43 protein-coding genes, 3 tRNA genes and 1 pseudogene (2 of these 47 running past the window's edge) are annotated in these 57,671 nt (G+C 54.5%); 37 read left to right on the top strand and 10 right to left on the bottom strand.

Annotation, left to right across the window (positions count from 1 at the left end; genetic code table 11):
• The 4 genes in view from KXU80_RS09020 to KXU80_RS09005 are tightly spaced (at most 41 nt apart) and all read left to right on the top strand, a layout consistent with a single transcriptional unit that may run on beyond the window.
• Nucleotides 1–637, top strand: partial view of a glycosyltransferase family 4 protein gene (locus KXU80_RS09020; RefSeq protein ID WP_219837862.1) — the 3' portion only. 506 nt of this gene lie to the left of the window's left edge; only the last 637 of its 1,143 coding nucleotides appear in the window; its start codon lies beyond the left edge, outside the window; it ends in the stop codon at nucleotides 635–637.
• A 13-nt stretch (nucleotides 638–650) separates the two neighbouring features.
• The gene (locus KXU80_RS09015) at nucleotides 651–2,009 is read left to right on the top strand and encodes a metallophosphoesterase family protein (RefSeq protein WP_219837861.1); all 1,359 of its coding nucleotides are present in this window, start codon (nucleotides 651–653) and stop codon (nucleotides 2,007–2,009) included.
• A complete protein-coding gene (locus KXU80_RS09010; protein ID WP_219837860.1) occupies nucleotides 2,006–4,183 on the top strand; it encodes an AAA family ATPase in 2,178 nt (725 codons plus the stop codon). Before KXU80_RS09015 ends, KXU80_RS09010 begins: the two co-directional genes overlap by 4 nt.
• A gap of 41 nt (nucleotides 4,184–4,224) precedes the next feature.
• The gene (locus KXU80_RS09005) at nucleotides 4,225–5,373 is read left to right on the top strand and encodes an ATP-binding protein (RefSeq protein WP_219837859.1); all 1,149 of its coding nucleotides are present in this window, start codon (nucleotides 4,225–4,227) and stop codon (nucleotides 5,371–5,373) included.
• Between the two features lie 158 nt (nucleotides 5,374–5,531).
• Here KXU80_RS09005 and KXU80_RS09000 read toward each other — a convergent pair whose 3' ends face one another.
• Nucleotides 5,532–6,572: a YkvI family membrane protein gene (locus KXU80_RS09000; RefSeq protein ID WP_219837858.1), complete on the bottom strand. Its 1,041-nt coding sequence runs from the start codon at nucleotides 6,570–6,572 to the stop codon at nucleotides 5,532–5,534.
• A 106-nt stretch (nucleotides 6,573–6,678) separates the two neighbouring features.
• On the opposite strand from KXU80_RS09000, the gene KXU80_RS08995 reads away from it, so the two are divergent.
• A complete protein-coding gene (locus KXU80_RS08995) occupies nucleotides 6,679–7,965 on the top strand; it encodes an ArsB/NhaD family transporter (RefSeq protein ID WP_219837857.1) in 1,287 nt (428 codons plus the stop codon).
• Here the strand turns inward: KXU80_RS08995 and KXU80_RS08990 are convergent.
• Nucleotides 7,954–8,661, bottom strand: a complete 708-nt coding sequence (locus KXU80_RS08990) for a hypothetical protein (RefSeq protein ID WP_219837856.1) — start codon at nucleotides 8,659–8,661, stop codon at nucleotides 7,954–7,956. The genes KXU80_RS08995 and KXU80_RS08990 overlap by 12 nt on opposite strands.
• Before the next feature lie 186 nt (nucleotides 8,662–8,847).
• On the opposite strand from KXU80_RS08990, the gene KXU80_RS08985 reads away from it, so the two are divergent.
• The 4 genes from KXU80_RS08985 to KXU80_RS08970 all read left to right on the top strand — a co-directional run bounded on the left by KXU80_RS08985 (nucleotide 8,848) and on the right by KXU80_RS08970 (nucleotide 10,333).
• The gene (locus KXU80_RS08985) at nucleotides 8,848–9,420 is read left to right on the top strand and encodes a xanthine phosphoribosyltransferase (RefSeq protein ID WP_219837855.1); all 573 of its coding nucleotides are present in this window, start codon (nucleotides 8,848–8,850) and stop codon (nucleotides 9,418–9,420) included.
• Between the two features lie 78 nt (nucleotides 9,421–9,498).
• A complete protein-coding gene (locus KXU80_RS08980; protein WP_219837854.1) occupies nucleotides 9,499–9,819 on the top strand; it encodes a hypothetical protein in 321 nt (106 codons plus the stop codon).
• Between the two features lie 81 nt (nucleotides 9,820–9,900).
• Nucleotides 9,901–10,110 carry a hypothetical protein gene (locus KXU80_RS08975; RefSeq protein ID WP_219837853.1) on the top strand — a complete coding sequence of 70 codons (210 nt, stop codon included), beginning with the start codon at nucleotides 9,901–9,903 and terminating at the stop codon, nucleotides 10,108–10,110.
• Nucleotides 10,111–10,246: 136 nt separating this feature from the next.
• A tRNA-Leu gene (locus tag KXU80_RS08970) sits at nucleotides 10,247–10,333 on the top strand.
• A gap of 80 nt (nucleotides 10,334–10,413) precedes the next feature.
• Here the strand turns inward: KXU80_RS08970 and KXU80_RS08965 are convergent.
• Nucleotides 10,414–11,277 (bottom strand): helix-turn-helix transcriptional regulator, encoded by an 864-nt coding sequence (locus tag KXU80_RS08965; RefSeq protein WP_219837852.1) that lies wholly within the window; start codon nucleotides 11,275–11,277, stop codon nucleotides 10,414–10,416.
• 192 nt (nucleotides 11,278–11,469) lie between these two features.
• On the opposite strand from KXU80_RS08965, the gene KXU80_RS08960 reads away from it, so the two are divergent.
• The 20 genes from KXU80_RS08960 to KXU80_RS08865 all read left to right on the top strand — a co-directional run bounded on the left by KXU80_RS08960 (nucleotide 11,470) and on the right by KXU80_RS08865 (nucleotide 41,862).
• Nucleotides 11,470–13,815, top strand: coding sequence for a glycoside hydrolase family 95 protein (locus KXU80_RS08960; protein ID WP_219837851.1), 2,346 nt, complete (start codon nucleotides 11,470–11,472; stop codon nucleotides 13,813–13,815).
• 147 nt (nucleotides 13,816–13,962) lie between these two features.
• On the top strand, nucleotides 13,963–16,260 hold the full coding sequence (locus KXU80_RS08955; protein ID WP_219837850.1) for a helix-turn-helix domain-containing protein: 2,298 nt from the start codon (nucleotides 13,963–13,965) through the stop codon (nucleotides 16,258–16,260).
• A gap of 14 nt (nucleotides 16,261–16,274) precedes the next feature.
• On the top strand, nucleotides 16,275–17,927 hold the full coding sequence (locus KXU80_RS08950) for an extracellular solute-binding protein (RefSeq protein ID WP_219837849.1): 1,653 nt from the start codon (nucleotides 16,275–16,277) through the stop codon (nucleotides 17,925–17,927).
• A gap of 226 nt (nucleotides 17,928–18,153) precedes the next feature.
• Complete coding sequence (locus KXU80_RS08945) at nucleotides 18,154–19,077, top strand: ABC transporter permease (protein ID WP_219837848.1); 924 nt, start codon at nucleotides 18,154–18,156, stop codon at nucleotides 19,075–19,077.
• A 15-nt stretch (nucleotides 19,078–19,092) separates the two neighbouring features.
• The gene (locus KXU80_RS08940) at nucleotides 19,093–19,992 is read left to right on the top strand and encodes a carbohydrate ABC transporter permease (RefSeq protein ID WP_219837847.1); all 900 of its coding nucleotides are present in this window, start codon (nucleotides 19,093–19,095) and stop codon (nucleotides 19,990–19,992) included.
• A 133-nt stretch (nucleotides 19,993–20,125) separates the two neighbouring features.
• On the top strand, nucleotides 20,126–21,823 hold the full coding sequence (locus KXU80_RS08935) for an extracellular solute-binding protein (RefSeq protein ID WP_219838949.1): 1,698 nt from the start codon (nucleotides 20,126–20,128) through the stop codon (nucleotides 21,821–21,823).
• Between the two features lie 80 nt (nucleotides 21,824–21,903).
• Nucleotides 21,904–26,235 carry a X2-like carbohydrate binding domain-containing protein gene (locus tag KXU80_RS08930; RefSeq protein WP_258171325.1) on the top strand — a complete coding sequence of 1,444 codons (4,332 nt, stop codon included), beginning with the start codon at nucleotides 21,904–21,906 and terminating at the stop codon, nucleotides 26,233–26,235.
• A gap of 136 nt (nucleotides 26,236–26,371) precedes the next feature.
• Nucleotides 26,372–28,822 carry a glycoside hydrolase family 27 protein gene (locus KXU80_RS08925; RefSeq protein WP_219837845.1) on the top strand — a complete coding sequence of 817 codons (2,451 nt, stop codon included), beginning with the start codon at nucleotides 26,372–26,374 and terminating at the stop codon, nucleotides 28,820–28,822.
• 112 nt (nucleotides 28,823–28,934) lie between these two features.
• Nucleotides 28,935–30,104: an SGNH/GDSL hydrolase family protein gene (locus KXU80_RS08920; protein ID WP_219837844.1), complete on the top strand. Its 1,170-nt coding sequence runs from the start codon at nucleotides 28,935–28,937 to the stop codon at nucleotides 30,102–30,104.
• A gap of 146 nt (nucleotides 30,105–30,250) precedes the next feature.
• A tRNA-Leu gene (locus KXU80_RS08915) sits at nucleotides 30,251–30,337 on the top strand.
• A gap of 208 nt (nucleotides 30,338–30,545) precedes the next feature.
• Nucleotides 30,546–30,632: transfer RNA gene (locus KXU80_RS08910), tRNA-Leu, on the top strand.
• A 207-nt stretch (nucleotides 30,633–30,839) separates the two neighbouring features.
• Entirely contained in the window at nucleotides 30,840–32,630 is a 1,791-nt protein-coding gene (locus KXU80_RS08905) for a cache domain-containing sensor histidine kinase (protein WP_219837843.1), read from the top strand.
• Complete coding sequence (locus KXU80_RS08900; protein ID WP_219837842.1) at nucleotides 32,623–34,044, top strand: response regulator transcription factor; 1,422 nt, start codon at nucleotides 32,623–32,625, stop codon at nucleotides 34,042–34,044. The genes KXU80_RS08905 and KXU80_RS08900 overlap by 8 nt, the downstream gene beginning before the upstream one ends.
• A gap of 189 nt (nucleotides 34,045–34,233) precedes the next feature.
• A complete protein-coding gene (locus KXU80_RS08895; protein ID WP_219837841.1) occupies nucleotides 34,234–35,142 on the top strand; it encodes an ABC transporter permease in 909 nt (302 codons plus the stop codon).
• Entirely contained in the window at nucleotides 35,142–36,062 is a 921-nt protein-coding gene (locus KXU80_RS08890; RefSeq protein ID WP_219837840.1) for a carbohydrate ABC transporter permease, read from the top strand. Before KXU80_RS08895 ends, KXU80_RS08890 begins: the two co-directional genes overlap by 1 nt.
• 52 nt (nucleotides 36,063–36,114) lie before the next feature.
• Nucleotides 36,115–37,788, top strand: a complete 1,674-nt coding sequence (locus tag KXU80_RS08885; protein WP_219837839.1) for a type 2 periplasmic-binding domain-containing protein — start codon at nucleotides 36,115–36,117, stop codon at nucleotides 37,786–37,788.
• Between the two features lie 166 nt (nucleotides 37,789–37,954).
• Nucleotides 37,955–39,775, top strand: coding sequence for a right-handed parallel beta-helix repeat-containing protein (locus tag KXU80_RS08880; RefSeq protein WP_219837838.1), 1,821 nt, complete (start codon nucleotides 37,955–37,957; stop codon nucleotides 39,773–39,775).
• 47 nt (nucleotides 39,776–39,822) lie between these two features.
• Nucleotides 39,823–40,377, top strand: coding sequence for an HAD family hydrolase (locus KXU80_RS08875; protein WP_258171324.1), 555 nt, complete (start codon nucleotides 39,823–39,825; stop codon nucleotides 40,375–40,377).
• Nucleotides 40,378–40,477: 100 nt separating this feature from the next.
• Nucleotides 40,478–40,879 (top strand): exosporium protein C, encoded by a 402-nt coding sequence (locus tag KXU80_RS08870; protein WP_219837836.1) that lies wholly within the window; start codon nucleotides 40,478–40,480, stop codon nucleotides 40,877–40,879.
• A 149-nt stretch (nucleotides 40,880–41,028) separates the two neighbouring features.
• Nucleotides 41,029–41,862: a divergent polysaccharide deacetylase family protein gene (locus KXU80_RS08865; protein WP_258171323.1), complete on the top strand. Its 834-nt coding sequence runs from the start codon at nucleotides 41,029–41,031 to the stop codon at nucleotides 41,860–41,862.
• On the opposite strand, the gene KXU80_RS08860 is transcribed toward KXU80_RS08865, so the two are convergent.
• Nucleotides 41,830–42,603, bottom strand: coding sequence for an N-acetylmuramoyl-L-alanine amidase family protein (locus KXU80_RS08860; protein ID WP_258171322.1), 774 nt, complete (start codon nucleotides 42,601–42,603; stop codon nucleotides 41,830–41,832). The two genes, KXU80_RS08865 and KXU80_RS08860, sit on opposite strands and share 33 nt — an antisense overlap.
• A gap of 137 nt (nucleotides 42,604–42,740) precedes the next feature.
• On the opposite strand from KXU80_RS08860, the gene KXU80_RS08855 reads away from it, so the two are divergent.
• A complete protein-coding gene (locus KXU80_RS08855) occupies nucleotides 42,741–42,932 on the top strand; it encodes a YqzE family protein (protein ID WP_219837835.1) in 192 nt (63 codons plus the stop codon).
• On the opposite strand, the gene KXU80_RS08850 is transcribed toward KXU80_RS08855, so the two are convergent.
• From KXU80_RS08850 to KXU80_RS08840, 3 genes are all read right to left on the bottom strand, one after another.
• The gene (locus KXU80_RS08850) at nucleotides 42,923–43,837 is read right to left on the bottom strand and encodes a hypothetical protein (RefSeq protein WP_219837834.1); all 915 of its coding nucleotides are present in this window, start codon (nucleotides 43,835–43,837) and stop codon (nucleotides 42,923–42,925) included. The genes KXU80_RS08855 and KXU80_RS08850 overlap by 10 nt on opposite strands.
• Nucleotides 43,838–44,029: 192 nt before the next feature.
• Nucleotides 44,030–44,983, bottom strand: coding sequence for a YqhG family protein (locus KXU80_RS08845; protein ID WP_219837833.1), 954 nt, complete (start codon nucleotides 44,981–44,983; stop codon nucleotides 44,030–44,032).
• Nucleotides 44,980–46,812 carry a DEAD/DEAH box helicase gene (locus KXU80_RS08840; RefSeq protein WP_219837832.1) on the bottom strand — a complete coding sequence of 611 codons (1,833 nt, stop codon included), beginning with the start codon at nucleotides 46,810–46,812 and terminating at the stop codon, nucleotides 44,980–44,982. Before KXU80_RS08840 ends, KXU80_RS08845 begins: the two co-directional genes overlap by 4 nt.
• Before the next feature lie 425 nt (nucleotides 46,813–47,237).
• On the opposite strand from KXU80_RS08840, the gene KXU80_RS08835 reads away from it, so the two are divergent.
• The 3 genes from KXU80_RS08835 to KXU80_RS08825 all read left to right on the top strand — a co-directional run bounded on the left by KXU80_RS08835 (nucleotide 47,238) and on the right by KXU80_RS08825 (nucleotide 49,818).
• The gene (locus KXU80_RS08835) at nucleotides 47,238–48,458 is read left to right on the top strand and encodes an alkaline phosphatase (protein WP_258171433.1); all 1,221 of its coding nucleotides are present in this window, start codon (nucleotides 47,238–47,240) and stop codon (nucleotides 48,456–48,458) included.
• A gap of 141 nt (nucleotides 48,459–48,599) precedes the next feature.
• Nucleotides 48,600–49,355: a GNAT family N-acetyltransferase gene (locus KXU80_RS08830; protein ID WP_219837830.1), complete on the top strand. Its 756-nt coding sequence runs from the start codon at nucleotides 48,600–48,602 to the stop codon at nucleotides 49,353–49,355.
• Nucleotides 49,356–49,389: 34 nt separating this feature from the next.
• Nucleotides 49,390–49,818, top strand: a complete 429-nt coding sequence (locus KXU80_RS08825) for a DUF1284 domain-containing protein (RefSeq protein WP_219837829.1) — start codon at nucleotides 49,390–49,392, stop codon at nucleotides 49,816–49,818.
• A 3-nt stretch (nucleotides 49,819–49,821) separates the two neighbouring features.
• Here the strand turns inward: KXU80_RS08825 and KXU80_RS08820 are convergent, their stop codons facing one another.
• Complete coding sequence (locus tag KXU80_RS08820; RefSeq protein ID WP_308858215.1) at nucleotides 49,822–50,721, bottom strand: LysR family transcriptional regulator; 900 nt, start codon at nucleotides 50,719–50,721, stop codon at nucleotides 49,822–49,824.
• Between the two features lie 110 nt (nucleotides 50,722–50,831).
• Here KXU80_RS08820 and KXU80_RS08815 point away from each other — a divergent pair.
• The 3 genes and pseudogenes from KXU80_RS08815 (at nucleotide 50,832) to KXU80_RS08805 (ending at nucleotide 54,416) form a co-directional block, all read left to right on the top strand.
• Nucleotides 50,832–52,113, top strand: a pseudogene (locus KXU80_RS08815) (adenylosuccinate synthase).
• Nucleotides 52,114–52,240: 127 nt separating this feature from the next.
• Entirely contained in the window at nucleotides 52,241–53,101 is an 861-nt protein-coding gene (locus tag KXU80_RS08810; RefSeq protein WP_374987782.1) for a cation diffusion facilitator family transporter, read from the top strand.
• 178 nt (nucleotides 53,102–53,279) lie between these two features.
• On the top strand, nucleotides 53,280–54,416 hold the full coding sequence (locus tag KXU80_RS08805) for a hypothetical protein (RefSeq protein WP_219837827.1): 1,137 nt from the start codon (nucleotides 53,280–53,282) through the stop codon (nucleotides 54,414–54,416).
• A 320-nt stretch (nucleotides 54,417–54,736) separates the two neighbouring features.
• Here KXU80_RS08805 and KXU80_RS08800 read toward each other — a convergent pair whose 3' ends face one another.
• Nucleotides 54,737–55,567 carry an AraC family transcriptional regulator gene (locus KXU80_RS08800; RefSeq protein WP_219837826.1) on the bottom strand — a complete coding sequence of 277 codons (831 nt, stop codon included), beginning with the start codon at nucleotides 55,565–55,567 and terminating at the stop codon, nucleotides 54,737–54,739.
• A gap of 183 nt (nucleotides 55,568–55,750) precedes the next feature.
• Here KXU80_RS08800 and KXU80_RS08795 point away from each other — a divergent pair, with 183 nt between their 5' ends.
• Complete coding sequence (locus KXU80_RS08795) at nucleotides 55,751–57,133, top strand: HEAT repeat domain-containing protein (protein WP_219837825.1); 1,383 nt, start codon at nucleotides 55,751–55,753, stop codon at nucleotides 57,131–57,133.
• 63 nt (nucleotides 57,134–57,196) lie between these two features.
• On the opposite strand, the gene KXU80_RS08790 is transcribed toward KXU80_RS08795, so the two are convergent.
• Nucleotides 57,197–57,671 carry the 3' portion of a ribokinase gene (locus KXU80_RS08790; protein ID WP_308858214.1) on the bottom strand. Its footprint extends 434 nt past the window's final position, so 475 of the gene's 909 nt are visible here — the last part of the coding sequence; its start codon lies off the right edge, out of view; its stop codon occupies nucleotides 57,197–57,199.

Raw genomic sequence — 57,671 nt, 5'->3', positions numbered from 1 at the left:
TGTAAAGGATGCCGACCGGTTTCAGGTCATTCCAAACGGCTTCGACGAGAAACGGTTTCGGCCCATTTCGCACGAGAACGAAGTGGTCCAGCTGATCACGGTTTGCCGCCTCGTTCCGGCGAAAGGGCTGGATGTGCTGCTTCGCGCCTGCGCGCAGTTGAAGGAGAGAGGCCATTCGTTCGTGCTTCATATTATAGGAGACGGCCCGATCCGCAATGAACTGGAGCAGCTCACGCAGCAGTTGAATTTGTACGACGATACGATTTTCTATGGCTATATGCTGCATCCGGAAGAGTTCATGCCGTTTTTCGACGTGTTCGTGCTGCCCTCGCGTGCGGAAGCGTTCGGCTCCGTATTCGCGGAAGCCGCCTTGTGCTGGCTGGCGCTGGTCGGCACCAATGTCGGCGGCATCGCCGAACAAATCGACGATGGACAGAACGGCCTGCTGGTGGAGCCCGAGAATCCGACGGCGCTGTGCAATGCGCTGGAGAAGGTTGTTTCCGACCAGGATTTCCGCTACAACATGGCGCGCGCAGCGTGGAACAAAGCAAAGAAGGTCTATTCCCTGCAGCGGGTTATCGCTGAGCTGAAGCAGGTATACACCGACATTAATCCGAATAAGGAAGCGGCAGAATAGGGGAGCGGAAAGCATGGGCGTTTCATTTCGGTTTATTCACGCGGCTGATCTGCATGTCGACAGTCCATTCCGCGGCTTGACTGAGGTGCCTACCCATGTGCGGGAGGCGCTTCAGATGTCTACCTTCCAAGCGGTGGAAAGTCTAGTGAGGACGGCAATTACCGCCGAGGTGGATTTCGTTGTGATTGCAGGCGATCTCTATGATTCGGCGGACCGATCGCTCCGCGCCCAATTAGCGCTGCAGAAAGAATGGCAGAAGCTGCACGCCCATAGCGTGCGGCTCTTTGTCATTCACGGCAATCACGATCACCTCTCAGGACAGCAGGCTGCACTCGCATGGCCGGAATCCGTGCACTTCTTCGGGTCGGACAAGGTCGAGCGGCTGCCCGCATATACAAAGCGAGGCGAGCTGGCGGCGTACATAAGCGGGATTTCGTATGAAACAAGGTCGGTAATGACGAATCTGGCCGCGGGCTACAGAGCCGGAACGGACGGGATTTACGGTATAGCGCTGCTTCATGGGAGCGTAGATGGAACCGTTGGTCACGATCCTTATGCACCATGCAAACTAGACGAGCTGGTCGGAGCCGGATTCCACTACTGGGCACTTGGCCATATTCATCAGCGGACGGTGCTGCACACCTATCCCCACGTCGTCTACTCCGGAAATACGCAGGGCAGACATGCGAAGGAAACCGGCGCAAAGGGATGTTATATCGTCAATGTCTCGGCTTCCCATGAAACGGAGCTGCAGTTTATACCGCTGGATACGGTCCGGTGGATCGACAGACCGCTCGCAATTGATGGGATGGACACGGAGCAGCAGCTGCTTGACCAGTTGGAGCGGGCGGCGGTTGCGGCTGTCTTGGAGAGCGAGGGGCGTTCACTTATGCTTCGCTTCACGCTGATTGGCAGGAGCGCGCTTCATGCTAGATTAGAAGCTACAGCGGTCGTGCAAGAGCTGCTCGAAGGCTTGAGAGAGCGGCTGGCGGTCAGCGGGTGGCAGCAGGAGGTAGGCCTCGCGGATGATGCATGGTGCTGGGTCGCCGGGATCGAGAATGAGGCCGGGGCTTTAATCGATCTTGCAGGCCTGGCGGAGGAAGACAGCTTCGTCGGCGAGCTTATACGCGGAAGCCTGCAGATTGAAGGGGATGCTGCCGAATTCAAGCAGGTGATCGAGGAGGCGCTTCAGCCGCTTCTGAGTCATGCCAAGCTAAGAAGACTGACCCGTTCTGTGATGGAAGAACGGGCGGAAGATTGGTTTGCACATGCGAGGGAGGTCGCCGCAGGCCTGCTTGCCGCCGAACAAGCGGACCAGGTAGCGGACAAGCAAGGAGAGCGGCCGGCGGCAGATGGAGGGGATGAGCGGTGAGGCTGCAGAAGCTGCATCTGGAAGGGTTTGGGCAATTAAGCGGCAAGGTTTGCGATTTGCAGGCGCCTGTAACTGTGTTTTATGGTCCGAATGAAGCGGGGAAAAGCACCATGCTCGGCTTCATTCGCGCCATGCTGTTCGGGTATGCAAACAAAGGCAATCGGGCAGAGCGGCTGGAGCCTGTAAACGGGGGACGCCACGGCGGCAGATTGTTTTTCTCCGACGAGACTGGGCGGCATTATGTACTCGAACGCTACGGCAGCGCCTCCGGTAAAATCGTCGTTCGCGCCACGGCTGAAGGCTTAGATGACGGGACGGTCGGCGGTGCCGCTGAAACGATTACGCAGCAGGAGTGGGAGCGGACGTATCTGGGCGGTGTGAATGAACGCGTATTTCGGGAGCTGTTTGCGATCACGCTGTCGGAGCTGCAGGCGATCGGCATGCTGGAAGGCGATGAGCTGGGCAAGCAGCTGTATCATACAGGCTGGAATGGCGGAAATGCGATTGCAAGAACGGAGAAGCGGCTGCTCGGCCAAATGGACGAGTTGTTCAAACCCCGAGGAAGCACCCAGCAAATGAGCAAGCTGCTGAAGACGCTGGAGGAGACGGAGGCCGAGCTGCGTAAGCTGGAGGATGGAATCGCGGTATTTAACGCATTGACGACAGCAATCGACGAAACGGAAGCCGCGCTTAAGGCTGTTAGCGAGAAGCTTCCTTTGCTGCGCGATCAGCATGCGGGACTAGCTAGAGCGGTGGAGCTGCGCCCGATTTGGATTCAACGTCAGGCACTTCTGCAGGAGAAGGCGACACTCGGAGAGGTTCCTCGATTGGCTGGCGATGCGCGTTCCCGCTGGGAGGCGCTTACGGAAGAACTGCATCGCGTACAGGAAGAAAGCCGCCGCTTAGAAGAGCTTGCCGCGATGCAGCAGCTCCGGTTGTCGCAGCAGACGTTCGACCCAAATCTCATCGCTTCCAGGCACGAGGTGAACTCCCTGCTGCTCGCGGCACAGCAGATCGCTGCCGCCCGTCATACTGACGCAGAGCTTGCGGCGGAAATGCGCGAGCATGCGGACGCCGTGCAGCATTTGCTGCTTCGTATTTCACCGGCATGGTCGGAGGAGACGCTGCGGGGCTTCCGAATCGGCGTTGCCGATCGGGAGGCGGTTCGAGGATTCCGCGAAGCCTTATCTGATGGCGAGAAAGCACTTCGCGAAGCGGAAGCAGAGCATCGTGCCGTCTTGCAGCAGGAGCGTGAAGCGGGTGCCCTGCTGGCGGAATTCGGCGATGAAGCGACTGCGGTATGGCCTGTGTGGCCTGTGCATGCGGATAGAAAAGCAGGCAGGAACGTTGAAACGGAAGCAACGAGACTGAGGTCCGCAAGGAAGAAGGCCGATGCGGAAGATGGCGAAGACGCGTACGCGTCTATTTTCCGTCTTCTTCCGGAGACGGCGGAGGCACTGCATTATGCATCGCGCCAGTTCGAGGAGGCATGGCGCGAGCTGGAGCTTGCCCTGCTTCGCGAACAGCATGAAGCAGGCGCGGCTTCGGCACAGCGCAGCGGGCGCGAAGCGGGAGCCAGCAGCGCAGTGCTGCTGGCGGCCGGCGGAATATTCGCCGCCGGAGCCGCAGCGCTCGCAGCCGCAGGCATGCCGGCTGCGGCCGCAGCTGCAGGCGCAGCCGGCGCGGCGCTGGCTGCGCCCGCGCTGCTGCGCCTCGCGCGCTCGCGCGGCACCGCTGCGCGCGGAGCCGGCCGGCCGGCGTGGCTGCCGCGGCCGGGCAAGCCGCCGCCGCGGAGCAGCGCGTGCTCGCGGCGCTCGGCGCGCTCGTCGCCGCGCCGGAGGCCGCGCTTTCGCTGCTGCTGCCGCGCTCGCGCAGCGGAGCCGCCGCCGCGCAGCGCGAAGCCGCCGCTGCGCGGGAGGGGGCCGGGGCCCGCCGGGGCAGCTCGCCTGACGGCAGCATGGCGGCGGGCCAGGCCCAGCTGCTCTCGCGCCTGCGCGGAGCGCTCGACGCGCGGCAGGACGAGCTCCGCCGCCGCGCCAGCAGCGCTGAGCGGCGCGCAGAGCTCGCGCGCGGTCATGCCCGGCTGCGCGCACAGGAACAAGCCGCCAAGTCCGCGGCAGACAACGCGGAGCTTGCGGCTGGTGCCATCGCGACTGATTGGCATGATTGGCTGACAGCGCGTGCGCTGCCGCCAGTGTTATCGCCGGAGGCGGTCATGGAAATTTTCGATCTCGCCGAGCAGGCGCAGCTTCGCTTGCAGGCGAATGATCGAGCGGCAGGCAAGGCCGCGCGCCTGCAGGAGCAGATCATGACCTTTGAAGCTACGGCGAATCGGCTGTGCGCGCCTTACCAGGATCTTACCTATCGTGCGAACGGCGATGCGGCAGCTGCGCTTCAGCTGATGCAGGCCGTCATCGATACGCAATTGGCTGCGCAGGCAGCGGCGGAGGAATCGGAGGCTAAGCTGGCAGAGTTCCGTTTGCAGGCAGATCGGTTCGAAGAGACTGCCGCAGCGCTGAGGGCGAAGCAGGCACAGTGGCTTCAGGCGGGCAAGGCCATAGATGAATTCCAGTTTCTTACGGTGTTGGAGCAATCCGAGAGACTGCATGAAATCGAGCATGAGCTGTTCAAGCTGGATGCGCAGCTGACGGCTGGGCGATCCGGTTCGAAGCAGTCGGAGCTGGACGCGTTGTATGCGTCTTACAAGGAATCGGAGCTTCAAGCGAAGTATGCGGAAACGGGTGAGGAGTTGCAGGCGGTCGAACTGCAGCGGAGCCATCTGCTTGAGCAAAGCGGCAGGAAGCGCCAGCAGCTGGAGCAGCTGCTTCGCGACAATGACCGACAGCGGCTGACGGCGGACCGGGAGCAGACGATTGCTTCTTTGGAGCAGCTCATCAGCCGTTATGCCGTACTGTCAATCAGCATGACGATGATGAAGCGAACGAAGCGGTTGATGGAAGAACAGCGGCAGCCAGGCGTACTCCGCGAAGCGTCGAGATGGATGAATCTACTGTCGGAAGGCCGTTATCGGCGGATATCGATTCCCGAAGGGGAGCAGACCATTTCGCTCGAAAACAGCGACGGGCGTATCGTGGAAAGTATATTTCTCAGCAGAGGCACGGCAGAGCAGCTCTACTTGGCGATGCGCTTCGCGCTTGCCGACGAGGCGGCCGGCGCGTCAGCGCTGCCGCTGCTGCTCGACGACCCGTTCGTCAATTTCGACGATGGCCGGCTGAAGGCTGCTGCCGGTGTGCTGGAGGAGATCGCGGCGCGCAGGCAGCTGATTTTCTTTACGTGCCACGCGCACGTGCGGGACTTGCTGCTGGCTCGAATTCCAGCAGCACAGCTGATCCGGCTCGGCTGAGTGTAAGATAATCATCATTTAAGCTTATCCATATATTGCCTATCAATCATTGTTTGATTGACCTTTATTGGCGTTGAATTTTGATTTATTATTCCCTGCTTATCCATGTTTTATTGACCACTGCTCTATCATGGCGATTATTCTCTGCTTCAGTAGTTCTATTCCCCGGCCGGTTTCCGCTGCCGAATCAATAGGATGAGCCATCCCAAGCTGATGAGGCCGAAAATGGGATACAGCGTGGACAGAAGCGGACCGAAGCCGATCTGACTGGCTATATAGCAGGCGGCAAGCGTCAGGATCGTAAGCAGCGTGCGGGAGAGCTTCAATCGCTCCTGCAGCTGCAATGTTAGGCCGTAGACATCGGCAATGAGCGTCGTGAAGATTTCGGCGAAGATGAGGAAGATATAGATCCACTGGATGCCATGTCCAAGCTCACGGGCGATTCCGCCCATCGGAATGGCGAATTGCTGAATGCCCGGCATATAGACGGACAAGGCGATATGTCCGGCGAGAAGCATAAAGCCGATGCCGATGCCGCCGATCCAGGAGCCGTAAACAATCGTTTTCCTGTCGCGCATTTCTGCGCCGAGCGGGACGAGTACGGCCTGCGCCATAGACAGATTGAACGCGGCATAGAGAAACGGGGAGGCCCATAACGCAACGGGCGAGAAATCGCTCGTCAGCAGCAGCCAGCGTTCGGAGCCCGGCGTTTTGACCGTATCAATAATAATGAGAACGGTGAAGAGCAGCATGATCGGTACGACGATGGAGTTGACGGTCAGAATCGCATTCATGCCTTTGCGGAGCAGGAAGAAACAGCCGACGATCGTAAGGAGCAGGCCCGACTGATAAGAAATGTTCCAGTTCTCCGAAAATATCGCACCGGCGCCTGCCAGCATAACGGCACAAACGCCGAACAGCACCAGCTGCATGAAATGGCTCACCCAGCGGCCGAAGCGGTCGCCGAACAGCACTTTATTGACATCCTCATAGGATTTGGCGCGAACGTCGCTCGAGATCAGCATCATTTTGGCACCAAGCCAAATAAACATAATCGTTGCCAGCACGATCGTCACGGCTCCCAGAAAGCCGAAACGAGTAAAAAACTGCAGGATCTCTTGTCCTGTCGCAAACCCTGCGCCTACAACGGTCCCCATATACGTAAACGCAATTTGCATCACTTTGCCTGTCCGTTTCATACCCGCATCATACCTGCCCTTCGTAAGCCGCTTATTCTAAGGTATGTCCAGACGAGGACAGGCATGACTATTATCCATTACTAAGGAAAGCGGTTGATTATTTTTTATGGCTATGGCACTCGCAATCAGCGTATTTTCCGCTTCGCTTGCGCTGATCGTTTGGAAGCCGAGAGGATTGCACGAAGCGATCACCGCGCTCATCGGCGCCGCGCTGCTCTTCGCGGCACGCCTGTTGGTGCCTGGGGATGCGGCTTATATCTGGAGCTTTGTTTGGGACGCGACGTTCTCGCTCATCGGCATTATGCTGTTCACGTCACTTCTGGATGCCAACGGGTTTTTCCGGTGGGCTGCACTCCATATCGTCCATCGGTTCCATCACAAGCAGCTTCAGCTCTTGACCGGACTGTGTACGCTCGCAGCTTGCATTACCGTGTTCTTCAACAATGACGGTACGGTTCTGATCATGATTCCCATCGTTTTGGAAGTAACCGCACTGCTGCGGCTGACGCGCAAGGCGCGAATCGCGTTCCTGCTCGGCGTCGGTCTGATGGCGGATACGGCGAGCGCGCCGCTCATGATGAGCAATTTAACCAACATTCTGACGGCGGATTTCTTCCACATCACGTTCGGTGAATATGCCAGAACGATGCTGATCCCGGGCTTGGTCTCGATCGCGGCTACAATCGGCGTGACGACGGCGTTTTTCGGTAAAAGCGTTCATGCGCAGGAGAGAAGGTCGGAAGCACCGCGGCGTTTCGAGGAGCCGAATTCAGCGATCGCGAACCGGAAGCTGTTCTTATTGTCATGGCTCATCATCGCTGCCATGCTGGCGGGATATCTGCTCGCCGGGAAGGTTGGCATTCCCGTAGCCTATGTAGCGCTGGGCGGCGCGGCAGTCCAATGGATCGCCAGTGCGGCGGCAGGAATGGGGAATTTCAGGAGCACGCTTCGTGGAACACCTTGGCTGATTGTCGTATTTGCGTTGTCGATGAATTTGATTGTGTACAGCTTGTACGTGCACGGAGCGGCAGACTGGCTGCCGAAGGCGATTGCACCAATGACAGATCAGGGCGTATTCGTTGGCATCCTCGGCTCAGGTGCATTGTTCTCGCTGCTCAGCGCTGCCTTAAACAATTTGCCTGCCGTGCTCGTCTCCTCACTGGCCATTCATGAGTCAGGTGGGCCTCATTACCTGCCATTTGCCAGCCTGCTCGGCACGTCGGTAGGCGCCAAGCTGACGCCAATCGGTTCGCTTGCAACCTTGCTCTGGCTGCAGCTGCTGCGAAAAGGCGGCATCGATATGTCGTGGCGTGAATATGTGAAGGTTGGAGTGGCGATGACGCTGCCGATCCTGCTTTGCGCGCTGCTCTCGTTATGGCTTCTATTTGCTTGAAAACAGCTTGATCGACAAGATCTGATGATTGGCGGGGTCCAGATCCAGCTTGAGCAGCGCGCCTGAGGCTTCGTAGACAAGAACGCTCGACGTATGCGTATGCGGCTTGCCGAGCACTTTGACTGCTGTACCTTCTTCGTCGCCTACGCGGAGTCCGTTTAGTCCGGAAGCAGCGGATTTGTCGAACACTTCAATGAATTTCGCTTTCTTGTCAGCGCTGTAGCCGATCGAGAATGCGCGGTATTCCGAGACGGCGAGCTTCTCCTTGTCGTCGTCAAGCACATAGGTGTCGGTTGGCTTACCGAACTTGGAATCGAGCGCTGACTTGGCGTCTCCGAGCGCAATGCCGTGGAGCTTCGGTGCGCGGCTATCCCATTCCTGGCCCGGCTTGGCAGAAGTGGAAGCTGGCTTCTCGCCGGTCTTGCCGGATGTCGACGCTGCAGCCGCATCGTTGCCGTCATCGGGCGTGGCGTCCGCGGCAGAAGGGCCGATATTACCGCCTTTCGTATCGTCGAAGGTTTGCTGCGGGCTGCCCGTTGCGCGGCTGACACCGGCCGGTTTGCCGTTTACCGCTGTATTCGAATCAGAGGCGTTACCCAAAGGGGCAGCGCTTTCAAACTGGCAGCCGGTGATGGAGACGGCCAACAGAGCGGCTGCCGCTGCATAGGCTGCGGGTCTGGCATATACGGGCTTCATTACCGTGCACCTCCTGTAATTGGGACTGCGTGCTATTTCGTCCGAATGATACACCAATGGACGCACGGACTGGAAAAAAGTTGCTGTGCATCAGAGTCTTCGGCGTTATTTTTATTCGTTAGTTGCGAATTTCCCCTCCCATATGGTACCTTTAACGGAAAAAGATTTTTGGTGGAGGGAAAGCGAATGGAACTGTTAAAAGAACGCATTTTGCGCGAGGCTTCGATTTTGAATCAGGACGTTCTGAAGCTGGATGCACTGCTCAATCATCAGGTCGATCCGCTGCTGACATTAGAAATGGGGAAAGAATTCGCGCGCCTTTACGCCGAAACGCCGATTACCAAAGTCATTACCGTGGAATCCTCTGGCATCCCGGTCGCTTTCACGACCGCAATGGCGCTGAATGTACCGCTTGTCTTCGCAAGACGCAAGAAAACGCTCATTGCCGATCCGGATGCGTACATCGAACGCGTGCCTTCGTTTACGAAAGGCATTGTAACGGACATCATGGTTTCCCGTCAATTTTTAACGTCCACGGATACGGTGCTCTTCATAGATGATATCATTGCCAATGGCGATGCCGCTCGCGGTCTGATCAAAATCATCGAGCGCTCGGGTGCCAAGCTGGCCGGTCTTGGCATCGTCGTCGAGAAATCGTTTCAAGCCGGAGCGCGCACGATTCGCGAGCAGGGCATTCGGGTAGAATCTCTTGCCAAGATTGCTTCACTTGAAGGCGGCAAAATCAGGTTCGAGACTTAAGTTCCATAATCAGCATCTTTTCGAGATTCGCGATTTGACTTATAATGTTCATAAGTACGGTTGGGGGAGGCACAAATCATGGCAAATCTATCAGCTGATTATTTATTAACCAAATTGTCGGACGCGAAAATCCATTTTGAACGTGCGCTCGATTGCAAACATACGGAGTTTGACGATCTCTATCCTTATATGATCGAACATCCTCAATTTTTCTGGTATAAGCGGTATGTCGCATGGTCAGAGCTCCTTACCGTCGTGAAGCTTTCCGAAGAGCTGGAGATGGACTGGAAGGGTCAGTTTACGGAGAAGCAGTCGGCGTATATTACGACTCGCGTCATGTCATCGCGCGTGCTGGACGAATGGTATGAAACCAACGATTCCAAAGAGCATGTTAGTTGATTGAACGATATACACTTGAACCTCAATGACGGTGGAAATCCTGCCATTGAGGTTTTTTTAAATCGAAACGAGGGTTGCAGCTTGATTACAGAACAACAATTGGATCAATATCGGATTGAGGGAACGCCGGTTCGGGTCGTTCGCGATAATATAGAGAGTAATGACGTGCTTGGCATAGTCGTAGCTTGGGATGCTGACAGCGTCGTTATCCGCAAACGAAGCCGGCGAGTCGTTAAATTGAGCCGGAGCTACATTTATGAACCGGTCACCGCACCGCGAAGCGAGATTTAGTTGATCGTAACTAAGCTCGGAAAACCGTTGTAATTGTTGGAAAATTTCTACTTTGGCTTATGGCTTGACTTCATTCCATACGGATGCTAATATGAGAAACGTGATTGCGGATCAAATGCAATGACATCTGCCAGATGCGGTCGTGGCGGAATTGGCAGACGCGCTAGATTCAGGTTCTAGTGGTGTAACAGCCGTGGAGGTTCGAGTCCTCTCGACCGCACCAACTATTCAAATTCAAAGAAGCCTTGCACCTGCAAGGCTTCTTTTTTATGTTTGCGCGTCGAAGGCCGACTAGGTTGATTATTATTGTAATACAGGCGGTCCAGCCCGGAATTGCCTTGGGCTTACGCCGAAATACGTACTGAAATGCCGGGTAAACGGATGGATTGACGTGTAGCCGAGCTTCTCGGCGATTGCCGTTATACTTAGATCGCTTTCCTGGATTAATTGCGAGGCTCGCTTCATTAACTGCTTGTGCTGATAGGCTTTGGGCGTTAGGCCTGTCTCACGCAGGAACAGCTCGTGAAAATACGTCCGCTTCAGACCGCAGGATTTCCACCAATCCGCTACGGGCTCCCTTCGTTCCGGATGGGCTTCCAGCTTGGCCAGCAGGCGAACGATTCGATAGTCACTCGGCTGATGCGCATGAACGGCATTGTACCAAGCCAGCATCCAGCCGTAGAACAAGCTGTTTACTGTTTCTTGCCGATGGTAGCTTAACGTCTCGAACTGCCTGGTGATGAGATGCAGCAGATCGAATAGCAGCGGCTGCGACTGCAGCGAGAAGACGCTCGGCATGCCGTCCAGTTCTTCGCAAGGGAACGTCGGCGTTCCGGTATGCGGCTGGTATTTCTCCGGATGCCGGAAGAAGAAGCGATTCAGCGAGCGGGGCTCCTGCTGCTCCCACAGGTCAAAATAAAGGTTATACGACGATTGCGGATGGTCCGGGGAAATATGGAAGGCATGGGGCTGGCCGGGTCTTAGGAAGACCAGCGTTCTCCTTCCGATCGGATAGCGTTTACCATCGACCTCCATCTCGCCGGGGCCGTCAGGGAAGAGATGTATGGCATATACGCTGCAAGTACGGAGCCCCTCGTTCGAGCTGCCGTCGTAGAGGTAGGGCATGTAGTCCCCGAGAAACGGGGTGATATCTGTCAGCTGTTTCACCGAAGCCGCTCCCTTCGTTACCGGATTATTCGTCAACTCATGGATGTGAATCCAAATACGAGCATCTCTTTCAATGATACGATATTCACAGGAAATTCGAAATACGGTTACTGCTTTCTTTACGGATGAAAGCATCAACTTCTTTCGAAGAGTGGAAGCGAATACGTCTTGGATAGTAAGGGGAGAGCATGAATGAGAATTTGGTATGATCGTTCAGCTTCGGATTGGACGCAGGGGCTGCCGATCGGCAATGGAAGTCTCGGTGCCGTCGTTTGCAGCGGCGCGGAATCTGAGATCTGGCACTTAACGGAAACGACCTATTGGTCTGGTAGAGCCGAACGAACGATCAGCCTTTCGAAGGGCAAGGCTGGCTTGGCAGAAATGCGGCAGCTGTTCTTTGATGGGGATTACGCGAACGGCGAGCGGCTGGTTGAGCAGCAGCTGATGCCGGAGAAGGGCAATTTCGGAACCAATGTGCCGATGTGCGACGTGAAATTGACGTTCGACCATGCAGAGGAAGTGTTCGTCCGGGAATTAAACGTGGCCGAGGCGATCGTACGCACGGGCTATAGCTCTGGCGGCGTTCGTTATGAACGCGAAATGTTCGCAACGCATGCCGACAATGTCGCCGCGGCTCGTATCCGCAGCGAAAGGCCAAGCTCGCTTTCCTTTGCGATTGATATCGAAGGGCGTTCTCAAACATTTCATGCATGGGCCGATGCACACGGCGAAGGTGCCGCTTCGCTCCATTTCAACGGGAGAGCGACCGAGCATGTGCACAGCGACGGAACATGCGGCGTGAATGGCCGAGGCATCCTGCGCGTATGCGTAAGCGGTGGATCCGTACGGATTGATCGCAATCGAATTGTCGTGGAACTGGCCGATGAAGCGAGCATATATTTCGCTGCCGCAACAGACTATAGAACGGAAGACGGACAATGGTTGGAAGAACCGGAGCTGCGAATCGATCTCGCGGTCCGCAAAGGTTTTGACGGCTTGAAAGCAAGGCATCTTGCGGATTATCGCAAGTTGTATGGCCGCGTAAACGTTGAGCTTGGTTCAGGGGCCGAGATGCTTCAAGCTGACGATCTGGCAACCGACAAGCGAATACTGCGTATGCGCGAAAATGGTGGTCAAGGAGATCCGCAGCTGTACGCCTTGTTCTATCAATTCGGCCGATATCTTATGATTGCAGGCTCCCGCGAGGACTCCAAACTGCCGATGCATCTGCAGGGCATATGGAATGACGGGGAAGCGGCACGCATGGCATGGAGCTGCGATTTCCATCTGGATGTCAACACCGAAATGAATTATTACCCGGCGGAAACCGGTAATCTGGCGGAATGCCATCTGCCGCTGCTTCGTTTTGTCGAACGGCTGGCCGAAGCCGGGAAAACGGCCGCACAGGATTTTTACGGCTGCGAGGGCTGGGTGGCCCATGTGTTCACGAATGCTTGGGGATTCGCGGCACCAGGCTGGCATTATTCATGGGGGCTCAATGTAACCGGCGGCTTGTGGCTGGCGGCACAGCTTCGCGAGCACTATGAATTTAGCCGGGACGACGCGTTTTTGCGTAATTTAGCTTATCCTGTTCTGCGGGAGGCCGCAGCTTTCTACCTCGATTATATGGTTTGCCACCCGGAGACCGGACATCTCGTTACGGGTCCGTCCAATTCGCCGGAAAACAGTTTCTATCCGGATGATGAACAGACCGTTTCATACACGATGTCCATGGGCTCGGTCATGGATACGATGCTCGTTCGTGAACTATTCGGGTTCTGCATCGAGAGTTCCGTGCGGTTGGGAACGGATGAGGAATTTCGCGTACGCTTGGAGACGGCGCTTCCCCTGCTCCCGCCGCTCGCGGTCGGAGGACGCGGTCAGCTGCAGGAATGGCTGAAGGATTACGGCGAGGCCCAGCCTGACCATCGGCATTTATCGCACTTGTACGGCTTGTATCCAGGCCGTGAAATTACGCCGGAAGCTGCACCGGCCCTTGCTGCAGCGGCGAGGCAGACGCTCGATAACCGGCAGCGGGGCGCAGATTTGGAGGATGTGGAGTTTACGCTTGCCCTGTTCGCGGCGGGAAGAGCCAGACTCCATGACGGTGACAAAGCCCGCGAGCATTTGACGTACCTGATCAGTCAGCTTTGTTTGGACAATATGCTGACGTTCTCCAAATCCGGCATCGCCGGGGCGGAGGTGGACATCTTCGTCGTGGACGGCAACTTCGGCGGCGCAGCGGCATTCGCGGAAATGCTGCTCCAGAGCCATGCCGGTGAAATTCACATCCTGCCGGCACTTCCACAGGACTGGCCGGCCGGCCGCTTCGCCGGACTTCGCGCGCGCGGGGACGCCGAGGTAGAGGCGCTTTGGGAGAACGGCAGCCTCACGGCCGTTACCGTCAAGGCGAATCGTCCGCTCGAAACACGGCTGCGGTACGGACGCACGGTCATCGATCTGCGTTTGGACGGCGGAGAGAGCCGCGAGTTCAATGGCATGTTGGTAGAAACAGTTACAGAAAAGGGAATTAATTGAATAGATGGCGTTGAAAGTTAAGCGACTGAGGGAATTTTCCTTCGGTTGCTTTTCCGTTGTACAAAACACGTGCGGTGAAATGAATTTTGTACGATAATAGAGAGAGAAGCGTGACAGCGCTAACAAAAAAGGGGGAGGAGGGGTCAGATGAAGAAGTTTTCAAGCGTGTTCAGGAGCTTCCTGGTGTCTTATATCGTCATATTGATTATTCCAAGCATCGCCGGATTCATATCTTATCGTACCTCCATTTCAATCACAGAGAAGCTGTCCATCGAGAACAGCGTGATGCAGCTCCAGAAGAGCAAAGAATTGTTGGAGCGGCGAATGGCGGAAGTCGAAGGCTTCACGAGGCAGCTCGCGATTAATCCGGATTTGAATGTTTTAATGAACGAGAAGAGCGCCGGAGACCAAACGAATGTGTACGGCATATGGAAAATGCTTCGCAGCGTGCTGACATTCGGGCAAACCAACGATTTTCTGCAGCAATTCTATATTTACTTGGGCAATTACAACGTCATCCTGACGCCGGGCTCCGCGTATTTCCGTCCCGAGCATTATTATGACAGCTTCCGTTATGAAGATCAGTCGCTCGCGGAATGGAAACAGTCCGTTCTGGGCAAAACGCACCGAAGCGAAATTATGCCCCTCCGTAAATTCAACAACAAAGGGACAATGACTTCTGTTGTTACCTATATGCAGTCCTTCCCGCTGGACAGCTTCAGCGGCTCCTCGCCGGCAGTAGCCGTCGTCATTATCGATGAGAAAACGATTGCGAGCCTATTGACGGGCATAACCGACAAGTACGGCGGATGGACCCAGATCAGTGATGCCTACGGCCATGCGATCGCTTCGCAGGGCTCCGGCTTGCCCGATATGAAGGCACTGGCTAAGGACGCGAGTTTTGATCCGCATAAGACGAGCCAATTTTACGATGACGACCTCGTCATCACGATCCGTTCGGAGACGAGCGGCTGGGTCTACCGCTCCGGCATTCCAAGACATGCGCTGCTGGAGAATGCGAACCAGATTAAGATCATGACATGGACCATAACCGGCATTGCGCTTGCTATTGGCCTGTTGGTCGGTCTGCTGCTCGCTTACCGCAACAGCGTACCGATCCATAAGCTGGTGTCTGTCGTGAAGGAGCAGTTCGGCAAGGTCGAGACTGCTGAACGGAATGAATACGACTTCCTGCACGGGAACATCGCGGAAATGATTCGAAGCAGCAATCAGCTGGAGTCTGAGCTGCACCGCCAGCTGCCGCTCATTCGGGATGCCTTCCTGAAAAGGTTGATTTCCGGAGAACTGCAGACCCGGGAGGAGATATTCGCAGCGGCTTCACAAGCGAATACGGGGATCTATGGTAATTCCGGCTACGTGTGTATCCTGCATGTCCAGGGTTATTCCGGCATGGACAGCGTAGAGGTGCTGAACGAGCTGCATGCCGCAAGGCTCATCCTGAAGCAGGCGCTGCTCGACATTGCCGGCTTTACGCTTACGACCGATTGGGGCTCGGACCGGATCGTCATCGTGTTCGCTTCCAAGGAAGCGGAGACCGGCAATAGGCTCGGCCGCAGCGAGATCGCCGCGCTGCTGGAGCAGTTATCCCGGCAGGCCTTCGCGGAATACCGCATTACCTTCACGGCAGCGCTCGGTGATCTCTTCGGCTCGGAGACGGAAGTCAATGTGTCTTATGAGCAAGCCAAGCAAACGCTCGAGCATGCGCTGCACGCCGATCGCAAAGGCGTGGTCTGGTATGATGAGACGAGTATGGAGAGCGCAACCTATTACTATCCGCTCGATATGGAGCTGCGTTTGATCGGGACGATCAGGGCAGGTGAAACGGACGAGGCGAGGCGCATGGTTCGATCCGTACTGTCGCTCAATACCGAGCAGCGCGAGTTGTCGGTCGAGATGTGGCAGCAGCTCGTCGGAGAGCTTAAAGGCTCGCTGCTGAAGCTGCTGGACCAGAAGACATTCATGGAATCCGGCATGTTCGAGCAGTTGAAGGACCGCATCATTGCGATTCAAGCGCCCGATAAGCGGACCTTTCAGACGGAGATCGAGGATATCGCGGATGCGATGTGTGCGGTTGTCGTCAGCCGCAAGAACGACAGCCATACGAGAACGGTCGAAGGCATTAAAGCCTATATCGGCGAGCATTTCTCGGATTCGGAGCTGACGCTGTACCGGGTTGCGGAGCAGGTGGAACGGCCGGAGAAATATATTTCCCAGCTGTTTAAGGAAGTGACCGGCTCCAACCTGTCCGATTATCTAGAGCAAGTTCGCATGGAGCACGCCGTTACACTGCTGCGGGAAAACCGATATACGGTGGATGAAATCTCTTCCCGCGTCGGCTACAACAGCTCGCATTCGTTCCGCAGAGCGTTCAAACGAGTCACTGGCGTTTCACCAAGTTCGTACCGGCAGACTGCCGAGGGTTGAAAGGAGGACTAGCGTTGAAGAAGCCTATTCGGTCAGGTTGGACCGCGATTTCGCTCTGCGCATTCCTCTTCTTGGCGCTTCCTGCCTGCGATGGCGCCAAGCAGCAGGATAAGCCTGCCGCGAAGCCGCTCCGAATCAGTATTTTCGCGCAGCAGGGAACGGATCAGAATTTAAAAACGAACAGTTTTTCCCTTGCGCTTGAGCACAAATTCAATGTTTCATTTGATTGGCAGACCATTCCGTATGAAGGCGCCAAGGAGAAACGTCAAATTTCACTGGCGAGCGGCAATTATCCCGATGCCTACATCCTGACAAGCTACGTCGACCAGTTCACGCAAGCGGACGTTCTTCGCTACGGCAAACAGGGGATTTTCTATCCGCTGAACGATCTTATCGATCATTATGCGCCGCATATCAAGGAAGCCTTCGCCAAAGAACCGGAGCTGCGCTCGCTTAATACGGCGCCGGATGGCAATATTTATGGACTGGCCGCCTTCAGCGAATGCTATCATTGCTCCTTTCCCAACAAAATGTGGATAAACAGCAACTGGTTGAAGAGCCTGCATTTGGACATGCCGAAGACGACGGAGGACTTTCAAGCCGTGCTTCGCGCGTTCAAGTACAATGATCCTAACGGAAACGGCTTGAGAGACGAGATTCCGCTTAGCGGCTCTACGGAGGATTATGGCGTACGCATACTGCCTTATCTCATGAATGGATTTATCTATGATGACGATCGCACCTATCTGGACGTCAATGGCGGAAAAGTCAGTTTGGCCGCAGATAAGCCGGCTTGGCGCGAGGGATTGGCTTATGTCAAATCCTTATATGACGAAGGGCTGATCGATTTAGGGGCGTTTACGCAAAACGCCGATGCTTTCAAGCAATTGGGCGAGAATGAAGGCGTTCAAATTTTGGGGGCTGGAGCGGCGATGCACCCAGCGATCTTCGTGAATACGGGTCCAGGCAACAAACGAGGAAGCGATTATGCGCCTGCACCGCCTCTGCAAGGTCCGCATGCAGCGTATTCCGTTTATTTTCAGGACGGCATAACGCCGGGGGCCAAATTCGTCATAACGGACAAGGCGAGTCTGGCGGAGCGAATCGAGCTCATTCGAATTGCCGATTATCTCTATACACCTGAAGGCCAGGTAGGGGCTGAAGTAGGCACAGAAGGCATCGATTGGCGTAAGCCAATTAAAGGGGAGCAGGCACTCGATCCTAATATTCCTGCTCAATTCGTAAGTATTCCGGAGAGGGAAGGGGAACCGCCCCGCAATACAAGATGGAGCGGGATGGGTCATTTCTATATGCCGAAAGCCTACAGGAACAGTTGGGTGCAGGATAGTGACATTTATGCGCCGAACGGGTATGAACGAAGGCTCTTTCAAGCGACCAAACTGTACGAGGGCCATGAACCGAAGGAGTTTTTTCCGATGTGGGCGGTGTGGGTGGATTCCGCGAATGCCGACGAAGCGAGTATGATCCAAACCAATGTCAAAAATATGATCGATCAGAGCGCCATTCAATTCATAACGGGCGAATTGGACTTGGACAAGGATTGGGACACCTATGTAAATGGGCTGAAATCACTTGGAACGGCAAAATATGTAGGCATCATGCAGCAGGCCTACGACAGTTGGGCATCCGATATAAATTCCAAATAATGCAAGGGGGCCGGCCGCGGTATTCGCGGTCGGCTTTTTTGCGTCATTCAGCGGGCAGCGAACGCTCAGATGGCCGTTTGACGCGCAAATGTCCCCCGGATTTCGGGAGATCTGTACGCTGAAAGACGCAATTGTACCTACCCTGAGGTCCTAAAAATCACCTATGATCGATCCTGTAGAAAGCGCTGTCACACATCAAGGCTCGATTCACTAGGAGGGGATTTTTTTGGAAGCCGCTGGCAAACGTCTCGGCGCAAGAAAGAGTTTCGCAAGACATTGGCAATTGTATCTCGTCGTCGCACCGCCGTTTTTATTCTTTATTATTTTCAAATACTACCCGATGCTGAACGCGGTTCTAGCCTTCAAAGACTATTACGTGACGAAGGGCATCTGGGGCAGTCCGTGGGTTGGTCTTTACAACTTTAGAATGTTCTTCGAGAATCCGTTGTTCGGCACGATCGTGAAGAATACGATTACGCTCAGCTTCTATCTGCTGCTTGCCGGATTCCCGATTCCGATTCTGCTGGCGCTGATGTTAAACGAGGTGCGCGCCCAGAAGTTCAAGCGCTTCGTGCAGCTCGTGACTTTCGCGCCGTATTTTATTTCCACAGTCGTCATGGTATCGATCATCATGCTCTTCTTAGCGCCTCGGCTTGGATTTGTAAACGTATTCTTGAATCACTTGGGTCTGGATTCCGTCAATTTCCTAGGCAGTCCGGGCATGTTCTCGTCGATTTATGTCTGGTCCGATATTTGGCAGACGGCCGGCTATTCAGCCGTTATCTATTTGGCCGCGCTGTCCGGGGTCGACCCGACGCTGTATGAGGCCGCCAAGGTGGACGGCGCATCACGCTTCCAGAAAATATGGAATGTCGATTTGCCGGGTATTCTGCCGACGATTTCGATCATCTTGATTCTAAACGTCGGGAACGTCATGGCAATCGGCTTCGAGAAAGTGTATCTGCTCCAAAATAAACTGAACATCGCCAATTCGGAGATTATCGCGACTTACGTGTATCAGATCGGCCTGCTGAATGCGAACTACAGCTTTGCCACGGCAGTCGGCCTGTTTAACTCCGTCATCAATCTGGTGCTGTTGTTCACCGTAAACGCAATGGCACGTCGGTTTTTGAAATCCAGCATCTGGTAATGAAGAGGTGTGTTCATGACTAAGGTAACGAATAAAATCAGAGAATCATCCGGCGATAAAGTGTTTCTAACCGTCATTTACATCATTCTGGCACTCGTGCTGGTGGCGGTGCTTTATCCATTGATCTACATCTTTAGCAGCTCCTTCAGCAGCCCGGATGCCGTCTCGTCGGGACGCGTATGGCTGTGGCCTGTCGATATTTCGCTGAAGGGCTACGAATCGCTGTTCAAAAACCCGCAAGTCTTGTCGGGTTACGGCAATTCCTTGCTGTATACCGCAGCAGGTACGCTGATCAGTGTTACGTTGACCATCATGCTGGCTTATCCGCTGTCGCGGTCGACCTTCTTTGGGCGCAATGCGATCATGATGATCATTACGTTCACGATGCTGTTCAGCGGCGGACTTATTCCGACCTATCTGGTCGTGAAGAGCATGGGCTTGATCGACACGCGCTGGGCACTGATCATCCCGAACGCCGTTTGGGTGTGGCAGGTCATCATTGCAAGGTCGTTCTTCCAGCAGTCCATACCGGCAGAGCTCGTAGAAGCAAGTGAAATCGACGGCTGTACCGATATCCGCTTCATTCGCAGCGTCGTGTTGTCGCTGTCCAAGCCGATTATCGCGGTACTCGTCATCATGTACGCGGTAGGACAATGGAATGCGTACTTCGATGCGCTGATTTATTTGAAAACCGCAAGCAAGTACCCGCTGCAGTTGATTCTGCGCAGCATCATCATTCAGAACAACAGCGGCAGCTCCAACATGGACGCCATGAAGCAGGTCGAACGCCAGCAGCTGGCCGAGCTTCTGAAATACTCGTTGATTGTCGTGGCAACGCTGCCGGTGCTCATTATTTATCCGTTCGTGCAGCGCTACTTCGTCCAAGGGATGCTGGTCGGATCTGTCAAAGGCTGATCCGGACGGCTGCAATGAAAGGGGTGATGCCGCTTCAAGCGTACAGACTCTACGGTACGTTTGACACAGGATGGCGAAACAGTCCAAAGAGAATCAACTAAAAAGGGAGCGATTGTACGTGTTAAAAAAGAGAATGGTAAGCTTGCTTGCAATTGTCATGATGACCAGCATGGTAATGTCAGCTTGCTCCAAAGACAACGGAAACGGTAATACGGCTTCAGGCAACGAGCCGGCTAATACGGCAGCGACGAATGATACTAAGCCTGCCGATACGAATACGGCTGAACCTGCTAAGCCTGTAGACATCAAGCTGTTCGCCGTTCAGGAGCAAAACATCGACCTCGCGACAAACAAGTTCACGAAATTCGTGGAAGATAAATTCAACATCAAATTCAGCTTTGAAGCAATCCCTGGGGACGGTGCCAAGGAGAAACGTCAAATTTCCCTGGCGAGCGGCGACTTCCCGGATGCTTACATGCTGACAGCCTACGTCGATCAATTCTCGCAAGCGGACCTGATCAAGTATGGCAAGCAAGGCGTGTTAATTCCGCTGAACGATCTGATCGATCAATATGCACCGAACATTAAGGCAGCTCTCGACAGCAATGCGGACTTCAAAGCATTCAGCGTAGCGCCGGACGGCAACATCTACGGTCTCCCTGCTTACTCGCAATGTTTCCACTGTTCGTATCCGAACAAAATGTGGCTGAATACGAGCTGGCTGGAAAAGCTGAAGCTTCAAATGCCGAAAACGACCGACGAATTCAAAAAGGTTTTGGAAGCGTTTAAAAACCAAGATCCAAACGGCAACGGCAAAAAAGACGAAGTGCCGCTCAGCGGCTCGACGGAAGATTTCGGCGTACGTGTCGTTCCTTACTTGATGGATGCATTCGTCTATGACGACGATCGCAACCACTTGATGATGCAAGACGGCAAAGTTGGTTCCTCCGCTGTAACGAACGAATGGAAGCAAGGCTTGACGTACATCAAATCGTTGTTCGACGAAGGCTTGATCGATCCGGGAGCGTTCACGCAAAATGCCGAAGCGTTCAAAAAAATCGGCGAAAACGGCGATGCGCAAATTCTCGGCGCAGGCGCAGGCATGCACCCGGCAATCTTCCTAAACATCGATCACGGCAACAAAAACTCCAAAGACTACAACCCAGTACCACCGCTTACAGGTCCGAATGGCGTTTCGCTGGCTACGCATGACGGCGGCGGCGTTGCTCCTGGCGCGAAATTCGCAATCACAAGCAAAGCAAGTAAAGAAGCACAAATCGCGCTGATCAAATTGGTTGATTACATGTTTACGCCTGAAGGCCAAACAAATGGCGCATCCGGTATGAAAGGTATTGACTGGAGAGATCCAAAAGACGGCGAAGTTGCGCTTGGCGAAGGCGTAAAACCGATGGTTGCTCCAATCCCGATGTCGGAAGGCGAAGCTCCGCACAACGCCGGCTGGAGCGGCATGGCTCACTTCTACATGCCAAAAGAATACCGCGACAGCTACGTACAAGGAACGGACATCTACGATTCCGCTAACTACGAGCGTCGTCTTTACCAAGCAACGCTGCTCTACCAAGGTCATGAGCCGAAGGAATTGTTCCCGCTGTGGGCAATTTGGCTGGATCCGGCTGAAGTCGACGAGGCGACGATGCTGCAAACCAACATCAAAACGTATATCGACGAGAACGCGCTGCAATTCATTACGGGACACAAGAGCCTTGATAAGGACTGGGACAGCTACGTGAAAGGTCTGCAGGACTTGAAGCTCGACCGCTACCTGGAAATTCTCCAAAAGGCATATGATTCTTCCACATTCAAGAAATAAGCAAAGCTAGGCAACCGGGCGCATTATCGATGCATAAGCGCCCGGTTTTTTATTTCAAATAAGCAAAGGAGATGAATGACGTGATTCAGGTACGGGCAGGCAGAACAATCCGCTTATGGGTGGTTGTTGCTTTGCTAATCGTTGCGCAGCTTGGCGTGACCGCACCTAGAGGAAACACAGCGCACGCGGCAAACAACGGACTCGGCGCAAAGCCTTACATGGGCTGGAGCAGCTACAGCATGCAGGTGTATTCGGGCAATTCCGCATGGATTACGGCAGCGCAGATCAAGGCCCAGTCGGACGCGATGCATACGACGCTTCAATCGCACGGCTACGAGTACATTAACATCGACGCCGGCTGGAACGGCGGCATCGACGGCTACGGCCGTCCGGTGCCGAGCACGACGCTTTATCCGAACGGCCTCGGCGACGTCATCGACTATGTCCATAACAATGGACAGAAGATCGGCCTGTATATGATTCCAGGCTTGTCGCCGCAAGCGTACAACGACGACCTGCCGATCTACAACGCGCCGGGATGCTCCATGCAGGACATCGCGGTCCAGCCGCTGACGACGGCGGACTACTGGAATCTGGGCTACAAGATCGATTTCTCGAATCCTTGCGCGCAGAAGTACATCAATTCCATTGCGGATCTGCTGGCGTCCTGGGGCGTGGACTTCCTGAAGTTCGACAGCGTGACGCCGGGCTCCGGTCATAATGACACGACGATCGATGCCCGCGGCGACGTCGCCGCTTGGTCGCAGGCGCTCGCGCCGCACGGCATCTGGTTCGAGCTGTCCTGGGCGCTTGATCACAATTACGTCGACACCTGGAAGCAGTATGCGAACGGCTGGCGCGTCGACTGGGACGTGGAATGCTACTGCACGAATTCGGCGTTGACCTCGTGGCCGAATATCGCTCGCTTGTTCCCGGATGCCGCAACGTGGTGGCGGGATGCGGGACCTGGCGGCTGGAACGATTTCGATTCGCTGAACGTCGGCAACGGCGCGATGGACGGCTTGACGCAGGACGAACGGCGCACGGCGATGACGCTGTGGGCGATGTCTTCCGCGCAATTGTATACGGGCAACGATCTGACGAATCTGGACAGCTTCGGCATCAGCCTGCTGACGAACGATGAGGTGATCGCCGTCAACCAAGCAGGACGCCCGGCGCATCCGGTAAGCATGGATACGGATCAGCAGGTCTGGTATGCAAACAATGGGGATGGCTCCTACACGGTCGGACTGTTTAACCTTGCCAGCTCGGCAGCGACGGTCAACGTGAACTGGAGCGATATCGGGCTAAGCGGTTCGGGCGCTGTCCGCGATCTCTGGAGCCATACCGACCTCGGGACGTTTGCCGCCGGCTACAGCTCGGTGAATCTGCCTTCGCACGGCTCCCGATTGTTCAAGGTCACCGCGCAAGGCGGCACCGTGACGGCGAACGATGACGATCAGGACTTCCGTTATACGGGCAGCTGGTCCCGGAACGGAGGGCAGGAGCTTGCAGCCGCTTCGCAAAATCTGGTTATCGAAGTTGGCGATACCAGTACGCTGAATAGCGCGATCCAGCCGGCACAGGCTTCATTCAACAAGAAAACAACCGCGCAGACGGATATCTCGGCAGCGATGACGTTAAACGGGAATACGCTTAGCGGAATCACAAACGGCGGGGCGTCGTTGACAGCCGGGACTGACTATACCTTATCCGGCAGTCAGGTGACGATCAAGAAGTCCTATTTGGCCGCGCAGCCGGTCGGTACGACTAGTCTTGTGTTTGCGTTCAGCGCCGGCTCGCCTGTCACGTTATCGGTTGTAGTGACGGACACTACGAACGGAGTCGTCAGTTCGTATAACGACGATGATGCAGCTATTGCCTATACGGGCGTATGGCAGCGAAGCTCGGGACGCGGACTCGGCGACTATCACGACGACGTGCATTATACCGAATCTAACAATGCGTCCTTCGAATTCGGGTTTACGGGAACAGGAGCCTCGCTCATCACGGAGAAGGATACTTCGCAAGGGGATATCGACGTCTACGTGGATAATGTCTTCCAGCAAACGGTCAGCACTTACAACGCGAGCCGTCTCGTGCAGCAAAACGTATTCAGCGTAACGGGGCTGGCGGAAGGCGCCCATACGCTGAAGGCAGTCAAGAAATCGGGTTCGTTCATGCTGCTCGACCGTCTGGACGTTACGGCGCCTGATCTGATCATTCCGGCGCAGGCTTCGTTCAATAAGAAGGCGTCGGCGCAGGCGGATGTGAGTACGACGATCACGCCGGGCAGTCCGAGTCTGAACGGGATCGCGAACAACGGCACCGTACTCGTGTCCGGAACGGATTACACCGTAACGGGCGGCGATGTGACGATCAAGAAAGCCTATTTGGCTGCACAGCCCGTCGGCATGACGCGGCTGACGTTCTCCTATGCCGGAGGCGCCTCGCAGACGCTTGCGATCACCGTTCAGGATACGTCCGTGCAGACGCTCTCTATTAACGACTCGGACGCAGGGATCGCCTATACGGGCAGCTGGGGGTACAGCTGGAGCCGCGGCTTAGGCGATTACAACGACGATGTCCACTATACCGAGAACAATAATGATTCTTTCCAGTATGCCTTCACGGGAACGGGCATCGAGCTCATTACGGAGAAGGACAGCTCGCAGGGCGACATCGACATCTATCTCGATAACGTGTTCCAGCAAACGGTCAGCACATACAACGCCAGCCGGCTTACGCAGCAAAGCGTCTTCAGCGCTGCGGGCTTGGCCGACGCGCCGCATACGCTCAAGGTCGTCAAAAAATCCGGCAGCTACATGCTGCTCGACAGATTGAAGGCAACGATCGTTTCCGCTTCACAAAACAGCACCGTCAGTCCATCGGCGGCCAGCTTTGACATAGCGTCTCAGGCTGATGTCACCGCTGCCCTATCGTTAAACGGCAATACGCTTACTAGCGTCTCGCTCGGCGTTATACCGCTTTCGCCAACGACTGATTACTCGATTTCCGGCAATCAATTGACCTTGAAAAAAGAATATTTAGCCACGTTGGCTGAGGGAACATACTCGTTCTTCGTTTCCTTCTCGGGAGGCGACGCGCAGCAGCTCGTAATCGCCGTCACCGATTCGGCCAGAGGACGGTACTTGTCGGTCAACGATGACAATGCCCAAATCGCCTATTCGGGCTCATGGGGAACTTCGCGGGGCCGCGGACTCGGCGACTACAACGACGACGTGCATTATGCCGAGACGAATGGCGCTTATTTTGAATATGCGTTTACGGGCACCGGCATCGAATTGATCACGGAGAAGGATGCCTCGCAGGGCGATGTCGACGTGTACGTGGACGGCACGCTGCAGAAAATCATCAGCACCTACCGTGATGGGCGCCAAGTCCAGCAGCTCGCGTATAAGGCAGCGGGACTAACGGACGGCGCACATACGCTCAAGGTCGTCAAGCGCTCGGGCTCTTACATGCTGCTGGACCGGCTAAAAGTTCGCCTTTCGGACTTGATCAATCCAGATGCTGCAAGCTTTGACAAGAAGGTTTCCGCGCAGGCGGACGTCATCGCAGGCCTGTCTGTCGACACGAGCAGTCTGGTCAGCATCAAGGACGGATCGGCCATACTCACGGCAGGCAGCGACTATACGGTGTCCGGCAGCCAAGTGACGATCAAGAAAAGCTATCTTGCAAGCAAACCGGCAGGCCGGACGAACCTGGCGTTCGCGTTCCGCGGCGACTACAAGGATGACATTCATGCCGCAATGGTGAACAACGATGCATTTACCTTTGCGTTCAAAGGCACGGGCATCGAGCTGCTCGGTCCAAAAGGCCCGAATCTTGGCAATATCGATATCTATGTCGATAACGTGCTGAAGACGACAATCAGCGCGTACAACGGTGCTCGGACCACGGAGCAATCGTTGTACAGCCTGTCGGGCTTGACCAATGCGCCGCATGTGATCAAGGGCGTGAAGAAATCGGGAAGCGTCATGCTCGTGGATAAAGCACGGTTTACCGTTCCCGCCAAGGTCGTCGTCAATGACACGAATACGGGCATAACCTATTCCAGCGGCTGGACGTTGAGCTCAGGCCGAGGCTTCGGCGATTATCAGGACGACGTGCATATCCAAACGGGCAATACGCCGAACCCGCCGTTCTTTCAGTATTCATTCACGGGTACAGGCATTGAAATCATAACCGAGAAGGATGCTGCGCAAGGACTGATCAAGGTATTCGTGGATAATGTCCTCAAAGAAACGATTGATACGTCGAATCCTTCCAGGCAAGTGCAGCAAGCCGTCTACGAGATTCAGAATCTGCCGCCAGGCAGTCACACGCTTAAAGTGCTCAAGCAATCAGGAACGAATTTCCTGCTAGATGCGCTTCGAATCACCCCGTAAGATCGTGCAGAGACGGCCGGATCATCATGGTCCGGTCAATCGGGTCAATGCCATCGACTTCGGGGATCATGCACAAGGCTTGACTTTCTACATGTACGGCGCAAGCACGGTACGTATAAAAAGGAGGAAGCATGTCATGCTGCGAAGCGTAAAAAAACTGCGTTTATATTTGTTGATTGCTGCATTGTTCGCTGCCCAGATCGGTTTCATCGCCCCTAAAGCACCAATTGCCCATGCGGCAAATAACGGACTCGGTGCGAAGCCGTACATGGGTTGGAGCAGCTACAGCATGCAGGTATATTCCGGCAACTCTTCATGGATTACAGCTGCGCAAATCAAGGCACAATCCGATGCGATGCATACGACGCTGCAATCCCATGGCTACGAATACATTAACATCGACGCCGGCTGGAACGGCGGCATCGACGGCTACGGCCGTCCGGTGCCGAGCACGACGTTTTATCCGAACGGTATTAGCGACGTTATCAACTACGTGCATAACAATGGGCAGAAGATCGGTCTGTATATGATACCGGGCTTGTCGCCGCAAGCGTACAACGCGGATCTGCCGATCTACAACGCACCGGGATGCTCCATGCAGGACATCGCGGTACAGCCGCTGACGACGGCGGACTACTGGAATCTGGGCTACAAGATCGATTTCTCGAATCCTTGCGCGCAGAAGTACATCAATTCCATTGCGGATCTGCTGGCGTCCTGGGGCGTGGACTTCCTGAAGTTCGACAGCGTGACGCCGGGCTCCGGTCATAACGACACGACGATCGATGCCCGCGGCGACGTCGCCGCTTGGTCGCAGGCCCTTGCGCCGCACGGCATCTGGTTCGAGCTGTCCTGGGCGCTCGATCACAATTACGCTGACACCTGGAAGCAATATGCGAACGGCTGGCGCGTCGATTGGGACGTCGAGTGCTACTGCACGAATTCGGCATTGACCACATGGGCGAATATTGCCCGTCTGTTCCCAGATGCCGCGACGTGGTGGCGGGATGCGGGACCCGGCGGCTGGAACGATTTCGATTCGCTGAACGTCGGCAACGGCGCGATGGACGGCTTAACGCAGGACGAACGGCGCACGGCGATGACGCTGTGGGCGATGTCTTCCGCGCAATTGTATACGGGCAACGATTTGACGAATCTGGACAGCTTCGGCATCAGCCTGCTGACGAACGATGAGGTGATCGCCGTCAACCAAGCAGGACGCCCGGCACATCCGGTGTCGACCGCAACGAATCAACAGGTCTGGTACGCAAACAACGGCGACGGGACGTATACCGTCGGCTTGGTCAATCTCGGCAGCGCGGCGGCGACCGTGACGGTGAACTGGAGCGACCTCGGCCTGAACGGCGCGGCAAATGTCCGCGACCTGTGGACGCATACCGACCTGGGGGCCTTCAATACCGGTTACAGCTCGGTCAGTTTGCCTGCGCATGGCTCGCGGCTTCTGAAGGTGAGAGCCGCCGGCGGCTCAGTAACGGCCAACGACGATGATACCGGCGTCAAATACACGGGAAGCTGGCAGCGGAGCTACAACCGCGGTCTCGGCGATTACCAGGACGACGTGCATTTCACGCAGACGAACAATGATTATTTCGAGTACACGTTTAACGGATCCGGCATCGAGCTCATCACCGAGAAGGATTCCTCGCAAGGCAATATCGATATTTACGTCGATAACGTCTTGAAGGGGACGGTCAGTACGTACAACGCTACAAGGCAGCTCCAGCAGACCGTCTATGCGATCAGCGGGCTCGCGAACGGAACGCATACGCTGAAGGCGGTCAAGAAGTCGGGCACGTACATGCTGTTGGATAAATTACGCTTCAGCGTCCCGGCCGACATTGCCGTCAACGACACAGACACGTCGATTACTTACTCCGGCACGTGGACGTACAATGGGAGCAGAGGCTTCGGCGATTATCAGGACGATGTGCATTACACGGCGACGAATAACAATTACGTCCAGTATTCCTTCACCGGAACCGGTGTGGAGCTGATTACGGAGAAGGATTCAGCGCAGGGCGATATCGATATCTATGTCGATAATGTCCTTAAGGGCACGGTAAGCACGTATAATGCGACCCGGTTGACGCAGCAGAGCGTGTATCGGATCTCCGGCCTGTCAAGCGGCAGCCATACGATCAAGGCAGTGAAGAAAACGGGTACGTACATGCTGCTTGACGCCTTCAAAGTCATCAGCAATAAAATTCAAATCAACAATTCGGATGCCGGCATCACGTATTCCGGCTCGTGGTCGCTGAACGGGAACCGCGGTTTCGGCGATTACAACAATGACGTGCATTTCTCGCAAACGAACAACGATTACTTCCAATACACCTTCACGGGAACGGGCATCGAGTACATCACGGAGAAGGAAGCGGGGCAGGGCGATGTCGATATTTACGTCGACAATGTCTTCAAGGCGACGGTCAGCACGTACAATGCGACGCGGCTTGTCAATCAGGCGGTATACCAGATCTCAGGCCTATCTTCGGGCAGCCACACGTTTAAAGCAGTGAAGAAAACAGCCTCGTACATGCTGCTGGACTCGCTTCGCATTACACCGTAAGGAGGATTATTACATTCCCCGTCCTCCGGCGGTGAGCACGAGCCAATCAACTTAAATTTAAGCAGGCGGCTCTCCGCGATTGCGGAGAGCTTGCCTTGTTGGAGGATGAACCATGAACAATCAGTTGAACGCCAATCAGAACGTAAGCCCATACATATATCGTTATTGCACAGCCCGGGAAGGCCTGCCGCGTTTTCGGGAGAAGCTAAGCCGCAGCGATGCCGTTACGGTCGCTTTTCTCGGCGGCTCTATTACGGAAGGCTACGGCGCTTCCGATCCCGATCGTTCCAGCTGGCGCGCGCTCACGGAGCAATTCCTGCAGGCTGCTTATCCGGCTCTCACATGGACCTTCGTCAATGCCGGGGTCGGGGGGACGAATTCCACGCTCGGCGCACATCGGCTGCAGTCCCATGTACCGGTGAGCGATGGCATTGATCTCTTGTTCATCGAATTTGCAGTCAATGACAGTCAGCACCGGGAACACTCTGCTGAAGGAAGGGCGGAGACGATCCGAAGCATGGAGGGGATCGTTCGTCAGTGCCGCAGGCTGTCACCTCAGGCTGATATCGTGCTGCTCTATTCCGCAGATGAGCACAACCTGGCAGAGGTGGATCCGTTCTTCATATCCGTTCATGAGGAGGTTGCCGTGCATTACGGACTGCCATCTGTATCCTTCTCTGGACGAGTACGCGACTGGCTAGCGGCTGGCGAAGGGACGTGGGAGCAGCTTGCGCCTGACCGGACGCATCCGAATGATGCCGGGTATGCATGCTATGCTGGATTGCTGCGTGAATTTCTGGATCATGTACTGAAGCCCAATTCGGCGCAAAGCGCGCAGGGGACCACGGTGCTGCCAGCGCCGCTGCTGGAAGACTCGTATGGGCAGGCATCCATGCGCGACATGTCCGGGACCTATGGCGTGAAGCTGCTTCACATGCAGCAGAGACCTGAAAATATGGTCAATTGGCGCTATGCTGCCGAACATCTGGCGTCTGATTCGCCGGAGGCGGAATTTAGCTTCGACGTGAACGGACATGGGGCAGGCTTGCTGCTAATCTGCGGGCCGGATTCAGGTATATTGGAATTCGCCGTCAACGGAGGGCCGTTCCAGACCGTGAATCCGTTCGACGAATGGTGTCCGCTGTTCTGGCGGCCGGTACCGGTGAGGCTGGCCTCGCAATCGCAGGTGGAGGCGATGCGGATTACGGTACGCAATACGGCGATGAAGGATGAACGGAGCACGGGGACTTGGCTTCGCGTGCTGGCGCTGCTAGAGCATTGATCGAAGACACCGGGTCATTGATCCGATGTGCAGCATTGCCTAAGCTATTCGTAACATCATGTGAAGAAAATATTGACTTTCTACTGAAATTCATGGTATTTTAATAAACGCCGCTTCGGAAATCGATGAAGCGACATCTGCCAGATGCGGTCGTGGCGGAATTGGCAGACGCGCTAGATTCAGGTTCTAGTGGTGTAACAGCCGTGGAGGTTCGAGTCCTCTCGACCGCACCAACATATTCGATCCGAGAAGCCTTGCATGAGCAGGGCTTCTTTTTATAGTTTTAACATCGGGGAGATGGTAACCGAATTTCGGGGGCCGCTGACCACGATCCGAACAATGATTTACGCATTTTAACTCTAATAGGTTGACTTTATATTAGCAGTCATGGTATATTCTTTCTTGCCGCTTCTGAAATACATGAAGCGACATATGCCAGATGCGGTCGTGGCGGAATTGGCAGACGCGCTAGATTCAGGTTCTAGTGGTGTAACAGCCGTGGAGGTTCGAGTCCTCTCGACCGCACCAACTTATTCCATTCAAGAAGTCTTGCTGACAAGGCTTCTTTTTTATATTTATCCCGCAAGCTGATGGACGAATCGGAAGCTCGGTGGATGCTTGGCCAATTGTGCCGGCGTCTGCCGGGCTTTTTGCTTGGAGATTGACTATCTTCTTAGGTTGCAGTAATAATAGGCCTTAGGCGAATCCAAACCTTATAGAGACGGGATGAACGCAGTGGCTTTCCTGAGAAAATTATCTATTCGTTCCCAACTATTCATTCTAGCGGCTTCTACGATCATCGTCATTCTGGTCATCATTTTCCATACCTATTCCATGATGTCCGGCATGATTACGCGCAGTCATGAGGAATACGTCAAGCAGACTGTATCCGAAATTAAGAAGAACGTCGCCTCCAATCACGATGTTATTTATCGCATCATGCAGGACATTTCCTACAATCCGGACGTGCAGGATTATCTCGTGGAGACGGACAAGCTGATCCGCTACGACCGATTTACGAAGCTGAACAAATATTTGAACAGCCAGAAGGAATTGAAGGAAGGTATACAGGACATTATCATATCCGGCAACAACGGGACTTGGATCGATTTGTACGGCGGCAACCGATACGTCGTCCCGCTGCGCGTTTCGCTGTCGAGCCGCAAAGTAAACGGCTATTATGCGGGCATGCAGCAGTTCGGCGCGCTGTACGGGCGGGACGAGAAGCTGATCTTCGCGACTTCGATTACGTACAGTCAGCAGGGTGAGTTGTTCAACCGTAATATCGGAACCGCTTTCTTCATCGTAGATGCTTCCGCGCTCGTGAGCGAACAGGAATATTCATCGAAGGAGACAGGCACTCAAATTTATTTGCTCGACCGATCCCGCAAAATCATCGCGAGCAACTCGCAGGCCCGAACTGGAAGCGATTTCAAGGAAATGAAGCTCGGCAGTGAGATGCAGAGCAATCAAATTGTTCAGCTGAACGACCGCAGCTACGTGGTGGAAGCAGAGCCGCTGGCCGATATCGAAGGAACGATCTTAAGCATGGCGCCGGAGAACGAACTGCTGCGGGAGCTGCTCGATATCCGCAAGCAGGAGCTGATCATTCTGGGGATCGCGCTCCTGGTGCTGGCCGTGCCGTTCATGTTTATCATCAATAACATTTTGCGGCCGTTGAAGAAGCTGATTTTCTTCATCATGACAATCCGGCGCGGGGACCTTCTCAAATATAAGAAGCGCATCGCGCTGCACGGCTACATGGAAATCAGCATCGTGGCCACGGAGCTGAACAGCATGCTGGACGAGATCGACCTGCTCACGCAGCGGCTGCTCGAAACGAACACTAGACTTTACGGCATCGAGCTGGAGAAGAAGAAATCGGAGCTGGCGTTTCTGCGCAGCCAGATCAATCCGCATTTTCTGTACAACACGCTGGAAGCGATCACGGGAATCGCAGTCGTAGAGAAGCAGGAACGAATTAAGGCGATGACGCGTTCGCTGTCGAGCATCTTCCGCTACAGCATCAAGGGCGCAAGCGAGGTGCCGCTCAGCGAAGAAATCCGCATGATTGAATCGTATATCCGCATCCAGCAAATCCGGTTTGCCGACCGCTTCGCCGTTCATTACGAGCTGGCAGCTGAAGCACTCGCTTACCGCGTGCCGAAAATGATCCTGCAGCCGTTGGTGGAGAACGCCGTCTACCATGGCTTCGAGCCGACCTTGAGAGAGGGCGAGCTCTGGATACGTGGCTTCGTCGCAGATGACGGCACGCTGGTCATCCGCATCGAGGATAACGGCATGGGCATACCGCGGGATCGTCTGGAGGAGGTACGCGGCATGGTGGCGGCCCCGGTCTCGGGCTTGCAGGAGCCGAGCGAACAGAAGAGCATCGGGCTCGTCAATGTCAATAACCGGATTCAGCTGATGTTCGGCTCCGAGTGCGGTCTGCGCATCGAGAGCGCCGAGGGCGAGGGGACGAAGGTCGAGCTGACGATCAAAGAGAGGGGCGAGCAGCATGCATAAGGTGTTGATAGTGGATGACGAGAGCTGGGTGGTGGAGAGCCTCAAGGATCTGGTGGATTGGAACCGGTACGGCTTCGAAGTAGCCGGACAAGCGTATAACGGTGCTGCTGCACTGCAAGCAATGGAGCGGCTGCGGCCCTCCGTCGTCTTCACAGACATCCGCATGCCGGAGATGAGCGGCCTTGAACTTATTCAGCGCGGAAGAGGGTTAGACTTCCAGGTGCAATTCGTGGTCGTGAGCGGCTACGCCGAGTTTGCCTATGCGCAGAAGGCGATTGCGTACGGTGCCGCGGCCTACTGCTTGAAGCCGTTCGACGAGATGGAACTGTCCGGCGTGCTGATGAAGCTGAGCAAGACGTTATCGGCTTCGAAGCCGGCATCGGAGTCGTCCCTGATGTACTTTCTGGAGGATCAAAGCGAACTGAACGTATTAAAGCTGCAGAACGAGCTCGATCGGGCTGGCTTCGGGAATTGGCGCGAAGCAGGCATCGTGACGATTGTTGCAGTCGGTCACGGCGACCTGCCGGGAATGACTGACCCATCAATTCGGTTGAAGACGGGGGCCGCGAAGTCGACGTACCTGCTTGGTGCCGGCGAGGCGGACAAGCTCGCCGCAGCGTGGAAGGATCGGTTCCCGCCGGGATTGAATGGCATCGGCGTCAGCGGCGCGGTATCGGACCTGCGCGAGATCAAGGGGGGCATCGAAGCGGCCGATGCGCTGGCCCACCAATTTTTCGTGACGGGGGAATACGGCGTGTACGATTCCCAGCCATTCCGGCAGGAGGAGTTGAACCGCCGGATGGTGGACTTGAGCGGGGCGATTGCCCGCAAAGACGTAGCGGCAATTCAGCAGTCCTTCTGTCTGATCAGGGAGCTGTTCGGCACGCGGTCGCTCTCGATCCGGCATGCCTTTCAGGTGTACAACATGACGGTCTCGTTCCTCTTCAAGCTGGGGCAGACCGAAGATACGCTGTACAGCTATGAGCAGCTCCTATCTTCCTACCGCAACGTGCTCGACATGCTCGCGTCGCTCGAATCGTTTACTGCTCGTAATCTCGGCGCTGTGGAGCCGGCCGCCCCATCAGTCGAGACGAAGAACCGCACCTTTAACGGCATTCTGCACTACGTGACGACGCATTTCCGCGAGGAGCTGTCGCTGCAGAGCTTGTCGGAGCAGTTCTTCATGAATCCAAGCTACATCAGCCAGCTGTTCCGCAAGGAAGTCGGAGAGACGCTGACCGGATACATAGCCCGCCTGCGGATCGAATACGCGTGTGAGCTGCTGGACCAGGATGAAGCCTCGATTCAGGAGATCGCGGAGAAAATCGGCTATAACGACTATTTTTATTTTACCCGGCTGTTTAAGAAAATGACGGGCAAAACGCCCACGCAATACCGCAGCGAGCGTCAATGAAAGCGCGAACAATGTCTTCATTTTAGAAGTTATATGGATTATTTTTAGAAAACTTTCGCTGAAAGTTTTCTTTTTTTATGCCCGGATTTTAGATACGGCCGCAATCGATAAAATGCGTGCATACCTCAAGCGGAAGGATAGCGCCATAATGGGAACATATTGTTGGTAGCGCTTACGAGGAGGTTCGCCATGGGAAAAACTTTAGGGAAGGATCTGTACAAACACCGTTATCTTTACCTGCTTCTCCTTCCTACCGTGCTCTTTTATGTCATGTTTCAGTATGTTCCGATGTACGGCGTGCTGCTCGCGTTCAAGGAGCTTCACATCCGCGAGGGTATTTTGCGCAGTCCGTGGGTCGGCATGGACAACTTCAAGGAGCTGGTCGCGCAGAGCGATTTTTGGCGGGCGTTCTGGAATACGCTCTACATCAGCTGCGGACGGCTCGTGTTTGAATTTCCGATCGCCATCGTTCTGGCATTGATGATCAACGAGGTGGCACGGGAGAAGCTGAAAAAATTTTACCAAACCGTGTACACGTTTCCACACTTTATATCTTGGGTCATTATCAGCGGGATTATGTTCAATTTCCTTGGGACAACCGGCGTGCTGAACCAGATTTTGGATTCGCTCGGGTATCACAAGATGACGTTCCTGACCGACCCTTCGCTGTTCCGAGCGATTGTCTTCATCTCTAGCATCTGGAAGGAAGTCGGCTGGAGCGCAATCATTTATTTGGCGGCAATCGCCGGCATCAACCCGGAATTGTACGAAGCGGCTCATGTGGACGGAGCTGGCAGATGGCAGAAGCTGCTGTCCGTCACCTGGCCATCCATCCGCGGCACGGCGGCGATTCTGCTTATTCTCGCGGTCGGCAATGCGATGAACGGCGGCTTTGATCAAATTTTCAACCTGTACAATCCGGGCGTGTATTCGACCGGCGATATCATCGATACGTATACGTACCGCTCGGCGTTCGCGGACGGCCTCAGTTTCGGCGTCTCGACGGCCGTCGGCCTGTTCAAAGCCGTACTGAACTTCTCGCTCCTCTATTCGGCCAATTACATCGTGAAAAAACTCGGCGGGGAGGGACTTGTTTAATGGAACCGATTACGAAAACAGCAGCCGTCAGCATACAAGCTGCGGGCAGGCGCAGCAGATTCAGCCCAGCCGATCTCATCATTCACATCGTCCTTATCCTATTGACGTTAATGACGATTCTGCCGTTCTACAACGTCATTCTGATGTCGTTCAGCAGCACAGTAGCGGTATCGAAGCAGCTCGTGTACCTGGTTCCGACCGTTTTCGATCTGTCCGCATACAGCTATATTTTTCATGAGCCGCGTTTCTTGAAAGCGCTTATGGTAACCGTCTTCGTGACCGGCGTAGGCACGGCCGTCAACATGCTCGTTACGGTGACAGGCGCATATGTCCTGTCGAAGTCGGGCTTTCCGGGAAAGAAGATCGTGATGGGAGGCATTATTTTCACGATGTTTTTCAACGGCGGGCTCATCCCGTTCTACCTGACAATGAAGAACTTCCATCTGGTCAACAACCTGCTGGTCATGGTGCTGCCAGTTGCCGTCAACACGTTCTATATGATCATCTGCATCGCCTTTTTCCGCACGCTGCCGGCCGGACTTGAGGAATCGGCCAAGATTGACGGCGCCAACGATTTGCAGGTATTGTATAAGATCGTAGTTCCGATCTCGATGCCGATGATCGCAACGATTACGCTCTTCTATGCCGTGGATCGATGGAACGAATGGTGGCTTGGCGTCCTGTTCATGCAGAATGTCAACCTGCTTCCGCTGCAGGCGCTGCTTCGTGAGCTGCTGACCAATTATCAGCAGGTGCTCGCAAGCATCACGACAAGCGTCAGGGTGCAGGATTCTGATCTTCAGCCGGAAATGCTGAAGATGGCTGTGCTTGTAGTCAGTACGCTGCCGATCGCCTGCCTCTACCCGTTCCTGCAGAAATATTTCGCCAAAGGCGTTATGATCGGGTCCATCAAGGGATAGTAAGGGCGAAAGCTTTTATTATAAAATACGTTCATATAAGGGGATAAGAGACATGAACAAAACAAAATGGATCGGCTTGAACAGTCTGATCGCAGCCGCGCTCGTTACGGTCGTTTCCGGTTGCGGAAATACGAACAATGCGGATAACGCGAATAATGCACCTGCTGCATCGAATTCTGCCAACGGCAGCAGCAATACGACTGCAAACGCGCCTGCAGCGGATGACAATCCGTACAAGGAGCATATGGACATTTCCCTCTCCTGGTGGGGCATCGGCGTCGGCTTCCAGCAGCATGACGGCCTGCAGCAGAAGATCGAGAAGGATTTCAACGTGACGCTGAATCCGGTCGATATCGGCTGGGACAATTATAAAGAAAAGAACCAAGTGTGGTCGGCTGCCGGTCAGCTGCCAGACATTATTACGAACAGCATCGTCAACGATAACCCGGCTACGTACAATCAATGGGTCAGCCAAGGGCTGGTTCATGCCTTGCCGGAAGATCTAAGCGCTTACCCGAACGTCGAGAAGGTCGCTAAGGCGCAGGATGTACAGGGCGTATACCGCGATGGCAAGCTGTACGCAATTCCGCGGATGACGTACCCGAATACGGACATGTGGGCGATCGACCGTGCCATCTTCGTTCGCAAGGACTGGATGGATAAGCTCGGCATGAAGGATCCGCAGAGCTTCGCCGAGTTCGATGCGCTTATGAAAGCGTTCGCGGACAAGGATCCGGACGGCAACGGCAAGAACGATACGACAGGCATCGTCATGAATACGCTCGGTTATTTCAAGGCCGTGTTCATGCCAACGTTCCCGCAGTTCGAGAATGGCAGCTGGGTGAAAGAAGACGGCAAATGGATGCCGTTCTACGCTTCCAAGCAAATGGACCAAGTCATTACGCAAGCCCGTCAGCTGTATGCGGACGGCGGTTTGGACCCGGACTTCGCGGTCGAGAAGGCCGGTGAAGCGAATCAGAAGTTCTATCAAGGCAAGGCAGGCGCGCTGGCGCTGGCTGCGAATTCCGTCGCCGGCTCGAATGGCATTCAAGCGGAATGGGAGAAGAATAACCCCGGCAAGAAGTTTTACGATAACGTGAAGGTGCTTCATCTGTGGCCGTCCGCGGACGGTACGGTTTACCGCCATACGACGCAGTCGTTCTGGTCGGAAACGATGATCAACGCTGATGTGGATGACAAGAAGCTGGAACGGATCCTGCGCATCTACGACTGGCTGCTTTCACCGCAAGGCAAGGAAATGTTCGATTACGGCATCGAAGGCACGGATTATACCAAAGACGCAAGCGGCACGATCACGATTACGCGTCCTAAGGAAGGCAGCGCCTACGCGGATCTGAAGAAAGAATATCCATCGATGGATATCATCTCTCAGCTGGCTGCGTGGAGAAACGCAAGCTCTCTGGAAGACAGCCCGGTGAACAGACTCGCGCTCGGTGACCAATACGTCGATTACATTCAGAACGAGCTGAAATGGCAGCTGGATAACGCCAAGCCGATCCCGACGGCATTCGATATTTTCTCGATGTCCACGCCTGCAAAGGATAAGCTGTCATCAATCAACTTCGATGAAGATTTCACCCGAATCGTATTAGGCAAAGACGATCCGGTGGCGATGCTCCACGACGCGCAGAAAGGCTACGACGGCAAAGGACTGCAAGCGGCAATTGACGAAGTAACGTCGGAAATGGCGAAGCAGGGCAAATAAGGATATGAAGGAGAAAGGGAAAGGCTCTGCGCGGGCTTCGGGCGGAGTCTTTCCCTTTTTGTTACCCTACTATTTACCTTAAAAATATGCTTATCCGTATTGAATTGGCAGGCGAATCATTGTATGGTAAGGAAAGCGCTTAACTCACTGTTCAGGAGGGTATTGAATGATTGCGGAAAAGGATTCAGAATCGGCACCGGTAACGATTTGTCTAGCCGATTTCGGTGCGGAACCCGATTCGGGGCGCGACGCGCTGCCCGCCATGCGGCTTGCGATCGAGGCGGCAGCTGTCATTGCCGGTCCGGTCGTGCTGGAATGTCCGAAGGGCGTCTATGATTTTTATCCGGAACAGGCGACTCGCGCGCCTTATTATATCTCCAATACGGCCAGCGAAGAGGAGAACGCCGACGTAACGAAGACGATCGGCATCTTACTGAAGAGCATCGCGAACTTGACGCTGGAGGGTCATGGATCGATGTTTCTTATCCATGGCCGGATGACAATGCTTGTTCTCGACGATTGCGATGATATTGAGATTCGGCATGTGCATCTCGACTATGCAAGGCCGACAGTAGCGGAAATGACGATTATGGCGAGCAGCGACTATTTTATGGATGTTGAGGTGCATCCCGACTCCCGCTATGAATTTCAAGACGGTAAGTTCTACTGGTCCGGCGAAGGCTGGCGATTCAACGAAGGGCCGATGCAGGAGTACGATCCTGTTCGCAATAAGACGTGGCGAATCGACAACTTGACTGCGCTTGCAGTTCGTGTCGAGGAGCTTGCGCCGATGCGGCTTCGTTTCCATTACGATCATGCGCCTGGCATGACGACGGGTCGTGTGCTTCAAGTACGGGACGGGCTGCGCGATCAGGTTGGCGCCTTTATTCATCGAAGCCGGAACGTGCAGTGGATCAAGTCCGGTATCCACTTCATGCACGGACTAGGCATCGTATGCCAGTACAGCGAGAATCTGCGCTTCGCGGAGCTGGACCTGACACCGCGTCTTGAGACGGGACGAACGGTGGCGGCGTTCGCCGATTTCATTCATTTCTCCGGCTGCCGCGGGAAGGTAGAGATCGCGGGCAGCCGATTCGTCGGCGGCCATGACGATCCCATCAACGTGCACGGCACGCATCTGCAGGTCACAGAGGCGCCGAAGCCGGACAAAATCGTTGTCCGCTTCATGCATCCGCAAAGCTACGGCTTCGATGCGTTCTTTCCGGGCGACGAGGTGGACTTTATTGAGAGCGCGTCGCTGCAGTCGCGCGGAACAGGAACGGTCCGTTCGGTGGAACGGCTCAGTCCGCGCGAGATTTTGCTTACGCTGGCGGAAGCCGTCCCGGCCGGAACCGGCGCAGGCGACGCGGTCGAGAATGCGACATGGACGCCGGAGGTGCATGTGCATGACAATTATTTTGCCCGTATCCCAACGCGCGGCGTGCTGGCGACAACTCGGCGCAAAGTGCTGATCGAGCGCAATGTCTTCGACCGGTTGACGATGAGCGGGGTGTTCGTCGCCAACGACGCGGAGAGCTGGTACGAATCCGGTCCTGTCCGGGACTTGACGATTCGCGGCAACCGGTTTATCGCGTGCGGGGGCGCGGAGCATCCCGTTATCTATATCGCTCCCGAGAATCGCGAGATTGATGCGGACAATCCTGTGCACGCCGGCATCGTGATCGAGAATAACGTCATCGAGACGACAACGGCGGCAGCGCTGGATGCCAAGAGCGTCCGCGGTCTCCGTTTCGTGAACAACAGCATCGCATCGCCCTGCGAAGCACATGAAGGCGCTGCGCAGGGCGTGGATCGGCAGCCTGCGGCCGAAAGCCTTATTCGGCTGCAGGCATGCAGCGAGGTAACGATCGCAGGGAATGCGATCGCCCCGCAGGACATTCCCGAAGCTGCTGTTCGCATGCTGCAGATGGCTCGCGAGCAGCTCAACATGGACGAGAATGAAATGAAGGCGCTGCGAATCCGATAGTCATAGACAACGAACGAAGAGAGACAAGGAAGGAGTCGAATATGACAATGAGCGAGAAGAACCTGATTATTTTTCTGGACAGCGGCGATACGATTATCGATGAATCGACCGAGATTCGGGATGAGGAGGGGATCGTCGTCAGTGCCGGCTTGATTCCCGGTGCGGATGTGATGGTAAAGACGCTGTATGAACGCGGCTATACGCTTGCGCTCGTCGCCGATGGGGATGCGCAGTCGTTCAAGAACGTGTACAAGCAATTGAACTTATATGATTTTTTTACCGCAATGATCTATTCGGAGAATATCAAGGCTGTTAAACCGAGCCCGCGCATGTTCCGGGCCGCCGCTGGGGCGCTTGAGCTGACGGAGGCGGATTTCAGCCGCATCGTCATGGTCGGCAACAACTTGAGCCGCGACGTCAAGGGCGCAAATGGACTAGGGATCACCAGTGTCTTCCTCAGCTGGACGACCCGGTACCCGCATGAGCCGGCAGACGACAGCGAGCGTCCGCGCCATATCATCCGCACGCCGCTAGAGCTGCTCGATCTTGTCGAGGGACTGGAGTCGCAGCTGCAGTACGAGCACGATTCGGAAGCTGTGTAACGGCTAAGAATAAGTTGTTATGCTAAAGGCAACTCGTCCATGCCAAAGCAAAACCATTTTCATAGAATGGTAGCATCTGGTAGGAAAAGAGTTGATTCAATTGGCTAGATTAATTGACTACAATGTTAGCGTTCCTGCTGTCGTAACGAATCAAGTGGCAATCGTCGTCCCGCAAACGCCTGCGAAAGTCATCCTTGCTGAACTCGGCATCTTCGTTCAACGGGAATTTCACAACAACCGCGTAGAACTGAGTGCAACAGTCGGCTCACAAGGTACAAGCGGCACGCCTACTCTGCTATTTCGTGTCTTCCGCGGCAACCAAGAAATTTATTACGGCGCCCATGGACTTGAAAGTGCATTAGAACATTTCGGCTTGATCACGTTCCAGGTCATCGACATTAACGTCGCGCCTGGCGCGCACGGTTATTCCCTTTATGTCGAGAACCTGGATGCCGGCACAACTGCACAAGTAAACCTCAGCGCAGCTGTTTATGCCGTTTAATCATTGAATATGAATAGGCAAGACGAGGGTCGTTCGTTGGACAACCCTCGTCTTTTGCTGTTTATACATAATTTCCCCTATGCCCACAAACAATGAAAGCATGGCTCCGCAAATGCGAAAGCAAGGAAAATCAGAAAGAAGGCAGATTCATGAACTTAACAGGCAAGCTGGTCAGCATGTGTCTGGCATGTGCGATCGTATCGGCGGCGGGAACGGACATCCGCGTACAAGGGAGTACGCTGCAGGCTGCCCCGATTAACAGCGTATCTGATGTGAAAGGACATCGGCAGGTTGCGATCGTCATCGACGATTTCGGCAACAACATGACGGGCACGCCGGAAATGATGGAGCTCCCCGTGCATTTCACGGCCGCGGTCATGCCATTCATGCCAACGACCAAGCAGGATGCGGAACTGGCCCATAAACTGGGCGATGATGTCATCGTCCATATGCCGATGGAGCCCGTAAGGGGGAAGCCGGAGTGGCTCGGACCGGGGGCGATCACGACGGCAATGACAGACGCAGAGATAAGGAAGCGGGTTGAAGCTGCAATCGACGAGGTGCCTTATGCCGTGGGCATGAACAATCATATGGGTTCCAAAGTAACAGCGGATGAGCGGGTGATGCGTGTCGTTCTTACCGTAGTGAAGGAACGAGGATTATTCTTTCTGGACAGCCGGACGACGTACAAGACCGTCGTCCCAAAGCTGACTGCCGAGCTCGGTGTGCCACTCCTCTCCAATCAGGTCTTTCTGGACGATGTTTATTCTACGACGCATATCTCCAAGCAGGTCGGCGTGCTACGCAAATATCTAGAGCATAATGACAGCTGCGTCATCATCGGGCATGTCGGTCCGCCGGGCAAGCTGACAGCCGCAGTGCTGAAGGAAGCTATTCCGCGGCTGCAGACAAATACGCAGTTTGTCCGATTATCCGAGATGGTCGTCCCGTCAGCGGAAAAGGATATAATTCCGCACTCCTGAGGCAATCGCGTCGGCCAGCTCCATCTGCTTGCGGGGATCCGTCAGCATACGCCGGTCGCCTTCATGACTGAGGAAGCCCATCTCAACAATGACGGCCGGTTGTTTGACGACATTTAGCAAATAGAACGGAGCGCCTACACGGGGGAGCGCTCTCGTATGCTGACCGCGGTTCAAGGCGTCTTGAATGCAGAAGGCGAGCAGCGCGCTCTCGCCTTCGTTCTGATGCAGCACGAGCGGTCCGTATTCAGTCCGGTCAGGCGCCCAATTGACGTGAATGCTCACCATGAACTGCGTTTCGATTTCCTTGGTCAGCTGGCTTCGCTGGGACAAATCCCGGCGGTGCCGTGAGGATGAAGGATTCCAGCGGTTATCGTCACTCAGCGCGTAGTCGCCGTTTCGGTTCAGTACTGCGCGGACGCCGCTGCTGCGAAGCAATAAATACACCTTTTTGGCAACCGCCAAATTGATATCCTTCTCTAATATTTCCTCGTGATGCGCGCCTCCGTCGATGCCGCCATGGCCGACATCGATGAGCACTTGCGCCGTCGGCAGCGCTCTGCGGTATTCAATCGGCAGCTGATCGTCCAGCGCTGACTGCTCCATATCCGTCATGGCTTTCACTGGTACCGCGGCCAAGGCCGAGGCGGCAATGCGTTCCGGCGAGGCGGCTAACGAATAGCAGATGAGAAGTCCGGACGTGCACAAAGCAATCAGAATACGCTTTTTGAGGTGTTTTTGCATGGTTAACCATCCTCCAGTACCAGCATCATTATCGTTAGCGTGGCACAGACCAAGGGAACTCATGCATGTTTGAAACAAATGTTTCGCGGGGACACTGATGATTAAGAATGATAAAACGGCAAGGGAGCGGATCACGCATGGAAAAAACCGAGGATTACATTAAATTCATGACGGGCAAGGTCGTCGATTACATCGAAACGCCCAAGGAAGAGCGCAGATCCAATCGTCAAAAAGCCAAAGCGACGAAAGAGCCTTGGCTGACGAGATGGTTCGGTATGGGCGGCTTTGCCGTTGCGCAGTGGCTGCGCTCGCGAAACAATCAGCTGTAGAAACGTCCTGTTTGGTTTAACGTCTGGAGGGGAATATAGCGTGTTCCTTCAAAGGTCTGATCGAACGCCACGAACAGGCTTTGTCCATTCCACTTATGGTAACCGACTGCTGGGAAGACGTATAACACAGTAGATTGGAACAGCTCTGCGATAAACCGAATCTGCCCGTCGTGACCGAGCAGTTCTGGGAGCCGGTTCACCTTCTCTTGGGCCAGCGGTTTGTCAGTTAGCCAAGGCAGGCGTTCATAAGGATCGAAGGCAGCACTGGCATGAACGGCGGATAGGCGGTTTAATACAGGTGAAGCAGCTCCTGCAGACTGCGAAGTCAGTCGTGCAGCGGCGAACTGGTCCGCGTCTGCTTGCTTGATCCACGATTTCTCGCTCACAGGCAGTGCCTCGCCTGTCCAGGCATCCAAATAGTAGATTTCTCCGCTTCCGGCCGTCCACTTCCAGGCTGCCAGAACCGGCGAGACATAGAGCCGCTCCAATCGGAGCGGTTTTTTGGCGATCTCGGCGTAGCTTTGCATCAAACCCTGCCGGATTAACGCATTATACATCACAGCCGCATCAAACGCCGGATGTTCGCCGACGCCATATTCGCCAAGCGTATAACCGTCGTCGTTCTTCGCGTGAACAATCATATAGCCGATCGGCTTACGCTGGACGGTGAATGTGACGAGCCAGCTGTGTGTACCGGGTCCGAGCGGGACGAATGAAGTATCGGCAGTCTTCCAACGTTTAAAGGATGGTTGTTTGGCAAGCGCATCTGTCCAGATGTTTACCTGCAGCATCAGCTTCGAAGGGTCGTCCAGCTTGACGATAGGGGGGACCATGGCGGCGGCATGCAATGGAAGGCCTGTCAGCATGAAGGCGCATAGGGCAAGAAGCATGATCCATTTTCTCATAAACGGCATCACCTGCTGTTTCTGTAGAATGGTAACCGGGAAAGGGCGACATTTCCTGACACCGCCAATTGTATCGCAATGCGCGTAGGGAAGGGTGTTGGAACCTGTCAGTCATAATGGACAAGCCTTGTTCTATTTTTGACGGAAAAAGGGTGCACCGAGAGGGGATGCCCGCTTCTTGTCGCATTGCCGCTAACCGATTCCCTGCAAATAGAAAATACCGCAGTTAATCGCCGATGTGCTCACCCTCGGCTCGTACTGCCAACGAATCTCCTCTTGCCTGCGTTGGAACTGCTCCTCTATGAGCGGACGTTTCTCGCCGTCGGAGGATTCAATCAACGGCTCATAATAGTGCCGAATGGTTGCCAGCTCCTCCTCCAGACGCCGTGCCGCCGCGTCCGCCCAGCTGTAATCATAGGTGCGAAGCTTGCGTTCCAAGGCTTGCTCGACGATCGAAGCGGCTTTGTTCAAGGTCAGCGCGTTTTTGGCGGTATGCACGTTCGGAGGCAGCTTCGGCGTCATACGGTGCGTGAGCAGCTTATCGTGAAATTGCTCCAAGCACTGCCCGGTCGCAAGCGAAATGCCGAAGGAATGAAGCTCTTCGCGCTTCATGTCGCATTGGAACTCTACTTTCATATTAACCCCGAGCCATGCGCTGTAAGCAGTCGAGTGCAGGGGATGATTGGTCCTTTTTTCCGGTTCTTGGAACAAGCAGAGATAGCTGCCGCCCGATCTGGCGGAGTGAAACAGCTGCTCCAGCCTTCGGGAGCCGAAGTACAGATCCTCCCGTGGAACTCTGACATTCGTATTAAGCGTACCGTGAATATGGCCGAAGGAGCGCCCAAGCGCAGCCTCGGCTGCCGCATTCTTGGAGCCAGGCACAGATGGGGCTGCCGCGTCCGCCTTGGCTGCCGCTGCAATCGACTCGTCATATTTGGTCTTGTCGGTCACAAGCAGCATGGACATCGTCTCGGGCTCGGCTCCCGTTCGGTCGACGAAGCTCCAATAATACGGGCGATTGGTCAAATCCCGGTCGGCTCTAGGGGAGAGCTTGACTTGAAAGTGTGCAGGCGACTTCTCTGCAATGAGGCAGTCCGTTGCATCCAAATACCGCTGGACAAACTTATGGATTTGACGTTCGTTCATGGATTTACCTCATTTCCGACTGCATTCAGTACCTCATTGATAGCACTCAAATCCGCTGCATCCTCGAAATCGACTTCATCGCGTATCCGGCTCAGCGATTGTCCAAGGTCGTCAAACCCTTGTTTGAGGGCGTCATTGTTGGTGCCGGACTCCAGCGTCAAACGGGCAAGCCGCTGCTCCAGTGTCTCGTTCTTCTTCTCGAAGCGCTCCAGGATATGATCCAGCTCGCCGATGACAAGCTCGAACAAGTTGATTTTCTCATGCAGCAGGCTGACGATATGCTCCTCGATGGTACCTACGGTGCACAGATTGTAGATTTGTACGTCACTTGTCTGGCCGAGACGGTGCACGCGCCCGATTCGCTGCTCCACGCGCATCGGATTCCAAGGCAGATCGAAGTTGATCATATGGTGACAGAATTGCAGGTTAATGCCCTCTCCGCCGGCTTCCGTCGCGATGAGCACTTGCGCGCGTCCCCTGAACAGATCCATCATCCAATCCTTCTTGCCCCGGTTCATCCCGCCCCGGTACGGTACGGCGATCATATTGTTCGCTTTGAAATACTGGAGAAGATACTCCTGCGTCGCCCGGTATTCCGTGAAAATGATGACCTTGTCGTTCATCTGACGAACAAGTTCCATCGTCTTCTCTGCCTTCGTATTGGCTGTAATACCGCGAATAACCTCGACGAGTGCCCAGATCTTCGCGCGGACCGGAGAGTCTTCAGGCGTTTTCTTGAACATATTGACCAGCGTCAGGAATACGGCGTCACGGCTGCTGCACACCTCGCGCTGCAGCGTAACGAGCGATAGCATGCTTGTCCAATCGCCTTGGTTCTCATCGTAGCGCTCCCTGACGAAGGTAGTCACGGCTTCATACAGCGCCTGTTCTTCCTTCGACAGCTGTAGCGGGATGTTCTTGACGATTCGCTTCGTAAAATGAATGCCGCCATCGCCGCGCCGATTCCGGATCATGACAGTCTGCAGCGCTTCCTGCAGCTGCTCCTCATTCTTCGGCAGCCGCTTGTCGACGACGAAATTCGCGGCAAATTCGCTTTGGCCGCCCAGCTGGCCAGGCTTAAGGAGCGTGATGAGGTTGTACAGCTCGTCGAGATCGTTCTGGACGGGCGTCGCTGTGAGCAGCAGGCAATATTTCTTGCGCATGCTGTTGACGAACTGATAGTTGGTCGTCTTCTTGTTCTTCAGCTTATGAGCCTCGTCAATAATAAGTATATCGTAGTCTTGACCCAGCAGTTTCTCTCGGTGCGGATCGCGTTTGGCTGTATCCATGGAGGCGACGACAACATCGTAGCCCCAAGAATGCTCCTTCTTCTGCGCGAAGGCGGAGATGCCGAATTTGGTATTCAATTCGCGGACCCATTGCAGAACAAGCGAGGCAGGTACAAGAATGAGCGCTCGCTTCACGAGACCGCGGACCATGTATTCCTTCAGGACAAGGCCGGCTTCGATTGTTTTGCCGAGACCGACTTCGTCCGCAAGAATGGCTCTGCCGCTCATTTCATGCAGCACCTTGCGGGCGGTGCTAATCTGATGGGGCATCGGCTCGAAGGACGGGAGACTGCGCAGACATTGTAAGTCATCGAAGCTGCCGACGAGCTTCGACTGCTCGGCTTCGACGGCCAGCTGATACATCATCCAGTCATCCCAAGGACCGTTGCGGTCAACCCTTTCCTGCAGCTGCTGCAGCCAGGTGCGGTCTACCTGCAAGTCCACGCTGGGATGAAGCTTGCGTTTGGTTGTTTGCGAGCCGTTAACGACGGACGTTAAGGGGAGTTGATCTCCTTCGGCAGATTCGTGGCTACTAGGCATTGTACGGGAGGAACTCCTTTCTTGAAGCAGGAATGGAAGCCGAACGGCGGCAGGTCACGAAGCACGGCCGGCTGATGCAGCTTGCGCGGCAAAAAAAGGCTATATGAAGTTAGTATGACCCTGGAAGCCATAATTCATAAGAGTCCACGCACTGAAACGTGGAATCGCTTAAAAAATTTTGCAGGTAAACAAAGAAGTCCTTCAATGAACGAATGTTCAAGGACTCTTAGATGGATTTATGTTCCGGCTTCTTTAATTATGTTTCCAGAAACCACGCAATGAAGGGGTTATTGAGAGCTTAACAGGATCTTCACTTTGCTCGTACACTCACTTAATAGAAGCCGGTTAAGATGCAATAGAAAAGAAACCTAGGAGGCGTTCAAATGAAATCCCGTATTGGATGGAAATCTTCGGCAATCGGCATCATGGCAGCTGCAGTTGTAATTACGAGCTTTACAGCTGGACAAGGTAAGAACGAAGCCGATGCAGCTTCGAATAAAGCCAAGAATGTCATTTTGTTCGTCGGCGACGGCATGGGAACTGCTCAGCGCGATGCGATCCGTCTTGCAACAGTCGGCGAAACAGGCCAGCTTGCAATGGATTCGATGCCATACCTCGGACTCATTCACACGAGCTCTACCGTACCGGTAACAGACTCCGCAGCTGCGGCAACCGCTTTCGCGAGCGGCGTGAAAACATACAACGGCGCAATCGGCATGGATGCCAATAAGAAGAACGTGAAGACGATCTACGAATATGCCAAAGAAATGGGCAAATCGACAGGACTTGTAACAACGAGCCAAATTACGGATGCAACGCCGGCAGCTTTTGCTTCCCACGTGGAGAACCGCTCCGCGCAGAGCGATATCGCGCTGCAATACCTGACGAAAACGAAAGTAGACGTCATGCTTGGCGGCGGCGAAGATTTCTGGTATCCGGCAGGACAAGCTGGCGGCTTCCAAGACGAGCCGGCTGAAGATCCGTCTGAGAAGAGCAAAGGCACGCAGGGCGATCTTGTGAAGAAAGCCAAATCGCTCGGCTACACGTACGTGAAGAACAAAGCGGACATGCAAAAAGCGAAAGGCGGCAAGCTGCTCGGATTGTTCGCGAACGAAGAAATGTTCCAACAGAAGCCGGAAGGCCAAGGCGACATTTACAATCCAGTCGTTTCCTTGCCTGACATGACGAAGAAAGCGATCGACACGCTCTCGGCCAACAAAAAAGGCTTCTTCCTGATGGTTGAGGAAGAAGCAACGGATGAAATGGCGCATCAAAACAACGCAAAGCTGACGATCAAAGCCGGTCAAGAGCTGGATAAATCGGTTCAAATCGCGAAAAACTTCGCAAAATCGCACCCGGATACACTCGTACTGGTGCTGGCCGACCACGAAACAGGCGGTTTCTCCATCGAGGAAGTAAACGCTGATGACGAAAGCGGAGACGCGATCTCCATGGAAGACGGTCCATTCGCGATTGCGAAATCCAAGGAGAACTTCGTCGTAGACTGGACGACTTCTGGTCATACTGCTGTAGACGTACCGGTTACGGTTATGGGTACGGGCGCTCAGCTGTTCGCAGGCGTATATGAAAACACAGGCATCTTCTTCAGACTTGCAGAAGCGATGGGTATCAAATTAAATCATTAAGCTGCATTCGCAAAGCGGCTATACAGTAAAACTGTCTCCCTGGCGGAGGCAGTTTTTATTGTATAAATATAATAATACATGTATATTTATTCATATCATTTAACGTATATACCCTAATCAAAAGTAAAGGAGGCACTTCGATTGACCGTCCAATTCGAGGAATTAACGATGAATGCCTGGCCCTCGCTTCGAACCGTAGCGCTGGATGGCTGGCTGCTCCGTCTGGCAGATGGCTTCACCAAGCGTGCGAATGCCGTTCATGCCGTCTACAATGGAATAGAAGTAACCGATCTGTCCTGCAAAATTGCAAGCTGCGAAGACATTTATTGCAGAGCAGGCCAGGATACGATTTTCAAGCTGACGCCTTTCTCGCCTGCCGGTCTTGACGAGACGTTGGAACATCGCGGCTATGTCCGGGTCGACCCCTCGCGTGTTATGATGTTAGCTGACTTATCTGCTGTCGCAGAGACAATGCAGGAAGGCGTCGAAATCGAGCAGCAGGAGAGGCTGACCGCCGAATGGCTGAAAACGATGTGCGGATTTAACGGGTTTACCTCTGAACAACAAGCTGCCGCCGATCGGATTATGAGCACGATTGCCATGAAGACCGGATACTTCACGCTCTATGTCGATGGAAGGCCGGCGGCATGCGGACTTGGCGTCATCGAACGCGGCTTCGTCGGCTTATACGACATCGTAACGGAACAATCGATGCGCAGCAAAGGGTACGGCGAGCAGCTTATCATTCATATCCTGCAATGGGCAAGGCGAAGCGGCGCTTCCAGGAGCTACTTGCTTGTCCTGCGGGCTAACGGCCCGGCAAACCGGCTTTACACCAAATTAAACTATCGGGAACTGTATCCCTATTGGTATCGAGTGAAAGTATTTTCGCGTTAAAGGGACCGTCAGTAGAAAGGGAGCGGGCATGGGCATGGGAATCGGGCTTAGAGGTCACCATTTGCTTTGTTTATTAGGGTTTCGGGGGATGGGGTACTCGGCGGAGTTCGCGGCGAATATGACGAAGGTGTACAACGAACTCCGCGAACGGCCGGAAACGCCGATTACGATCATAGCCGGGCCGGATGACTTATGTGCTTGTTTCCCGGCCGACGCCGAGCCGCACTGTCATAATGCTTCCGTTGCGTCACAGGATGCGCGCGTGCTGGAGAAACTAGGCTATGAGGTTGGCTTAACTATGCCTTGGTCCGCCGTGATCGAACGGGTGCGTCACCAGGTAGAGCCGGAAGCGATTAATGAAATGTGCGTCACCTGCCAATGGAGGACCTACGGCGTATGCGAAGCAGGCGTACGCACGATCACGCAAGGCGGCTGGCTGCCCGCACTTCCGGGCCAATCGTGACAATTATAAAGAAGGGTCATGCATAGGCAGCATCTCCAGAAATCGTTTGGCCGCCTGCGTCCGAGGAACGCCGCGGAGTACGGCGATGCCGATATACCGCGCCGGAATCGGTTCTTCCATAGGAAATTCGACCAACTCCCCGGCTTCCAGCTCCTGTTTATAGTATTCCCGCACGAGAAAGGTAAGACCGAAGCCGCTCTTGGCGAACTCGGCCAACAGATCCATGCTGCCGAGGGAGAACTCCTCTTTCAGCTCCACGCCGTACCCCCTCGAATACGTATCAAGAAAATTTCGCGTGCTCGTTCCTTCTTCCAGCAATAGAAGCGGATATCCCTCCAATTCCCTTAGCTTCAAGGGCTTACCGGCCAGCTCGGCATACCGCGAACCGCCGACGAGGCAATCCTGCAGCGGCAGACTGCCGACGATCTCGATGCGATTGTCTTTGGCCGGTAGATGGACAAGCCCAAGGTCGATGATGCCTTCCTTCAGCAAGGAGACGGTTTCTGGTGTTGTCCGATTAGTGACGCGAATTCGGATTTGCGGATAAGCGTCATGGAATCGTTCCAGATAAGGAAGCAGAACATGCTTGCATATCGTGTCCCCAGCCCCGATATTGATATCTCCCATAGCCAATTGATGCATGTCGAGTATCTTTTTCTCGCCGGTCTCCATATATTGAAGGGCCTGCTCCACATAGCGAAACAGCACTTCGCCTTCGGCTGTCAATTGAACGCCTCTTGCTCCCCGGATGAACAAGGGGCCGCCTAGCCGTTCTTCCAATTGCTTGATCGTATGGCTGACAGCGGGCTGTGTAATATGCAGCCGTTCCGCCGCGCGCGACAGGCTTCCGGTCTTGGCGCACCAGTAGAAGGAGCGATACCATTCCAAATTGTTATCCAACATCCCATGACCTCATTTTATAGGTGGTATTATTTATATCAATTATTCTTATGTGATTGTCTTCAGTATACTCATTCTTGTAAAGCAAGCACAAGATGAGAGGGGCTGCGGCAATGACGGTGACGGCAATCGTAGGCGCAAATTGGGGAGATGAGGGAAAGGGAAAGCTCACGGACGTACTGGCGGCAGAAGCGGATTTTGTCGTTCGTTACCAGGGAGGGAGCAATGCCGGACATACCATCATGAATCATTTCGGGAAGTTCGCACTGCATATGCTTCCGTCGGGTATTTTTTATCCGCATGTAACCAACGTAATCGGTCCAGGCACGGCGCTGGATGTGGACGTGCTTCTTGCTGAATTGGCGTCATTGGAGAAACGGAAAGTCCCCGCGCCGAAGCTCGTTATCTCGAATCGGGTTTCAAATCGTAATGCCCTACCATCGCTTGTTCGATCAGCTTGAGGAGGAGCGGCGAGGCAGCGACAGCTTTGGGTCGACGCGAAGAGGCATAGCGCCGTTCTACGCAGACAAATATGCCAAGCTTGGCATACAAGCGGCGGATTTATTCGATGAACAGCGGCTTCGCCGGCGTCTCATGCAGTCGCTCGCCGCCAAAAACATTCTGCTTCATCATCTATACGGGAAAGAAGCGATTGTCATCGATGATCTCCTTCCGCTGCTCCGCGCTTATGGGGAGAAATTACGCGGTTATCTCATGGATACTACCGAGCTTCTTCAATCTGCCGCTGCGTCGGGAGCTTCTATTCTTGTCGAAGGACAGCTCGGTGCGCTTCGGGACCCCGACCATGGGATTTATCCATTCTCAACCTCGTCGTCCACATTGGCCGGGTTTGCTTCCGTCGGCGCAGGTCTTCCGCCAGGCTCAATTTCGTCTATCGTCGCGGTCGTCAAAGCCTATTCCAGCTGCGTCGGTGCAGGTCCGCTGATTTCCGAGCTGTTCGGTGCAGAAGCGGAAGAACTGCGCCGCCGCGGAGGCGATGCCGGTGAATACGGTGCAACGACAGGCCGTCCGAGAAGAGTCGGATGGCTGGATACGGTTGCGACTCGTTACGGCTGCAGCGTACAAGGGGCGACAACGGTTGCATTGACGAATGTGGACGTTCTGGGCTATTTGGACGAAATTCCTGTCTGCACGGGCTACCGGCTGCCTGATGGTACACGAACGAATCAATTTCCGGTTTCGGCTGCGCTGGAGGCAGCAGAGCCGATATGGACGAGGCTTCGCGGGTGGCAGTGCGATATCTCGGAAGCGGCTTCCTTCGACGAGCTGCCGGGTGCTGCGCAGGCGTACATTACGTTCGCCGAAGAGCAAATCGGTGTGCCTGTGACGCGGATTTCCGTCGGTCCAAAGCGCCGGCAGCTCATTGAACGCTAGCAAATCGGACATGATAGGGAATTTGATTTTTCATGGATGGAAGTGGTAAGATTCCACTACAAGAGCAGCATCGGCTTAAATTGAAATGAGGAGAGACATCTTGGAAAATCGTTCATCCGTGCTGGCTATGTGGATATCTCTGCTCAGCAACGTTTTTCTTACAGGCATTAAATTGCTTGTCGGCATTGTTTTCGGAAGCCAGGTGCTAATTGCGGACGGCATTCATAGTGCAGGCGATATCATTGCGACGGCGACGGCTTACAGCTCCATGCGATTATCCGGCAAGCCGCCGGACGAAGATCATCCTTACGGACATGGCAAGGCGGAAGTGCTTGGCGCTGGAGTCGTCGCCTTTATTCTCGTGATTGCAGCGGTTTATATCGGTTATCACGCGATTCTGGCGTTATTCCATCCTCCTGGAGAAACCCATCTGATTGCGCTCGGAGCCGCCGTTGTTTCACTCGTGGTGAAGCAATTGCTGTACATGTACACGAAGCGGCTCAGCCTTCAGACAAACAGCAAAGCCATGATGGCGACTGCCTATGACCATTTGGCTGACGTCTACGCTTCGATTGCGGCATCTGCAGGTATTGCTCTCGGATGGATCGGGGAACGGCTCGATATTCATATTCTTAGCTACGGCGACCCTGTCGCGGGCGTGATCGTCTCGATTCTTGTACTGAAGCTCGGCTTTAATATGGCGCGAGAGACTGTGGACGTGCTGATGGACAAGAGCCTCAGCCCGGATAAGATCGAAGACATCTTAGAACATCTGCGCGAGGTGCCGGAAGTGAAACGGATCGACCGGCTGCGCGCGCGGGAGCATGGTCATTATGTACTCGTTGATGCAAGGCTCGCGGTGCTCGGTACGTTAACCATCCAAGAGGGACATGATATTATTCGCAAAATCAAACAAAAGGTGCAGCAGGCTCATCCCGAGGTGGATGAGGTGCTTGTTCATCTAAATCCGTGGTATGAGAACGAATAAGCCACTATCCAGCCAGCTTGGTACATCGCCAAGCCGGCTTTTTTTCTGTAAACCTGTAAAATTTTCTAAAAAAATTAACGAATATGAATAAAGTTTGCAACCTTTCGGAATCAGCCCGCGTCAGGGACCATGTAAACAACACAACAACATTCGGTACATTCGGGAGGAGCAAGAAATTATGAACAAGAAGAAAGTAATCATCGTTGCAACACTCGTAGGTTTGATGGGTTCGGCAGTCGCTGCTGAAGCATCCGGTATGTTTCAAAAAGTAAGCGGATTACTCCGTAGTGATATTACGGTATCGGTTGACGGACAAAACACGTCGATGAAGCCGGTTTTCATTAATGGCCAAGCTTACCTGCCAGCAAAAAGCGAAGCAGCTGCACTCGGTTATGATGTACGTTACAACCCGAAGGACAAAAGCCTGTCTCTGATTTCCAAAGAAGACGGAAACGAGGGAGAGCAAGAACAAATGCTGCTGCTGTCGGGTATCATTCAAGGCGTCAAAGCGCTCGATAACGGCTCTTACCAGCTTGATGTCGTAGGCCGCGGCACGAACAAATGGGTCATCCTGACGGTTGACAAAGATACGAACCTGACTGACGGCAGCGGCAAAGCCGTAGCTGCGAAGGACATCAAAGCAGGTACGCTGCTTACAGCGGAATACGGTCCTGTCATCACAATGGACTACCCTGGACATTCCCACGCCGCCAAAATCATCTTGGGCACGCAAACAACGGTGAAGGAAGATGTAATCCAATCCGTTAAACATACAGAAGACGGCTGGCAAGTTGCTTTCGGCGAAACGAAAGACGGCAAAACGACAACAACGCTCATCTTGAACGCTGGTAAAGAAACAAGCGTCATCAATGCTGAAGGCCAATCCGTTACTTGGGAGAGCCTGCAAGCCGGCGCCAAAGTCCGCGCTTACTACGGACCAGTCGCTACGACAAGCGTTCCTGCAATCAGCCCGCTACACTACCTGGTTGTAGATGCGGCTCCAGTTGCTGCTGATCTGACGGCCGAACAGAAGAGCGAATTCCAAGGCCTGGCATGGAGCAAGCTTCCTGAAGGTCAAGAAGCGAACTTGACAACGAAGAAAGAAGAAGCAGAAGTAGCTGTCGTTAACGCGAAGGATGCTGCTGTTCTGGCTTCGACTGACGAAGCAAAAGCGCTGCTGAAAGACTTGCAGGATAAAGGCGGCAAATTGGTTACAGTAACGTACCAAACGAAGAACGACGCGCTGCTCGGACCGCTTACGGTCGTGTTCAGCTTGGATTCGAAAACATTCATCGGATACAACCCGCGCCGCTAAGAACGGAACATCTTGAAAGCATAGCATCATGGTATATGCAGAAACGCCTCTTGGACATCCAAGAGGCGTTTTTTTTAGCTGCAGCGGCTATCAAACATGCACCGAAGACGCAGGAGCGCTTTGAATCATCAAGAAAAAGCAGCTATTTGTGCCGAATCATGAAATACCGTTTGCATTATTTGACCGTCTTACCGGCGTTTCTGCTGCTCATCATGTTCAAGGTTATTCCGTTTCTACGGATGGGCAGTTTGCGATGGAACAATACGCCAGGTGCACAATCTATGATCGATGCAGCTGCAGCGATTATGCAAATGAACGGCTCAGCTGTTAAAGCTGCGGTACTCCGTCGGGCTCTGGCCCGTTTCCTTGCGGAAAAACTTGGCGAAGTGGTTCGTTTCCTTGAAGCCGGTCTGATCAGCGATATCCTTAATGCTTAACGTTGTCGTCGCGAGCAGGATCTTGGCTTTGTCCGCTCGTTTGCGGCTCACGTACTTGAGCGGAGATACGCCGAAATGCTTCTTGAAGTAGGCGATAAAATAATTCGGATGCAGGTGGGAGGCCTTGGCCATCTCTTCGACCTTGAGATTCCCTTCCATATGGCTGTCGATATAGCCTTGGATAAATTGAATCCGCTTCAAATCCTCCGATCGATGCTGCAGGATCGTAATAGGGACATGCTCCAAGTAACGGGCGATGATCTCAAGCATGACGGACTTCTCCCGCAAGCGGGCGATAACGGAATCGTTTAAATGCAGGCTGACCAACAGCTTGAAGAGCGCGGCCATTTCTTCCCGGTCCTCGACAGGGATGGACAGCGGCACGCCGATCCATTGAAACAGATCGTATGGACCGATCGAAGCCGAGAAATGGCACCAATATTTAAGGAAAGTCGGGCGGTTCTTGACTGTAGAATAGGACTGCTGCATATGAGCAGGAAGGAGGCAGAGCTCGCCGGGAGCCGGCGACATCTCGTCGCTGCCGGCCTTCAGCCATCCTTCGCCTTCCAGGATAAAATAAAGCTTGTTGTATTCGGGGGTATAGTCAAAATCCATCCATTCCGGCGCAACCTTCGTTTTTCGAGCCTCCAGGACATCGATCTGCAGCGTATGCAGAAGATCGGTCAAGGCGCTGTGTTCGCGTTTATTCGTCATTAGCATTCTCCAGTTCGGCAAATAGGTTCGGCGGCATTTTCTCTATCATAGATCATTTCCGGGCGGCGGGGAACGGACATCTTAACTTTGGAACCTTCATTCTTAGCCTTTTCCATTGGCACCGATTACGCTGAATTCTATAATCAAGTTGCAAAGACAATCCCGGAGGAGGACGATGTAACGATGGCACAACAGCAGCCGCTGCTACTTACCGACGAACAAATGAAAGCGTTTATAACAAATGGGTTTTTGATTTTGAAAGCGGATTTTCCGCGCGAGTTCCATGAGCGGCTCGTGAAGCAATTGAATGACATTTATGACAGCGAGGGGAACCCCGGCAACAATATTCTGCCGCGGATCCGCGATTTGCAACGCGTATTCGAGAACCCGGTCATTACCGGCGCCCTGACGAGTGTGCTTGGACCGAACTACCTGCTTCATACACATCGCCATGGCCACTATAATTCCATTCCGAAGCCAGGCGGCTGGCACAAGGATAGCTATTGGGGTTATGATCGGCTGCGCAATCATCACCCATGGTGGGCGATGATCATGTACTTCCCGCAGGATACGCCGGTCGAGCTTGGACCGACAGGGGTCATGCCGGGATCACACTACCACGACGACCGCAATTTCGCCTCCGACGAGATGGAGGAGGAAGCGACAGCCAGCGGAGAAGCGGGGACGTTCGCGCTGATCCATTACGATATTTGGCATCGCTCCACGCCGAACTTGCTTGGCAACCCGCGGTTCATGCTCAAATTTGAATTCATGCGGACACAGGCGCCGACAGCGCCGTCTTGGGACAACAAGGAACCAGAGCTCTCGGCCGAGCTCGCCGCGGATCCCATTGTTCAAGAGGTCTGGAACTGGATGTCCGGACGGACGGCAGCACTTGCCGGTTCCAAGCCAGGCGATGCCGACTCCGTCGCTTCGCTTGCGCAGCAATTAACGAGCGCTGAACCGACCGCTCAGGCAGCGGCTTATGACCTTGCCGCAAGCGGACAAGCGGGTGTCGACGCGCTGCTGGAAGCTTTGAAGAGCGGTACTAAGAGCGTATCCAGAATCGCTGCGTACGGGTTGTCGGCTGCCGGCGCTGGTGCTGTTGCAGGTTTGACGGAAGCATTGTCCAATGAGGACGATGAGGTCGTTAATCACGCCGTATTCGCGTTATCTGAGCTTCGAGGCATTGCTGCGAGCGCGCTTCCGAAGATTGCTGCGCTGCTCTCGCATCCGTCGGCAATCGTTCGCCGTACGGCGGTTGACGCTCTAGGCATCATGGGTGCAGCATCGCCGGTCGTCGTGCCGGCACTCATTCAAGCTCTCAAGGACGAGGACACGCAGGTTCGTTTTACGGCCGGATTGGCGCTTGTCCGAATCGGCCCGGATGCGGCGCAGGCCGTGCCGGCGCTTGCGCAGGCGCTTGAGGACGAGAACCGCTATGTGCGCGGACACGCACTCGAAGCGCTGCGTTACATCGGAACGAAAGAAGCGAACGACGTGCTGCTGCATGAGTTGTTTAATACGCGCTGGTGCTCCGATACGACGCCGGCAAGCACGTTCTAGTTCAGTTACGAATAGCACAAAGGCGATGCGGCTTCCGCATCGCCTTTTTACTATTGGATTATACTAGGTGAGATCGGACAAGGAGGGCATGCCGTCCTGTGCACCGAAGACGGTAACCGAGTATGAGGCGGCTTTTACAGCCAGCGGCAGCGTCTCTTCTAGGCTCCAGCCGCTCGCGATGCCGAAGCAGAGCGCTGCGTTGAACGAATCGCCAGCGCCGGTGGTGTCTTTCACTTGTACGACGGGAGCGGCAACCGTAACGATTTCATCGCCGGCGGTATAGGAAATGCCGTGCTTGCCCCGCGTAACGATCAACGTCTGCTCGGGGAAGCGGAGGCGCCATGCTTTCATTTGTTGAAACAGCTCTTCCTCGCTTGCTGCAGGGCTGCCGCAATAGAACTCAAATTCTGTTTCATTCGGGGTGAAATAATCCCCGAGCCGGATTTGCTCATCCAAGAGCGGCAGGGCAGGGGCGGGATTAAAGATTGTAGGCACCCCGGCTTCGCGTGCAATACGCAGCGCAGTCAAGACGGCGGGA

The sequence above is a fragment of the Paenibacillus sp. R14(2021) genome, from assembly GCF_019431355.1.
GTDB lineage: Bacteria > Bacillota > Bacilli > Paenibacillales > Paenibacillaceae > Paenibacillus_Z.
Note: the sequence above shows the minus strand (reverse complement) of the source record. Positions and strands in the feature narration are given on the sequence as shown.

Coding starts and splice junctions, on each gene's coding strand:
- KXU80_RS08880 (WP_219837838.1), top strand. CDS start 37,955: ATGATTGCGGAAAAGGATTCAGAATCGGCACCGGTAACGATTTGTCTA.
- KXU80_RS08850 (WP_219837834.1), bottom strand. CDS start 43,837: ATGAGAAAATGGATCATGCTTCTTGCCCTATGCGCCTTCATGCTGACA.
- KXU80_RS08935 (WP_219838949.1), top strand. CDS start 20,126: ATGGTAAGCTTGCTTGCAATTGTCATGATGACCAGCATGGTAATGTCA.
- KXU80_RS08990 (WP_219837856.1), bottom strand. CDS start 8,661: ATGAAGCCCGTATATGCCAGACCCGCAGCCTATGCAGCGGCAGCCGCT.
- KXU80_RS09005 (WP_219837859.1), top strand. CDS start 4,225: ATGGAAATTTTCGATCTCGCCGAGCAGGCGCAGCTTCGCTTGCAGGCG.
- KXU80_RS08885 (WP_219837839.1), top strand. CDS start 36,115: ATGAACAAAACAAAATGGATCGGCTTGAACAGTCTGATCGCAGCCGCG.
- KXU80_RS08960 (WP_219837851.1), top strand. CDS start 11,470: ATGAGAATTTGGTATGATCGTTCAGCTTCGGATTGGACGCAGGGGCTG.
- KXU80_RS08810 (WP_374987782.1), top strand. CDS start 52,241: ATGTGGATATCTCTGCTCAGCAACGTTTTTCTTACAGGCATTAAATTG.
- KXU80_RS08925 (WP_219837845.1), top strand. CDS start 26,372: ATGCTGCGAAGCGTAAAAAAACTGCGTTTATATTTGTTGATTGCTGCA.
- KXU80_RS08955 (WP_219837850.1), top strand. CDS start 13,963: ATGAAGAAGTTTTCAAGCGTGTTCAGGAGCTTCCTGGTGTCTTATATC.
- KXU80_RS08895 (WP_219837841.1), top strand. CDS start 34,234: ATGGGAAAAACTTTAGGGAAGGATCTGTACAAACACCGTTATCTTTAC.
- KXU80_RS09015 (WP_219837861.1), top strand. CDS start 651: ATGGGCGTTTCATTTCGGTTTATTCACGCGGCTGATCTGCATGTCGAC.
- KXU80_RS08795 (WP_219837825.1), top strand. CDS start 55,751: ATGGCACAACAGCAGCCGCTGCTACTTACCGACGAACAAATGAAAGCG.
- KXU80_RS08805 (WP_219837827.1), top strand. CDS start 53,280: ATGAACAAGAAGAAAGTAATCATCGTTGCAACACTCGTAGGTTTGATG.
- KXU80_RS08840 (WP_219837832.1), bottom strand. CDS start 46,812: ATGCCTAGTAGCCACGAATCTGCCGAAGGAGATCAACTCCCCTTAACG.
- KXU80_RS08820 (WP_308858215.1), bottom strand. CDS start 50,721: ATGTTGGATAACAATTTGGAATGGTATCGCTCCTTCTACTGGTGCGCC.
- KXU80_RS09000 (WP_219837858.1), bottom strand. CDS start 6,572: ATGAAACGGACAGGCAAAGTGATGCAAATTGCGTTTACGTATATGGGG.
- KXU80_RS08890 (WP_219837840.1), top strand. CDS start 35,142: ATGGAACCGATTACGAAAACAGCAGCCGTCAGCATACAAGCTGCGGGC.
- KXU80_RS08940 (WP_219837847.1), top strand. CDS start 19,093: ATGACTAAGGTAACGAATAAAATCAGAGAATCATCCGGCGATAAAGTG.
- KXU80_RS08800 (WP_219837826.1), bottom strand. CDS start 55,567: ATGACGAATAAACGCGAACACAGCGCCTTGACCGATCTTCTGCATACG.
- KXU80_RS08900 (WP_219837842.1), top strand. CDS start 32,623: ATGCATAAGGTGTTGATAGTGGATGACGAGAGCTGGGTGGTGGAGAGC.
- KXU80_RS08855 (WP_219837835.1), top strand. CDS start 42,741: ATGGAAAAAACCGAGGATTACATTAAATTCATGACGGGCAAGGTCGTC.
- KXU80_RS08845 (WP_219837833.1), bottom strand. CDS start 44,983: ATGAACGAACGTCAAATCCATAAGTTTGTCCAGCGGTATTTGGATGCA.
- KXU80_RS08980 (WP_219837854.1), top strand. CDS start 9,499: ATGGCAAATCTATCAGCTGATTATTTATTAACCAAATTGTCGGACGCG.
- KXU80_RS08860 (WP_258171322.1), bottom strand. CDS start 42,603: ATGCAAAAACACCTCAAAAAGCGTATTCTGATTGCTTTGTGCACGTCC.
- KXU80_RS08875 (WP_258171324.1), top strand. CDS start 39,823: ATGAGCGAGAAGAACCTGATTATTTTTCTGGACAGCGGCGATACGATT.
- KXU80_RS08920 (WP_219837844.1), top strand. CDS start 28,935: ATGAACAATCAGTTGAACGCCAATCAGAACGTAAGCCCATACATATAT.
- KXU80_RS08825 (WP_219837829.1), top strand. CDS start 49,390: ATGGGAATCGGGCTTAGAGGTCACCATTTGCTTTGTTTATTAGGGTTT.
- KXU80_RS08865 (WP_258171323.1), top strand. CDS start 41,029: ATGAACTTAACAGGCAAGCTGGTCAGCATGTGTCTGGCATGTGCGATC.
- KXU80_RS08835 (WP_258171433.1), top strand. CDS start 47,238: ATGGCAGCTGCAGTTGTAATTACGAGCTTTACAGCTGGACAAGGTAAG.
- KXU80_RS08995 (WP_219837857.1), top strand. CDS start 6,679: ATGGCTATGGCACTCGCAATCAGCGTATTTTCCGCTTCGCTTGCGCTG.
- KXU80_RS08985 (WP_219837855.1), top strand. CDS start 8,848: ATGGAACTGTTAAAAGAACGCATTTTGCGCGAGGCTTCGATTTTGAAT.